The organism is Carboxylicivirga sp. (assembly GCF_982718395.1).
Map to the genome: position 1 here is coordinate 1 of NZ_CEXQWX010000024.1, position 51,719 is coordinate 51,719.

Annotated in this window: 31 protein-coding genes; 21 read left to right on the forward strand and 10 right to left on the reverse strand. The window is 38.3% G+C overall.

The genetic code is table 11. From position 1 onward, the window contains the following. The 11 genes from AC4MRQ_RS06795 to AC4MRQ_RS06845 form a co-directional block, all read left to right on the forward strand. Positions 1 to 1,924, forward strand: a 1,924-nt coding sequence (locus AC4MRQ_RS06795) for a fasciclin domain-containing protein (RefSeq protein ID WP_491196905.1), incomplete at its 5' end; no start/stop codon positions are given. A 53-nt stretch (positions 1,925 to 1,977) separates the two neighbouring features. Further along, complete coding sequence (locus AC4MRQ_RS06800; protein WP_491196906.1) at positions 1,978 to 5,265, forward strand: SusC/RagA family TonB-linked outer membrane protein; 3,288 nt, start codon at positions 1,978 to 1,980, stop codon at positions 5,263 to 5,265. 5 nt (positions 5,266 to 5,270) lie between these two features. Further along, on the forward strand, positions 5,271 to 6,794 hold the full coding sequence (locus AC4MRQ_RS06805; RefSeq protein WP_491196907.1) for a RagB/SusD family nutrient uptake outer membrane protein: 1,524 nt from the start codon (positions 5,271 to 5,273) through the stop codon (positions 6,792 to 6,794). 1 nt (position 6,795) lies between these two features. After that, on the forward strand, positions 6,796 to 8,352 hold the full coding sequence (locus AC4MRQ_RS06810; RefSeq protein ID WP_491196908.1) for a fasciclin domain-containing protein: 1,557 nt from the start codon (positions 6,796 to 6,798) through the stop codon (positions 8,350 to 8,352). 42 nt (positions 8,353 to 8,394) lie between these two features. After that, the gene (locus tag AC4MRQ_RS06815; protein ID WP_491196909.1) at positions 8,395 to 9,852 is read left to right on the forward strand and encodes a fasciclin domain-containing protein; all 1,458 of its coding nucleotides are present in this window, start codon (positions 8,395 to 8,397) and stop codon (positions 9,850 to 9,852) included. Between the two features lie 17 nt (positions 9,853 to 9,869). After that, the gene (locus tag AC4MRQ_RS06820; RefSeq protein WP_491196910.1) at positions 9,870 to 12,980 is read left to right on the forward strand and encodes a SusC/RagA family TonB-linked outer membrane protein; all 3,111 of its coding nucleotides are present in this window, start codon (positions 9,870 to 9,872) and stop codon (positions 12,978 to 12,980) included. A 36-nt stretch (positions 12,981 to 13,016) separates the two neighbouring features. Next, positions 13,017 to 14,783: a RagB/SusD family nutrient uptake outer membrane protein gene (locus tag AC4MRQ_RS06825; protein WP_491196911.1), complete on the forward strand. Its 1,767-nt coding sequence runs from the start codon at positions 13,017 to 13,019 to the stop codon at positions 14,781 to 14,783. Between the two features lie 597 nt (positions 14,784 to 15,380). Continuing rightward, positions 15,381 to 18,800: a T9SS type A sorting domain-containing protein gene (locus tag AC4MRQ_RS06830; RefSeq protein ID WP_491196912.1), complete on the forward strand. Its 3,420-nt coding sequence runs from the start codon at positions 15,381 to 15,383 to the stop codon at positions 18,798 to 18,800. Positions 18,801 to 18,999: 199 nt separating this feature from the next. Beyond that, positions 19,000 to 21,546 carry a polysaccharide lyase family 8 super-sandwich domain-containing protein gene (locus AC4MRQ_RS06835; protein WP_491196913.1) on the forward strand — a complete coding sequence of 849 codons (2,547 nt, stop codon included), beginning with the start codon at positions 19,000 to 19,002 and terminating at the stop codon, positions 21,544 to 21,546. 7 nt (positions 21,547 to 21,553) lie between these two features. After that, a complete protein-coding gene (locus AC4MRQ_RS06840; protein WP_491196914.1) occupies positions 21,554 to 24,280 on the forward strand; it encodes a polysaccharide lyase family 8 super-sandwich domain-containing protein in 2,727 nt (908 codons plus the stop codon). Positions 24,281 to 24,620: 340 nt separating this feature from the next. Next, a complete protein-coding gene (locus AC4MRQ_RS06845) occupies positions 24,621 to 25,010 on the forward strand; it encodes an HU family DNA-binding protein (RefSeq protein ID WP_491196915.1) in 390 nt (129 codons plus the stop codon). Between the two features lie 141 nt (positions 25,011 to 25,151). On the opposite strand, the gene AC4MRQ_RS06850 is transcribed toward AC4MRQ_RS06845, so the two are convergent. Next, positions 25,152 to 28,100, reverse strand: coding sequence for a chondroitinase family polysaccharide lyase (locus tag AC4MRQ_RS06850; protein WP_491196916.1), 2,949 nt, complete (start codon positions 28,098 to 28,100; stop codon positions 25,152 to 25,154). Between the two features lie 678 nt (positions 28,101 to 28,778). Between AC4MRQ_RS06850 and AC4MRQ_RS06855 the strand changes: the two genes are divergently transcribed. The 3 genes from AC4MRQ_RS06855 (at position 28,779) to AC4MRQ_RS06865 (ending at position 35,473) form a co-directional block, all read left to right on the forward strand. Continuing rightward, positions 28,779 to 30,413: a beta-N-acetylhexosaminidase gene (locus AC4MRQ_RS06855; RefSeq protein WP_491196917.1), complete on the forward strand. Its 1,635-nt coding sequence runs from the start codon at positions 28,779 to 28,781 to the stop codon at positions 30,411 to 30,413. A gap of 62 nt (positions 30,414 to 30,475) precedes the next feature. Beyond that, a complete protein-coding gene (locus AC4MRQ_RS06860) occupies positions 30,476 to 32,023 on the forward strand; it encodes a sulfatase family protein (protein ID WP_491196918.1) in 1,548 nt (515 codons plus the stop codon). Positions 32,024 to 32,314: 291 nt separating this feature from the next. Continuing rightward, positions 32,315 to 35,473: a chondroitinase family polysaccharide lyase gene (locus AC4MRQ_RS06865; protein ID WP_491196919.1), complete on the forward strand. Its 3,159-nt coding sequence runs from the start codon at positions 32,315 to 32,317 to the stop codon at positions 35,471 to 35,473. A 99-nt stretch (positions 35,474 to 35,572) separates the two neighbouring features. Here the strand turns inward: AC4MRQ_RS06865 and AC4MRQ_RS06870 are convergent, their stop codons facing one another. Further along, on the reverse strand, positions 35,573 to 37,336 hold the full coding sequence (locus tag AC4MRQ_RS06870; protein WP_491196920.1) for a methyl-accepting chemotaxis protein: 1,764 nt from the start codon (positions 37,334 to 37,336) through the stop codon (positions 35,573 to 35,575). Between the two features lie 124 nt (positions 37,337 to 37,460). Here AC4MRQ_RS06870 and AC4MRQ_RS06875 point away from each other — a divergent pair, with 124 nt between their 5' ends. Further along, positions 37,461 to 38,468: a substrate-binding domain-containing protein gene (locus tag AC4MRQ_RS06875; protein WP_491196921.1), complete on the forward strand. Its 1,008-nt coding sequence runs from the start codon at positions 37,461 to 37,463 to the stop codon at positions 38,466 to 38,468. A gap of 11 nt (positions 38,469 to 38,479) precedes the next feature. Here the strand turns inward: AC4MRQ_RS06875 and AC4MRQ_RS06880 are convergent, their stop codons facing one another. From AC4MRQ_RS06880 to AC4MRQ_RS06905, 6 genes are all read right to left on the reverse strand, one after another. Next, positions 38,480 to 39,427 carry a PfkB family carbohydrate kinase gene (locus tag AC4MRQ_RS06880; RefSeq protein WP_491196922.1) on the reverse strand — a complete coding sequence of 316 codons (948 nt, stop codon included), beginning with the start codon at positions 39,425 to 39,427 and terminating at the stop codon, positions 38,480 to 38,482. Positions 39,428 to 39,502: 75 nt separating this feature from the next. After that, positions 39,503 to 40,045 carry a hydrolase gene (locus AC4MRQ_RS06885; RefSeq protein ID WP_491196923.1) on the reverse strand — a complete coding sequence of 181 codons (543 nt, stop codon included), beginning with the start codon at positions 40,043 to 40,045 and terminating at the stop codon, positions 39,503 to 39,505. Between the two features lies 1 nt (position 40,046). Further along, positions 40,047 to 41,570 carry a phosphohexomutase domain-containing protein gene (locus tag AC4MRQ_RS06890; RefSeq protein ID WP_491196924.1) on the reverse strand — a complete coding sequence of 508 codons (1,524 nt, stop codon included), beginning with the start codon at positions 41,568 to 41,570 and terminating at the stop codon, positions 40,047 to 40,049. A gap of 2 nt (positions 41,571 to 41,572) precedes the next feature. Then, positions 41,573 to 42,187 carry an SIS domain-containing protein gene (locus AC4MRQ_RS06895; RefSeq protein ID WP_491196925.1) on the reverse strand — a complete coding sequence of 205 codons (615 nt, stop codon included), beginning with the start codon at positions 42,185 to 42,187 and terminating at the stop codon, positions 41,573 to 41,575. Between the two features lie 154 nt (positions 42,188 to 42,341). Then, positions 42,342 to 43,268, reverse strand: a complete 927-nt coding sequence (locus tag AC4MRQ_RS06900; protein WP_491196926.1) for a tRNA-dihydrouridine synthase family protein — start codon at positions 43,266 to 43,268, stop codon at positions 42,342 to 42,344. Further along, a complete protein-coding gene (locus AC4MRQ_RS06905) occupies positions 43,265 to 44,302 on the reverse strand; it encodes an amidohydrolase family protein (RefSeq protein ID WP_491196927.1) in 1,038 nt (345 codons plus the stop codon). The genes AC4MRQ_RS06900 and AC4MRQ_RS06905 overlap by 4 nt, the downstream gene beginning before the upstream one ends. A 312-nt stretch (positions 44,303 to 44,614) precedes the next feature. Here AC4MRQ_RS06905 and agaR point away from each other — a divergent pair, with 312 nt between their 5' ends. The 6 genes from agaR (at position 44,615) to AC4MRQ_RS06935 (ending at position 49,454) form a co-directional block, all read left to right on the forward strand. Beyond that, positions 44,615 to 45,397, forward strand: coding sequence for a transcriptional repressor AgaR (agaR, locus tag AC4MRQ_RS06910; RefSeq protein ID WP_491196928.1), 783 nt, complete (start codon positions 44,615 to 44,617; stop codon positions 45,395 to 45,397). Between the two features lie 131 nt (positions 45,398 to 45,528). After that, on the forward strand, positions 45,529 to 46,305 hold the full coding sequence (gene yaaA, locus AC4MRQ_RS06915; protein ID WP_491196929.1) for a peroxide stress protein YaaA: 777 nt from the start codon (positions 45,529 to 45,531) through the stop codon (positions 46,303 to 46,305). Positions 46,306 to 46,402: 97 nt separating this feature from the next. Then, a complete protein-coding gene (locus AC4MRQ_RS06920; protein ID WP_491196930.1) occupies positions 46,403 to 47,116 on the forward strand; it encodes a hypothetical protein in 714 nt (237 codons plus the stop codon). Between the two features lie 125 nt (positions 47,117 to 47,241). Then, the gene (locus AC4MRQ_RS06925) at positions 47,242 to 48,003 is read left to right on the forward strand and encodes a 5'-nucleotidase C-terminal domain-containing protein (protein WP_491196931.1); all 762 of its coding nucleotides are present in this window, start codon (positions 47,242 to 47,244) and stop codon (positions 48,001 to 48,003) included. Beyond that, a complete protein-coding gene (locus AC4MRQ_RS06930) occupies positions 47,990 to 48,904 on the forward strand; it encodes a bifunctional metallophosphatase/5'-nucleotidase (RefSeq protein ID WP_491196932.1) in 915 nt (304 codons plus the stop codon). The genes AC4MRQ_RS06925 and AC4MRQ_RS06930 overlap by 14 nt, the downstream gene beginning before the upstream one ends. Beyond that, a complete protein-coding gene (locus AC4MRQ_RS06935) occupies positions 48,897 to 49,454 on the forward strand; it encodes a hypothetical protein (protein ID WP_491196933.1) in 558 nt (185 codons plus the stop codon). The genes AC4MRQ_RS06930 and AC4MRQ_RS06935 overlap by 8 nt, the downstream gene beginning before the upstream one ends. A 44-nt stretch (positions 49,455 to 49,498) precedes the next feature. Here the strand turns inward: AC4MRQ_RS06935 and AC4MRQ_RS06940 are convergent, their stop codons facing one another. Continuing rightward, complete coding sequence (locus AC4MRQ_RS06940) at positions 49,499 to 49,963, reverse strand: Lrp/AsnC ligand binding domain-containing protein (protein WP_262327816.1); 465 nt, start codon at positions 49,961 to 49,963, stop codon at positions 49,499 to 49,501. Between the two features lie 247 nt (positions 49,964 to 50,210). Next, positions 50,211 to 51,494 (reverse strand): mechanosensitive ion channel family protein, encoded by a 1,284-nt coding sequence (locus AC4MRQ_RS06945; protein WP_491196934.1) that lies wholly within the window; start codon positions 51,492 to 51,494, stop codon positions 50,211 to 50,213. Positions 51,495 to 51,719: the final 225 nt, after the last annotated feature.

Consider the following 51,719-nt stretch of genomic DNA (forward strand, 5'->3'; position numbering starts at 1 on the left):
CTTCCGAAAAGGACCTGTTTATACCATGATGGTACCTACTAATGATGCCATCGATGCTTACAATGAGGCAAATGCGGATATGCATACCGGAATCATGGATTCGGCGCAAATAGTTCAGTTTATTAATTACCATGCATTATATGGAATTTTTTATCAATACGATTTTAATAAGCGTTACATGTTTGACAATAGCAATCGCTATTCGTCAAGATGGTTTGACGAGACATATAACCAAAATAAACAAGTATCAGTATATCCATTAGGTTTCTTTGGTGCATCAGGAAATAGTGACTACTCCACTGATTATGAGAGTGTCTACAAAAGCCAATCAGCCAAAGCATACAACACTTTTAATGTGGAAGGAGCCCGGATATTGCCAGAGTTGGTTGATATGGGGTGTGAAAATGGTGTTATTCATGGTATTGATAAAGTGCTGGAACCGGCACAGAATATTTTTGAATTCATTCAGAATTCTCCACAATACAGTATTTACTCCGAAATGGTGAATCGTTTTGATACGCTTATTTATGATCCGGACAATAGTTACGTTGTTGATGGGGTGGAACATGAAGCCTATAGAAAAGAATTTTGGTATACCGATAATGATGGAAACCGCGTCAAATTTAATTTTAACTATAATGGAGAAGACGAAGACTTAACTGTTTTTATACCAGACAACGATGCGTTAAATGAGTTTTTCGAGCCATACCTGGATAACTTTGGCGGGGAGTTCAGCAGCTTACCTAACGATCTGGTTATTGAACTTTTAAAATACAACGTTACAAGTCGCTCAGTGCACAAAGAACGCTTGTTTGGGCAGGCTATGATTGGTGGAATTCGCATGAGTGACAGCAGGGTTGTATTCGGCATTAACAATTATATCAACGATAATATTGTTCCGTTGAGCAATGGATTGTTATATTCTGTTACACCGGTTCTTAATCCGCCGAAAATTTCACGTATTACCGGAATGTTCTTACTGGATCAAAACTTCCAGAGTATGAAATATGTCCTGGATAAAGGAAACTGGCTAAACGCTATTGCAGATAATACATATGCCTCAAACGAGTTTTTACATGGAGAGAGGGTCAGGCTTCCAAAATCATGGACCATTATTGCCCCGTCAAATGAAGTCCTGACAGATTCTATTGTCGGTGGAGTGGAGTCAATGACAGACATTAACGTACGTAATCTTGCGAATTTTTTAATTATTCCAGATACGGTTTATGTACGTAATCCGGGCGATCATATATTTGAAAAAGGAGTTTTTACAAAGCCCTTTACTGATGGGTACTATCGCACAGCCTCAGGAACTTTTATGGGTAAAGCAGGTAATCGCTTAATTAGTAGTTTATCACCTGATAGTACAGCAACCATTGTTGATGAAATATATGGGTCAAATGGAGTTATTTATGTAGTCGATGATGCTTTGTATAATGTTAGGTATAACCGCACCATCGTAAGTGAATTGGCTGGTACTAACAATATCTATACACAACGAATGGCGACATATCACCGGGAGTTGACCGATGAGTTAAACTCATACAAGGGAAATATAACCATGCTTGTACCAACCGATGAAGCCATAAAGAAATATGATGATTATGCCAGGGCAAACGGTTTGCCAAAGTTTGTACCTGATTATGAAGGTGACACTGACGTTTTCACTTACGAGCAATACGAGGCTTTTTTGCGTAATCATGTTATTCGCAACCGCTTTATGCTCAGAACGAACATGAATGTAGTTAAATACTCTTCTATAGGATCGCCTTTGCAAATTTATACTGAAGGGGGTAGCATTAAAGTAAGTGGATCGAGCGGTGATATTGAGGTTGCTACAGTTGAAAGCATAAATACACAATTAATTAATGGAGTAATTAATTATATCGACAGAGTGTTGCTACCAGATTTAGATGGTCTTTAGGCCGGAATTTTAATAGTAATGCCATTTAACACATTGAGATTAAAAGTGAAATAATGAAAATACGTAGTCAACTACAAATATTTCTGCTGAGTTTACTGGCCCTGTCAGTCTATTCCAATTCATTGGCTCAAGACAAAAGGTTACTGCGAGGTAAGGTTTCTGACTTGATGTTAAAGGAACCGTTGATTGGTGTAAATATTGTTGCCATGAACGACAATGAGCGTAGCCTTAACGGTACAATTACAGATATTAACGGAAACTTCATGCTCGAAGTTACTGATGAAGCCAGCTTTCTGAAAATTTCATACATTGGCTATAAAGCTCTGGAATTCAAGATTGAAAACAGGTCTGAATTTAATGTGGAAATGCAGGAGGATGTTTCAGAACTTGAATCGGTAAATGTTACTGCCCGGAAAATTGAAAAGCAAGAAGGAGGTATCGACATGATTAACCGCCGCGACATGACAGGGGCAAGCTCCAGGGTTACTCTGGGTGATGTAACTCAAACTCCTGTATCAAATGTGGGGCAGGTACTGCAGGGAAGAGCTTCAGGTGTGAGTGTTACTGCTTTTTCGGGAGACCCTGGTGCAGGTTTACAAATCCGGGTACGTGGTGAAACATCACTTACCGGCAATAACGAACCTTTATATGTAATTGATGGAATGCCGCTTGTAGCTGATGGTGCCAATAGTGGTTTGTCAAATATGGAATACAATCCAATTTCTGATATACCACCGGAAGAGATTGAATCTATTGAGGTATTGAAAGATGCATCTGCAGTAGCACTGTGGGGTACCAGAGCAGCAAATGGAGTGGTAATTATTAATACCAAGCGCGGTGAAAAAAACAAAACATCGGTTGGTGTATCGTCACGTTTCACTCTTAAGGTGCCGCAAAGTCCTATACCAATGCTTTCGGGTGATGAGTATAAAACTCTAATGAACGAAGCTGATCAAAACAGAGGAGGTGACTTGTACCACACAGAAGTGGTTACAAACCTTAGGGATAATCCAGCCAACGCACAGATGTTTCAAATGCACAATAATAACACAGATTGGAACAGTGAGATTGAAGAGCTTGGATACATTCAAAATCATACGTTTAACATTTCTGGAGGTGGTAATACAGCACGTTACCGCTTTAGTACCAGTTTTGAAGATAATACTGGACCTGTTGTTACAACGGCTTACCAACGATTCAATACATCATTTAACCTTGATTATGATGTGAGTAAGAAAATGTCCATGTCCACCAACATTGCATATACCAATGCTAAAACCGATTTAAAAGATGTGGTTGATCCCGATAAGATTATACCGCGAAGTGTACAAAATGCAGCACTTAAACGCGCCCCAACATGGCCTGTATACTGGCAGGATGCTAGTGGCAATACATTACAAGGTCAATATGCTTTTCAGGATGTGTTGGTTAACAACGACAAAACACTTACTAACCCTGTGGCATTTATCAACAATAAAATCAGTGAAAAACAAAATCACCGGATAATTGGTAAAGCTCAACTTAGGCTGCGACCTGTAAATGGATTAACTATAACTGGTGATTTAGGAGGAGACTACAGTTCAACTCAGGATTTCTTTTTTATTCCTCCAACAGCAACAGGAGCTGAACCAGGAGATATTCAGTTGCGTTACAATAAGCTTCGCTATGTTGATACTCAGGTGATGAAAATTTATGGCCGTTTCACAACTAACTATGCCAAAACGTTTAATGAGCTCCACAATATAAACTTTACCTTCTACAGTTCCATAGACTTAAATAACAAAGAAACAATGGCAGCCGGAGGTAATAATATTGCTTCAGACAAAACCCCTAGCATGTCAACGGCTGCCAATTATGCTGGAAAAAACGGGTTAACCAATGGTTTCAATGAGAGTGTGCTAACCAGTACTGGTGGCCGATTACAATATAAACTGAAAGATCGTTATATTGTTGGAGGTTCAGTTAGTGTTGACGGCTCTTCGAAGTTTGGTCCTGATAATAGATATGCTATATTACCTACACTATCAGGGCGTTGGCGAGTATCTTCAGAGTGGTTTCTTGAAAATGCCGAATGGTTAAACGATTTGTCATTAGTATATTCTTGGGGAAAGACCGGAAATGGAGCAATACATGATTACTTGTATTATAGCCGCTACAGTTCAACCTCTGATAATTCCTACCTCGGAATTGGTGGTGTAAACCAGTCAAATGTTCGATTGGATAATATTAAATGGGAAACAACAGCTCAACAAAATGTTGGTTTTTCAAGTGAAATGAAGTTATCGGGTCGTACATTTAACATCGAGTCGTACTACTATCGTAAATACACCACCGACCTGTTGGTACGCAACAGTAAGTTGCCATCATCATCTGGTTTTGGTGCGTTAAGCTGGTACAACTCGGGTGATGTACTTAACCAGGGTTTTGAGCTTGAATTTAGTTATGATATTATTCGAAATAATAATATTCACTGGGGTATTGACTTCAATATCTCAACCCTTAAAAACCAAGTGATGAAGTTGCCCGATGCCGGAGAGGTCGAAGGTGTAGATAGTAAGGCCGGAAATTACTACTGGAGATTGGTTGAGGGTGATCCACTTGGTTCATTCTATGGCTACCGTTTTAAAGGGGTGTATGCCCATGATGGTGATGCTGTAGTGAGGGATGCACAAGGGAACGTAGTGTATAACCTTGGCGGATATGACCCAAATAAGCCGCACAACAATGCAAAGGTTATGCGTTATGGTGATTTTGATCTCGAAGGTGGTGATGCCATCTATGAAGATATAAATGGTGATGGAGTAATTGATGAGCTGGATATTGTAAAGATTGGTGATGTAAACCCAGAATTATTTGGTGGGTTCAACACTAACTTTACCTATAAGAATATTTCAATGATATTATTCTTTCAGTACAGTTATGGCAATGACATCATCAACCTGGCCCGCAGAGATGTGGAACAAATGTCAGACTTAAATAATCAGAGTACGGCGACCATTCGTCGTTGGCGAACCCAGGGTGATGTTACCGATATGCCTAAGGCCGCCCATCAATATAAAAGCAATGTGAACACATTGCCTTCTGATCGTTTTGTAGAAGATGGTTCGTATCTGCGTTTGAAAAATATTCAAATATCATATGAGTTCTCGTCAAACCTAAAAAAGCGTCTTAACATTCGCTCAGGACGATTATTCTGTAATATCACCAACCTCTTTACATGGACAAATTATATTGGACAGGATCCTGAGGTGAATGGTAAAGGAAATCGTTTGCGTGGGATAGACTTGGCTTACACGGCACAGCCAATTATGTACACAGTAGGCTTGTCATTATCACTTTAGTTTAAATGAAACGAATAGTAGTTATGCATAAGTACATTATAATATTATCACTTTTAGTAGGGTATATTGGTCTGGCAGGGTGCGATGACATGTTTAATTTGTACCCGCAAGATGAACTTTTAGAAAAGGACTTTTGGCAGACAAAGGACGATGTGGAAAGTTCGGTAATTAACTGTTATTATCATTTGCGCCGTTGCCAGGACGAAATGATTATCTATGGTGTTTCTCGCTCTGATTTGGTTAGAAGCAGTGGTTTTGAAGATTTGAATAATGCTAAAAAGGGAGTTTTTGTTTCAAAGTATAACATATGCAAATGGAATCGCTGGTATGCACTTATTCAGGCAGCTAACCTGGTTATTGGAAATGCTGAGAGAGTGTTGGGACAAGACCCGGCTTATACCACGGAAGTGCATAACCAGTTGGTGGGTGAAGCGAAGTTCATGAGGGCATTTGCATATTTCAACCTCATTCGCATGTGGAAAAATGTGCCTGTTGTAGATCAGCCAAGTATTCATGATTCGCAGGATTACCTTCCGCAAAAAAGTAATAATCCGGATGAGGTTCTGAATTTCATAGAAGATGATTTGCAGTTTGCTACAACACATATGGTAATCGCTTATGACCATGAATTGAAAGAAATGTCTGATTTAATGAACAGGGCTCGTGCCACACGCGGAGCAGCCTGGGCTTTATATTCAGATGTTCATTTATGGCGAAACAATTATGCAGAATGTATTGAGGCTTGTGATCAGGTATTAAACTCAAGCTTATATGAGTTGGTTGATGGTGGAAATTGGTTCGATTTGTTTCATCCGCAAAAGGGAAACACCGTGGAGGCTATATTCGAACTCAATTACGATGATATGTATGACTTTTCTAAAAGGCAACAAGCATCGCGATATGGCAGTACAGCTATGGAACAATGGTTTACCAATCGTATCTATGCACGTACTGATTTAACCGTTATGTGGCCTTTCCCCGATGTTCGTTATAGTACGTTGATGGGTACCGGAGGGAATCGTGTACGTAAGCACGCTGGTGCCGATGCATCCGGAACTAATACAGTGCCACAAACAATGAATCCAAACTGGATTATCTACCGTTTGCCACATGTAATGTTTAACAAGATGGAAGCGCTTAACAGACTAGAAGGTGACCAGGCATTAAGCACTATTAATAATATGTTGCTTACAATTGAACGAAGAGCAGGGGTGAACACTTTTGAACCGTTAAGTGGTGGTGTAGTTCAGGTTGAGGAGCAAATTATGTACTATAAACTGAAAGAACTTGCATTTGAAGGTACCCGTTGGTTTGATTTGGTGCGTATTGGTAAACGCCAGTGGGACGAAAATATAACCGGTGAAAGTAACTTCCTTATTCGGGAGGTATTAAAGGCATTTAACGAAAGTGATAAGGTATTTGTCAGGGGAAACCTTAACAATCCTGAGGCCTGGTACTTACCAATTCATCGCGATGAATTGTTGAGCAACAGTAATTTAACTCAAAACCCATACTACAAAAACATTTAAAATGAAATTAGATAAGTTACTACTAATCTGTATAATGCTGATAGGGATATGGGCATGTGAGGAGGCGACTGTTTTAGAAGGATGGGGTGAGCAAGAGGATATAATTTTAACCGACTATATTGAAAGCAAGGGCGGTTTGTCAATTACTTTTGAGGCTTTAAGTCAAACCTACTTACTTGAAACACTTTCGACCTATGGGCCTTATACGGTGCTTTGTCCTACAAATAGTGCGTGGCAAAAGTACTTCGAGGCCAACAATTATAACTCAATAAGCGATGTTGATTCATTAACGATTAACAGCATTTTTGAGTATCAAGTGTTGCCTTTTGAAATGCCTCTGGAAAACCTTGAAAATGGTCCTATGGCGGAGGCTGATACCACCATTGGCGGTCAACGCCTTTTAGTTGATATTTCACAAGGGTTAGATGAGGTAATAATCAATACCAAGGCAACAATTACTAATGGCAATATAAAAACCTGGAATGGTATTGTACATGAGACAGATGCTGTGCTCGATCCACCAGTATCTACAGCAAAGGAATATCTTTTAGCCCGACCTGAGACGTATAGTAAATTTGTTGAATTTCTTGATTCGGAAGGTGTATTAGATACACTTGGGTTGAAATACTCCACAGAATATCCATATAAACTAAATCAATTTACAATTTTTGCACTCTCTAATGAGGCTATGGATACTTTGGCTCCGCGAATTGAACAACTTAAGGAAATGGATGCCAACTACGAAGCTGAGGTAGCTAAAGACCCTGATTATGCAAACAAAGTGCTGCCAAACCAGGTTCATCAACTCGCTCGTTCATTTGTTTTGCAGGGGGTTGACTATGCATCCACCATGTATTCCGGGTATAAACGTACCATAGCTAAAGTACCTTATGGTGATGGAACAATGCGCATGAAAGTAGTGCAATATGATGATCATGTATTGATTAACGACTTTGCGAAAGTGTTTTTTGATGTATCTGACAATGTGGTGCAAAATGGCTTAATTCATCGTTGCAACGAGGCATTTGATTATTTAAATGAATCACCACAAGACTTAATTTATAGTGCTGCACCTGCTGAACGCTGGATTACTTATAATGGCGCTATAGCTAGCGTTAACTCCAAGAATGGTTATATAGGGGATATGGACGATGTGTATGGAATCACAAACCTGGAACCAGGTAAAACTCCAGGCGGAGAATTCGAAATTCGAATACCACAGGTTCAGGCAGGAAGATACACTCTTACCCTTATTACAAAAAAGCAAGGTTCAAAAGCTACTATAACTGTTGATGATAAATTACTGAATTTTCCAGGTACGGAGGAAGATGGCAGTTATGACTTTGCCTACATATTAGGTAACAGAGGCCGAGTTGATAACAGAGATCCTAATCCGACCAGTGCAGATAATTTGTATTTATATGAAATACCGACTTCCGAAGTTGTGGTAGGTGAAGATCAGGATTATGTAAGTGTTAAATTAAAAGTTACACGAATAAATCAGGCAGGTGGTAATATTGCTATTTCAGCATTAATACTTGAGCCTTTAGCAGAATAGTCGACAAAGTAAGGTAATGATATTTTTAAGAAAGTTGGGATTATGATTAAGAAAAATATACTGACATTTCTACCTGTATTGATGCTGTTAGGCAGCAGCTTTTACGGGTGCTCAGACTGGGATGACCATTACGGTTTAGATGATCATAGCAATGAGGATATTTACACAATCCTTGATCAATTGGAGCACCATCCAAAGCTGTTAAGCGATTTGGAAAAGACAGGCTATGATAAAGTACTGCAAGGAAATGAGATGTACACTGTTTTAATACCCGAAGAGTCGGTTTGGAATACAGAGAATCTAAGTGATGATGAGCTTAAAACAGTTGTAGGACACCATATCTTATTTGGACGCTATTTTACCAATCACATCGAGGATACATTTAAAGTACAGGCATTAAGCGGCAAGTTTTTCGATGTTTATCCAGCACAGGATAATGGTTTTACTTTGTCTTATCGTACGGGGACTATTGAACCTTACATAGGAACCAGTAACATACATGGGAGCAACGGTGCAGCTCACACAGTAAATGCTATGTTGCCAACAGTCAAAAACTTAAGAGAATTTATTGATAATGAATTAAATGCTAATGAGTATTCGATTTTTATTAATGAATACAATCGTTTAGATACTATTCACCCCGAAATGGCCGAGTTACGTTTAGGACTCAATGAATATGGAGAGGTAGTGCGCGACACCTTGCCTTATTGGGTGTACTCTACCTTTAATCCTGGTGATGAAGCTATTGACCGTACTGTTTTAATACCTTCTGATGCATCAATATTAGAGCAGCGCGAAATGTTGGTAAACATGAATGGAGGAGACGAGTCAAAAATATCGGATTCGTATTACAGCAGGCTGATCCGTAACCATGTATTAAAAGGCGCCTATAACAGGGAGCAGTTGTTTAATGCCGATACCATCCTCACCGAAGGACTTCAAAAGGTAGTTGGCAATAAAATGCAATATCTGGGTGAACCACAAATTGCCAGTAATGGATATGCCTTTGTCTCTGACGTAAACCTGTATAAACCTATTGCAGCCGATTTTATTGATAGTCTGGTCTATGAAGCCGAATGGTCACTTGGTATTGACAACCATGAGCGGACATTAGTCTATACCAGCCAGTACGAACCGCAAGTTGGAGGTGATGATGTATATATAAATAAACACCTTTTTGCTGGTAATCTGTATTCGGGTAATAGAGTAGGCTTTTTTATACCTGATGTTCCCAACGGATTGTATCAGGTGAAAATGGCTTATCTGCAGAGCGATATAATTGTGAATGTCAACTCTGAAGGAAGGACTATTAACGAAGAGATAAATCTGGAAACAATTGTACCCGCAGATCCAAATAATCCAAATGAGTTTGCCTACATAGAGATTGGCTTCGTGAATCATCCGGATGATGGTTATTTGCACCTCGATTTTTTAATGACCAGGGCTTCCTTTGGTCAATTAAAGCTTGATAAAATAGTTTTAGTTCCAGTTGAATATTAACGTCCATTATTAGAAATATGAATCAGATAAAGATAATATTACTCCTTTTTGTTTTGGCGTTCGTGCTTAGCACGCCAGGTGTTTATGCACAAGAGAACCAAATCAAAGGGATGGTGGTGTCTATCAATAATGGACAGCCACTTGAAGGAATTTCGGTGAAGCTAAAACACATTGCATCAGATCCTGTTTTAACCGATTCACTAGGCCGTTTTAGTTTAGAAGTTGAAAATACTCATAGTATGCTTGAATTTGAGTATCCCGGCTATAAAACACAAACCTATCTTGCACGTAAAGGTGAATCCATTATTGTACAGATGATGGAGCAGGGCTATTACTGGTACGAAGATCAGGTTAACAATTATAGTGGTACACAAAGTAAAAAATACTCAATAGGTGCTATATCACACATAGATAAGCACATGCTTGATCAGAATATTGCCAGCTCAATTGAATCGAAATTAATCGGACAAGCAGCAGGTGTACAGGTCACTCCATTATCTGGTTCTCCGGGAAGTGGATCATCCGTAAATATCAGAGGTGTGGCTTCAATACAAGGAGGTAATCAACCACTCTACATTGTTGACGGGATGTACCTGCGTAATCTAGCTTTCGATAATCCTTTAAGTATAAGAACTCACCATAACCCAATTGCTTCACTAAACCCTGACGATATTGAGAGTGTAACCATTTTAAAAGATGGCTTATCAACAGCTCAATATGGAGTGCGAGGCTCTAACGGGGTTGTCCTTATTAAGACTAAAAAAGGTACTTCGGGTGAAACCAGACTATCATTTGATGCTTTTGTGGGGCTTTCGTCTATGGACAGACAGTATGAAATGTTGGATAAAAACCAATTTAAAACCTATTATAAGGATTTAAGATACCGCTCGGGCATGACAACCGATGAGTTTGCCGATACCTACGGACGTTATTTTTACGAAGATCGTAATAGTCCATATTATTATCGATATAGCAATAATACTAATTGGCAAGATGAGGTAACTCAACTTGGGATGACCAGTAATTACCATTTAAATTTACAAGGTGGTGACCAGGTAACTACCTATGCCTTTAGTGTTGGATATTATACGCAGGAAGGCATTGTTAAAGCAACTGATTTCAATCGCTTTACACTTGATTTTAACTTAATTTACAGAGTGTCGCCTAAAGTACGTTTTGGTAATGTGGTTAACTTTGCAACCTCCACTAAAAATAATCAGGACGAAGGATTGTTACCCTATTCCAATCCTCTTTATAGCGGACTTATAAAAACACCAATGATTAGTTCAAATATGTATTCGGAAGATGGTGTTAAACTGGTTACCCTCGAAGATACCGACTTTTTTAACATGAGTAACCCAACAGCAATTACCAATAACTTGTCGAATGAAGCAAGCTTTACGCGGTTTATAGGTAATGTGTTTTTGGAGTTGGACTTACATAAGGACGTAACTTCAAAATTATCGCTGGCCATAGATTACGATCGCCAAACTGAGCGTCGGTTTTATCCACAATATGGTGTGATTAGCACTACCAATGCAGAGCGCTACTCCGAAGGAAAAATAAATAATCGCTTTATGATTCAGGGAGGAGCACATACATATTTCGATAAAGTGATTAATGATGCCCACCAGATCAAATGGACAGGTGGCGTAGAGTTTATTAATCAAACATATGACTTCACTTATGGTAAAGCGATTAATTCTCCGGCTGATTACTTCTTAACATTAGCTAAGGGAACAGCCGATTCAATTGCTGGAGATGATAAGGGCTCATTATTGGCATCGGCACTTACTTCGTTGGATTACACCTATCGGGATAAATATATGCTTAGTGCCAATACCCGACTTGATGGTTCATCAAAGTTTAGTAAAGATAATCGTTATGGACTTTTTTATGGCGTAGGAGCCGCATGGCGAATATCAGCCGAACCTTTTATGAGTGGAGTTGGCTTTATTAATGATCTTAAACTTAAAGTAGGCTACGGAAAAACCGGTAACGAGAATATTAACGACTACGCAGCTTATAACTTATACAGTGGTGTAGGAGCCGATTATAACGAAAGAGGAGCCATGCGACCAGTTCGTATAGGTAATCCTGATTTAAAATGGGAAACTACCAACCAAATTGATTTGGGACTTGAGCTTTTGGCCTGGCGGGGACGTTTAGGAATAGAAATAGATGTTTATGCAAAGCAAACAAGTGACCTTTTCTATTTTAAAGCCCTGCCTTCATACGCGAGTGCAGAGCCAATACTGTCCAACCTTGGAGATGTAGAAAACATAGGGGGTGATCTTAGTATTATGGCCAGGTTTGTTGAACGTCAAAACTTTAAGTGGACAAGCTGGTTTAATGTTGCAGCCTATAAAAATGAAGTAACTCGCTTACCTGATGGTGATGTATTAGAAGGTTATGCAGGATACATGGGATTAGCACGCGAAGGGCAGCCTATCGGTATGATATATGGCTACGAAACAGCAGGCATATATGATTCGTACGAAGAAGTCGTATTGGACAATGGAGAAGGATACAGTGCTTTTCAGCCCGGCGATGTTAAATTTGTAGATCATCGTCAGGATGGGATTATTAATCCGGATGATCAGGTGGTTATTGGCGATCCACACCCGGATTTTTTCGGAAGCTGGAATAATAACTTCAAATATAAGAACTGGACATTAGATTTGAATTTTACCTACTCTTATGGTAATGAAGTAGCTAATGTAACGCGCAGTGTTCTTGAAAGCATGAGTGGTGATTTTAATCAAACCACTGCCGTGTTAAAGGCATGGCAAAAGCTTGGTGATGCATCCATTACAACTATGCCGCGTCTGGCATATGGCGATCCTTCCGGTAATAATCGGCCTTCTGATCGTTTTATTGAAGATGCATCATATATTCGTCTTCAATCAGCTACACTTGCCTACGATCTAAAACAAGAGTGGTTGGCAAAAACATTTATAAAATCTGTTAATTTATATTTTCGGGGCCAGAATCTGTATACAATAAGTAAATATTTGGGATATCAGCCTGACGTGGCTACCCTCTATAGTCCTTTGTTATCAGGGATTGATACAGGTGCTTATCCAATTCCTCAATCGTTTTTTGTTGGGGTAAAAATAGGATTGTAGCAGTTAATAATTGGTTTAATGAGAAATCTTTAAGTTATGATAAAATTACATAGCATTGTAAAGCAACTGGTAGTGTGGAGTCTGGCCTTAACTTGTTTTGTTGCATGTGAAGATGTATTTGATATTGAATCCAATACTTATGTAAAAACAGACGATTATTTTAAATCGATACACGATTTAGATAATGCTGCCAGGGGGATGTATGATGGATTACAGGATTGTGTTGAAAAAATGCTTATATGGGGTGAGATTCGTGGTGATTTAGTTACCGAAACTGAAAACACGCCGTGGGACATTAAAGAATTTAATGACCTGTCTGTATCTTCAGTGAATCAGTACACCGATTGGAGTGAGTTCTATGCCGTTATTAACAGTGCGAACTTAATTATTGAAAATGCACACAAAGTAGTTGAACATGATTACAACTTTGATGAAAAGCAAGCCATTCAGTTTGTGGCAGAAGCTGTTAATGTGCGTAGCTTGTGTTATTTCTGGCTAGTGCGCACCTTTGGCGACGTCCCATTTGTACTAAATTCATTTTCAAACAACATTAACGATACAAAAATTGATACGGTCTGGCATAATAATGGCGACTATTCACTCGAAGAGGTGCCTGTTTTTATAGTGGACCCTACGGATGCTGATATAATTCTTGATTCATTGGAAGTTCAGCTGGCCCGTTATGCTGGTATTGAACGTATTTATTCTCAGGAAATAACCGACGGAGGCGGACGCGACCCATTAATCTATTCATCACGTTTTAAAGCAGTAACCAATTTGGCTCTAAGAGCTGATATATTGCTTTGGAGAATGGGACCTGACGATCGTGAAACAGCTCGTAAAGTGATTGAGTTAACTGATTCTATTTTCTCATTCAGGCCTGAGCAATACAGCCTTGGTAATTATGAAACATCTCCGGTATGTTACAACAATAAAGGCAACCCGGTACAACGATGGATTGAGATTTTTACAGGAGAAGGGAGCTTAATGCCTGAATCTATTTTTGAGATACGTTTTCAGAAGAGAACAAAACCGGATTTTAATGTACTTCAACAATATACTTCGAGATATGCAAGCGAAGGTGGCAGATACATTATTAAACCCACTCGTAAGGCAATTGATTATTGGCAGAACGATGAGTTTTGGGGTAAGATATATATCGATACCTGTGATATAATGCGAGGTTATAATGCTTCTTTTACAGGAAACTATAATGAGGAAGAGGATATATGGGAAGATGCGGAAGTATTTAAGTTTTTGGTTGCCAGTGAAGGAGGATTGCGCCGAACAGCTAAAGAAAGTGACTCCAACTGGACAATCTATCGCATGGCCGATATATTGGCTATGCAATGTGAAGCCCTTAATCGAACCAGGGAATCATTAGCCGCTATTCGAAAATTGCAAGGATCTGATTATTGGAATCTAAACTGGTCGTTTGATCCGTCGCGTGAGGGGCCAATGGGCTTACGCAAAAGAGCTTGTGTGGTGGAATATGTGACTTCAAACGATGCACCGCCGGAACTGGAAGAAGCTGAAGAGATAATACTTGAAGAAAGAGCAAAAGAGTTGGCGTTTGAAGGACGGCGATGGTTCGATTTAATCAGGATAGCAAAGCGAGGACAGTTGCAGTTTTTCCTGGACGAAATGGAGTTCGCAGCTGAAGATCATCGTAAAGCCAATATCAGGCAACAAGCATCTAATCCTGAAAATTGGTTTTTACCTTATCACGAGGATGCTAAGAAGTACTTTGTGAATCCAAACTATAGAAATAAGGCAATTGATAAGGCTCTTGATAATCTTTAGTCTTTTATATAATTGTTTCAAAGGTATAAGTGGGTGTCCTAATGCGGATACCCACTTTCTTTTTTCTAATGCTTTCTGGCCTTTTTTTAGTCTAAAGAGTTAACAGTTAAACCACTTTATCCGGGATTTGTCATTAGGAAATTTTTAATTTTCTATATGTCTGCAGACGAAAGCCGTATTGAGGGAATTCCTAAATAGAAAATCTTACGTTGTAATTCTTTTATAGTGTTTAGATATTCTTAATCGAATTGGCATTTAAGACCTTGGCAAATGCCAATTTTAGAATTATCACCTTTAAGGAATTAGTATTTGTTTTTAACTGTAACAGTTTCTTAATGATGCCGTATGTTTATAAGCCTAAAAACAGTTTCTTCCAAACCTTATTTAGCTAATGTTCTCTCATGGGAAAATACAATTCATTTTTTTCCGTTAGAAATATCTGTTGAATTGTACCTAAACAGCAGTATAAGTGGGTTTTTGTTGAGAATAGTGACGTTTTATGAACAAATTTAGCGCTGAATCGGAAGATTTTACCCATCGTTTTACGGGGCGTTTTATTCTTTTACACCATCGTTTCTATTAATTAAATGTACAGGTATGAAAAAACTATTTTTACTTATTTTATTTTGCATAACAATGTTGGGAGCTGTGGAGGCTGCCGATAAAAGCCCGGTCGCTCTTTTTGATTTTACAATTGGGCAACAAGGTTGGGAAGTACGCAGTATTGAACCAGATGCTGATCAATCTATATCTGCCCAAGAATGGTACCACCAAATAGCAAACTATGGAGGTAAATCTGCTTTTATGAGAGTGGAAGGCAATAAGAATATGATTAAAGATACGTGGCTGATATCACCCCCTATCGACCTGTCAATTGCCAGTAACTGTGATATACTGTTTACTGTAAACAATGAGTATGGTACTTCATCATGGAACAAGCTTGATGTAATGGTTCAGGAGGACAGTAAAATTGATTTAAATGTTGCATCATTTGAAGAATTTCAAAACCAATGGCGTTTAAATGAAGATGAAAACGAATTACCAGAGCATCGCTTTGTGGATTTAAATCATGATGGTGCAGATGCCGGAGCTCTTGGTATTGGAGGAGCTGATAAAAACTTTTATACTACTAATCCACTCAACTTCAGTATGTGGGACGGCAAAGTCGTACGTATTGCAATACGTATGTATAATACAGGTGTCAGTACAAATAATTCACGTAGTTACCGATTACTTGATGTAACTATTTCAGGAGAAGTGACTGACGTTACGCCTCCTGTTGCTCAAATTACCAAAGTTGATAGCATTGGTAATGATTTTGCGCGGGCATGGGTAGAGGCTGATGAGCTTTGTCAGGTATACTGGGCTGCAATGCCACAGGGACAAGCTCCTGCTAGCACACAAGAGCTTATTGATAATATTGGTACAGATAGCTTTGTATCAAGCGGACAGTTTAGTTACAGTACAATTGATAGTGAATGGCCATTTACTATTGAAGGTCTAGATCCTAATTTCGACTATACTTTGAGTTACGCTGCTGTTGACTTTCAAGATAATGCAACAGGTGTTCAAACTATAGATTTTAGTTCAGATAATGATTACACAGCACCTGTAATTCACACTCTATCGATATCTGAGATTACCCAAATTTCGGCTAAAGCTACTGTACAATCAGATGAAGGAGGATTCTTAACCATGCGTTTATATGAGGCAGGGCTTGAGCCGGCCAATCAATCACAGTTCGAGAGTGCATCTGGTGCTATAGCTCGTGTAAATAACTTCCGTTACAGTGATGTGTCTGAACCAGTTGATACGTTGTTGCAATATTTAACTCCAGATAAGCAGTATATTGTATACGCAATGATGCGTGATATTTCTGGTAATCTTTCAGAAATGACCAAGTCTGAGTATTTTTATGCCTTATCTGACACAGAAAAACCGGTGATTACATCGGCATCAGTTTCTGATATTACGAATTATACTGCTAATTTAAACCTTGTTTGCAGTGAACCATCGGCAGGGTACGATGATGTCACTCTGCACTGGTTAGCTACCGGACAAGGTCAAGACCTGACTAGCGATGAGGTGTTGCAAAAGCGATTTGGATTAGCAAGTGGTTATGCAGTACTTGATTCAGCGACTAAAACTACAGTAATTCCATTGCATGATCTGGATAAAAATTATGCCTACACCCTGCATTGTGTTGCCGTTGATGGTTCGGGCAATGTTTCAGATAATAGCCAGATTAACTTCTCTACTCTTGATGAGCAAGACGATTTATTACTATACCATCAAGGATTTTACCAGGAAGGTGTAGGATATACGACTATTGCAAATGTACCTGATGGTGCAGGAGCTCGAATAGACTATGTCGCCGAAGATGACGATGAAAAGACTACTTTTATTAGATTGAATAATAATAAGCCTTTTATTACAGATGAGTCCTCAGAACTATTGGTTATTTTAGGTCCATATGATTTAGACGGTGTAATTGATGCTAAAGTGGAGTATACAATTCGCACAAATTGGGGGAACTATGCTGATAGACTGAAAGTGCATGTTTCAAATACTTATGATCCTAATGAAGCATTTGATCTATCGCAATGGACGCAGATAAGTCAGGCAGGTGAAACACCAACTCCGAATAAAGAAAAAGCTACTTACGAACGCCAGTTAGAAAGTAAGTTTTCAACACAAGGAGTTTACATAGCCTTTAGGCATTATCATTATAGGTGGGCTCAAATTGAAGAAATACATGATGTAAGCATATTTGGTAAAAAGGTAGGCGCAGAAATAAAAACGCCTGAAATTGAATTTACTCTTACTGAAGCTACTTCTTCAATAACTGCAAATTACCTGTTTGTAGGTGATGTAGCCGGCCGTGTATTCTATTATTTAGTAGAAGCAGATGAATCTGCAACGCCGGAAGAACCAACAATGAGCGAAATGCGCTCTGGTGAGAATGCCTCTGTCCATGGCTATGTTGACTATACAGCCGGAGGTGGAAGAGATCAAAACTTCGTAATAGAAAACCTTAAGCCAAATACCACCTATCATGTATTTTCAGCTTATAAGAACTTGCAAAATATTTGGTGTGATTATATAGATTATTATCCTGCTGATTGTATTTTTACTACTCCGGGACTCGAAATTTCAAGCATCGCAGCTTCAGATATTTATGCTACAGGAGCGAATTTAGATATTGCAGCTGAATCGGATGGTCGAATTTATTGGACGACCCGCATGGAAGGTGAAGATGCACCAACAACCTTCGATGATATATACAAGACTCTTAACAATAAAGGAAACTTTAATTACATATACGACGAGGGGCAACCAGACGTTAGTGCATACATTAGCGGACTTGCACCTGAAACCGAATATACAGTGTATTTAATTAATTCAGAGCCAGGTTTAAATTTCCAGTCGGCAATTCAGAGTTATCAGTTTACTACACCAAAACTTGCAGTGTTGAGTGCCGCTTGTACACCTGAAGCAGTGGCTGATGTTTATAATATGAACTTTGATGTAACAACAACTACTCCTGGTAAAATCCATATAGTTATGACTGATAATGGAGCTGCGCAACCTTCAGTGGAAGATATTTTGAATGGCGAAGGCGGATTTGCCGGTGTTGTTGTAAGCTTCAGTGATCACAATGACATTAAAGTTGCCATTGAGGGCTTAACTCAGGCTCAAACTGAGAATTATGATGCATGGTTGGTTGTTAGTTCAGACGAATATGTTTCGGAAGTTCACCAATTAGGAGTTACAACTGATATAAAACCAGAGCTTGAAAAAAACGTAAAAATTTGGTCAGTTGATGGTGGAATAAATATCGAGGCTGTTGATTTTATTGGAGGTAAGGTTGATATAATTAACCTGACAGGTGCAACAGTTGTATCAACAAACCTGAAAGGTTCACCTCAATCTGTCACTGGTTTAAAAACAGGAGTTTATATTGTTGTTATCCAGTCTGGTAATAATCAATATATGGAGAAAGTAATGATTAAGTAAGTTCAGATTCTTAATTAAATGATTGATGTATTTATTTTCAGAAAGTATTAAGGACAAATTTATTATTGATAACAATGCTCTATTTTGTCCTGATTCAAATTTGAGATCAATACAATTAAAATAAAAGTATAGGAGAGACCATGTCTCTCCTATATTTATTAACTCATATGTGTACTTATTGTTAATGAATTAAGTGCAGATGCACACAGAAAAGACAGCGATGATTAATTGGCAGACTATAGTAACTGTTGACTTGCTTCCGGAACGGCTGCTTACTGTTGAAAATAGCAGGTTTTTAGTCATACTTCTTTTTGTGTTTTTATTTCAGATTGGCAGTGCCAATAATGAAAAGGAAGAGTATATAAAGAAGTACCGCACTCATTTTTCTCAACACAAGTATAGAGGGCATAGCCTGAAAACTAAATTGACGTATGTGGAGTGTGTTAAGTCCATAGATACGTCTGGTGCTTTTATTGATTTGTCCTCTCTTCAAAAAAAAATTGAATCAAATGGATTACTCCTATCAGAAAAGTCAGCTGATCAGCACAAAATAGGAGAGCTTAATTATGAAGCTTTTAACCGCATCTGGCTAATTGCAGAACACTTTAGGGGAAAAACTGTAGATCAGATATCCATTGACGATTCGGTTTTTACAGATCTTTTAAAAGCCATATGTAATTATGGAGAATTAGAAGTGTCCAGAGCTAATATTAAAAGCAGGTTTTTAGCCTCATGTTTTGGAATACCAACCGCAGCAGTGAACACCTACTTTGCATTGCTTCCCTGGATGGAGCAGGCAGAAGGAGATACAGATCACGGTTTACTTAGTGAAGCTAACAAATACCTTAAGCAGGTTGGTATGCAATCCTGGACACAACCATATCGCGGTGATGCCACAGATAAGAACGTGGTTGATATTCAGAGATTCCGTCATCATGTATGGTGGGTCGGTGGCAATGCGATAGCGTACAGGTCGCTTCTTCCGGCGGCAGTAATGATGCAATCTATTGAGATGCTTGATGTCATTAGCGAAGTTGCCCAACAATCGTTATCAAGTGTATCACATAATACCTATGATGAAGCATTTTGGAATGAAGGCTTTACAGCCGATGGTGCAGGCTGGGGACATGGAAGGCAATGCCTTGTGTGGGGCTACCCGATTCATGGTGGCGATGCAGCAATGAACTACCTGAATTTTTTCAAAGAAAGCCCATGGGCTGGTGAATTACGATTAGAGAACAGACAGGCCTTATTAAACTTCCTGCGAGGTTCTTCGTGGTACTATTACAAAGGTTATGAAACACCCGCTGTAGGTCGGCAGAGTATGCTTTATTATCAACAGAAAAAGAAAAGAATACCGAGCTACGCATTAGTTGACAGGATTATTGATGACTGGTTACCGTTTTTTACAGACGATGAACAAAAAGAGCTGTTAGAGTTACAGAATAATATTGCCACTAATCAGGTTACCATGTCGTATATACCCAAAGGTTATTACCAGGGTACAAGATGGTTTTATAGTAACGATAACCTCATAAAAAAAACACCTGAGTATTATTATTACATAAGCATGGCATCATCCCGGTGTGATGGTATTGAAAGTGCATACAACCAGGCCGACGGATATAACTTTTTTACCTGTGATGGAATGACCTTGTTACAAAAGGAAGGTAATGAATACCTGAATGCAATTGGCGGGTGGAATCTGTCAGCTATTCCGGGAGTAACAAACAGGCAGAATAACGAGCCATACGAGCCCATCATTCATTGGTCAGGGTTTTGCAGTAAACACAACTTTGCAGGCGCATCAACCAGGGGAGGTCAAAATGCAGTTGCAGGTTATGTGTTTGAAAAAATGAATGCCTATGAAAAAAAAGGTAGTAAGGTTAATCTGGATAAAAACAAAAGCATTTATGGAGTCAAAGCCCATAAATTCTATTTTATGTTTGACGATTATTTACTCGCCTTGGGAGCTGGCATATCCAATACCGATTCTCAACAACCAGGTGACATCTGGACCACCATTGACCAAACAGAAAATAAAGGCATTACGACTGTAATTAAACCTGATTGCAGCCGCAACATCTCGCAGTTTGCTTCGCCAACAACTGTTAAGAAAAGAAATGATAAGAGTAGTGATGTGATCTGGATATCACATCAGGGTGGCTTCGCATATGGAATCCTGTCAGACCAAACACCTTCAGAAGTATGCTTATTACGGGAACGCCGTGCGGCTCGTTGGGAAGACCTTAACCATCGTAACAAAAAAATGTCAAACCTTCCTGATAGTACCGATATATTTCAATTATGGATCAACCATGGGCGGAAGATAAAAAATGACACATATGGCTACCTGGTGTCGGCACATGAAAAAAGACATATAAATGACAATAATCCTGTGAAAATACTGTCTAATACAGTAAGTTTACAGGCGGCATGTAATTCATCAGAAACCGTCATAGGGGCATCATTTTATAAGCAAAAAGCTACATTAAAAACAAAGCAAGGTGTTATCAAAGTTTCGGACCCATGTGTAGTTTTAATTGAGATTGATGGAACAGAGTGCCACCTTACCGTTAATGACCCAACAATGAATAATGAATTAAAGAGCATTACGCTCAAAACGACCATGCCGGTAACTGGTGAAAATGTGAAAACAGTTGGACGATATAATCACGTTGAGATACCATTACCACAAGGGGAAGAAGCTGGTAAGCCTTCGGGTATTAGTATAAAATTTAAATAATTGCCAAATGAATATTTTACGACATGTAATGAGCTTAAGTTTAGCCGTGCTGTTGCTGGTTAATACGAGTGATGTGAATGCACAAGGTGCATGCTCATCTGAATTTGAGATAGATTTGCCTTTACTTTCAAGCACAGGGGCAATTGATGCAGAAATACAATCAATACTTAATACATATGCAGGCTCTTATTTAGGAACCTCAGCACCGTCACAATGGGTGCTAGACCAGGCTAAAAGCGATTATGAAGCTTATAATATCACAGTTAATGGCGATCTGATCAGCGGTAATACCGTGGCTTCATTTACTTCGATTTCCTTTTTAAAAACGTTTGCACAGCACCTTTGGTATAATCCGGATGATAGTGAAGTTCAGGAAATGGCCAATAACACAGTTTGGTTGGTCTGTTCTCAGCTTTGTAATGGCGTTTTAGCTAAAAATGTTAATTCATACAGTTTCAGGAGTTTCGCAGTTCCTGCAGCTTTTGTGTCGCATATTCTTAATTCTCAGGCAGAGGCGCTTTTGGCATATGCCATGGAAGAACATGGTGCATTTCATCACTTTTGGGTACCGGAGTATAATCCCGATTATAATGAAATTAATGGAGCTATCAATACTGACTATATTTATAATGTAGGATTAGCTACACTGGTATACTCAGCCAACCAGTCAACTGCTGATCTTAGATATTTATGGATGCGAGGTTTAAAACGTTGGGTTGAACGCTTTACCAGCTATACCTATGCTACTTTGGAAGGTATCAAAGTTGATGGGTCCGGTTTTCACCATCGCACAGCTTATGACGATTATATGTATGCATATAATACGGCAAGTGCAATGTATAATTTATTGGCAGGCAGTACCTTTGAACCTTCAGAAGCGAATTATCTGATTTTTCGCGATGCCATTTATGCTCAGTTGGTAATTGGCAATGAGTTGGAACTAAAACCTTTGTCAATGGCTGGGCGGAATCCTCAGGCCAGAGGTGTTTCCTTATCACAAGACGGGTTAAAAAATATTGCAATTGCAGGAGGTAAGATATTAGGTTTAAACACAGCCGATCCAATCCTGGCTGGTAATTATAACCGAATTTTCGGAGTTGATGCGGATTTTAATTATACCGAGAAAACACCGATAGAAGAGAGTAACGGCTTTTTTCAATTTAACTTTGCCAATGCGGGTGTCTTTCGGAAATCAAACTGGTTAGTTACCGCCAAGGGCTTCTCAGATGCACTGTGGGGGAGTGAGATATACGTTACTCAAAACAGGTATGGACGGTACCAAAGTTATGGGGCCGTTGAAGTTATTTACGAAGGAGATAAGGCATTTAATAGTTATGACCCTGAAACATGGAACTGGAACTATAATCCCGGGGCAACAACAATTGTATTACCTTGGGAAGATTTGCACGGAGAGCGCGGACGTGTTGACGAATTTCAGGAAAAACCTTTTGCAGGAGCCCTGGCTTTTAAACGATCAGGAAGCGAAGTGCTTAGCCAGACTCACGGGCAAATTGGAGTGTGGGGGATGGACTTCCAGCAGAGTACTAACTTAGGCTGGGGTGAAACGCACGGCCCTGATACACATAACGAAACCTTTACCTTTAAAAAGTCCGTTTTTACTTTTGACGATGTAATCGTTTGTTTAGGATCAAACATCAATAACGACGATGTGGATAATCCTACGGTTACTACTCTTTTTCAACGTCGAAAAACGGATTATACTCCGCGTATAAACGGCCGTTATGCCAGAGGAACTACCGAGCTTAGTGGAAGTGAAGCAAACTTCTTTGTGAATAATGGGACTGCAGACTTTTACAATAATAGCGGACAACTGGATAACTATAAAACAGGGTTTTATCTGGTTGAAGGTAATGACAACAGCACGATCTGGTTTGGGGAGCAGCAAACACCAAACCAGGATCAAGTGAATCCTACGGACATTAGCAGCAACGAAAAAGATGAATACTGGATTGGTTACATTAACCATGGCACCAACCCGGTTGATGCTCAGTATGAGTACATGATGTTCCCTAACTCTACCACTGATGAGATGAGCACAATGCATGATGCAATCCAGTCTGAAGGAAAAGCATACACAGTACATCAGAAAGATCAGAGTGCGCATATATTAGAGCATAAAAGCGGTGTATGGGGTTATGTGGTGTTTGAAAATGATGTTGAGCTTGTGGATAAAGGACTTGTAAAAAATGTATCCTCTCCTTCATTAATAATGTATGAAGCCAGTAATGATGAACTTCTGATAGCCGTTTCAGATCCAGACCTACAGTTTTCTGCACGTTCAAATGTGCCTACTTCAGCGCAAAACACATCTATTACACTGGAAGGAACCTATTCCTTAAGTGAATCAAATGAAAATGTTGATGTTGTCCATACAAATGGTCAGACTGTGCTAGATATTACTACTTTCAATGGTTTACCTGAGGAGGTGCGACTAAACGGAGTAGCAACAAATGTAGAAACAAAAAGTACTGAAAAGGAAGTTAGCGTTTATCCGAATCCCATTTCCAAAGGGAAAACTCTGTATATTGAAACAAAAGGCTTAATTGGTGGTCAATGGAATATATTGACTCTTGGTGGAATACTAATAAATAAAGGTGATATTCACTCAAACATTCAGAGTCTGGATTGCAGTACTATAGGCAGAGGAATGTATATCCTTAAAATCAGTGATAATAACGGAGTTGTTAGCAGTTCTAAAATTAGTATCATATAATCTGTTTAAGAAATCTATGACTTGTGAATAAAGTCAATCATTTATAGAGTAAAGGTCTGCTGTTTAGCAGACCTTTATTTGTTAGAAACCTGGCCTTCCAGCTAACAATCCTGTAGGATTGAATATATCTATAAGAAAATCTTCTAATAAAATCACCTGATCGCCAGTGGGGTAGGTGTTTTATCATATTAAGCATTGGTCACTATGTTATTGGTAATTTATACTTTAATGTTTGATTGTTAATATATATAAAAAAATATTATTATATATATATTAGTTAATTTTTATATATATTTACCTATATTTTAATATATATAAAAGTTCAAAAATCAAACATTAAATGGCCATAAACTACAAAATCGTAAAGCAAGGAAATACGCCTTTGACTGATCCGGACAGGGAGTATTATACCGCCAGGGTGTGTTCAAGAAGTAAAATAAGTTTAAAAAAAATAGCTGAACGTATATCACAACGATGCACTTTGTCAAAAGCGGATATTTATGGAACTTTGGTTGAGCTAACCACTATCATACCTGAATGTCTGCTTGAAAACCAATCAGTAGAACTAGGCAGTTTAGGTACATTCAGTTGCAGTATATCAAGCCAAAGTGAAGCAAGCCCTGAAGAGGTTACCTGGCGTAGCATCAAAGGATTGAAAGTACAATTCAGGGCCGGAAAAGAATTAAAAGAGGAATTGCGCGATGTTCAATTTAAAAGAGTTGATGAGTGAAGACTCTTTGATCAATAATTCGATGAAACTAAAACTCGTCGCCCGACTAAATTGATCTGATATCTTTTAGTCGAACGACGAGTGAGGGGCTAGTTTAATATCTTTTTGTCAGCTTTGTGCCGCAATTAAATTTCACTGGTATTAATTACTCAGTTTTACTTCCATTGCTTGTCCGGCCAAGGCTGTTACTTTTAATACCGTTTGACCATCTATAATGTGTACTTCACCTCCTGTAACTGTTTCAACAGGATAGACTTCATCAAGAGTTATTGTAAGGTTTAACTGCTGATGATTGTCAACCATGTCGTTGTTTAATAATGGATTGGTCACGGCTAAGTTGATTGCCCCTTGTGTTTTCTGAAGACAAATAACCGCTTGTGCCGATACTTGCTCAATACAATCACATTTGCCTTGCCATTTGTCAAAGCAAACCATACCAATGGAACTTTTATCATCATACTTATGCATCACGATATGTGACTGTGCATCGTGCTGAATAACTTCAAATTGCTCATACAGTTTCTTTGCTTCTGCCTTTGTAATGGTTCCGCACTCTGGAATTATTAAATAAGCATAATCATTGCAACCCTTGAGCCAGGCCGAAGAGAAAATACCTTTTGTTTCTAAATATCCTTTGCGTGTTTTATTATAGTACGACTGTTGTTCTTTACGTTCCAGACCAATTGAACCACTCTTCGCAACGTAATAACCGTGGCCGATTGCATCCTTTATAAAGGTACCTTTGTCATGTTGCGAATTAAAAGGAAATGTACTTATTGACACATCATTTACTTCGATCGCCATACTTTTGTCACTCATTGAGTTCTGAAAGAGCACTGTTTCAACATTTTCTTCTTTATTAGCTTCAATATTACTTCCTAAGCATAAAATTGTATTACTGAAAGCAAAAATTGACTTTTTGGCCTTAAGTCCATCTCCCCATACCTTGGGTTGACCATTTTTATCATAAAATATGGTGTTACACTCCCCATTTAAAAAACTACCGTCTTCATCGAGCACAAAACCAAACACACCGTTATCATTTAACGATACACTAGTTGCCATTATTTCGGCTGATCGCTGCTGAATGTAATCAATTGGCGCCTCCAGTTCTTTTAAAGGATGGTATACAATGGTAGCACCCGGAATACGATTCCAGTCCCAACCATCCTGGTCAAAGCCATTTTCCTTGGCATTATAACCATCAACCAAAACCTGTACTGAACCATTGGCCAGGTAGCGTCCCCAGCGATTATCTTTTTTGTATATCTCTGTGGCATCAACCCACTTATTGTATCCTTTGGTACAAACCATCCATTGAGAACGTCTGTGCACATTCATTCCGGCAAAATTGTACGACCAGTTTCCTGATATTTCTTTCAAAGGGCTATGGTTTGAAAGCGCTTTATCAGATGCTCCTGCACGCAAGGCCAGTTGAGCCATTTCTTCATCAATTGCTGAACTGTTATCAGCTGTTCCTGCCAATGCCATGTTAACCAATGCAGGTTTAAATTTCTTTGCAGCCAGACCAAGGGGGTGACGTCCACAACTCGCATAAGTACCGGTATTTATACCCAGGAACAATTGAGTTGATCTCAGTGCGTTTTGTACGTTCAGATACGCCGCTTCTGACAAGCGGAACTGCGTTGATGAAAACAGCTTAAAAAGAAAACTTACCTGGTTAAGTGCTCCTACAGCATAGGCGGGATAATTCATGCCATGATGAAAGGATGTCCCATCAACCTTAAACCCATTGCGAATATCGTTAGTGTTGAGTTCAATAATTCCATTTAAATACTTTGTGTAAGCCCGCATGTACTTCACACGTTCTTCCTGATCGGGTACCAGCAAGCAGCTAAACAAATGACTTTTGGATACCGTGTTAAGGTAATCCATACTACAGTCAATAGGTTGATCAAAGATTTTAAAGAAATTAAATACAAACATCATGTATTCCTGAACCTCTTTTAGCATACCTGCACTTTGAAGTACATCTTTCATTATGAATTGTGCTTCGGCCATTTGTCGAGTCGAATAACCAGCATGATGCATACTGCCATGAGCATGTCCACAAACCCAACCTTGCTCAATGAGTAATCGGTTTATTTTGATGTAAGCATTTGCCAGCTCTTCTTTTACTGATGCACTACTTTCTTTTCTCCACATATCGGCAATGGCAAACATATGCTTTTGCACTTTTGCCAGAGGAATTGCATGCTCATCACTGAGGATTCCATTGGCCACCGAACCATTTATATCATGTGGATTAATGTATATGGTTTTACCTTCAATACGGCCATCTAATTCTCGTATTAATAATTCCTCTTCTACTATCTTTTTAGCTTTATCCAGCCGATTTTGATCATGATTCTTTTTAATAGTCCCGCGCACAGTACGCTCTATTGTTTCAAGATCTTCAATCTCTTTGACTTCAACCGAAGTATTGTCACTTAATTTATGCTTAAGCAGTTCAATATTGGCAAACAACCCTCTCTCATGCCCATTGGGATTATCAGGTGTTACAAAATCAGGGTAAGGATAGCGATATTCAATCAATGTAGTTGGGATTAATGCATCTATAACGATATCGCCATCATCCTTAAGTGATTTGATTTTTATCTGACTAAAGTGTTTAATATCAGGATTGGACATGTTTACATAATTGAACCAGGTAGTTCTCCACCCTTTAAAACCAAGCTCAATTGTGTAATAGGATTGTTTTTCATTGTTAGCCCAAAAAGAAACTTCAAACTGACCATTGGTATTGCCCGTGCCATATAGCCATGCAGAAAATGCTGACCCTTTTGGATAAGCACCTCCCTGATGTTCTATTGAGCCTTCTACATCAATAATTAATTCATCACCCTTTTGATATGTCCATTCGATCCCCTTATTTCCAATACGACTAATTGAGACGGTTTGTAACTTGCCACCCGATTTACGGTTTATGTGCTTCTGACTTTTACCTTCAAATGACATAAATTGAGGAGAGTCAAATTGCCAATCAATTGTTGCCTGGTTGGTTTGTGCATATCCAACATGAAAAATAAACTGATACAGCAAAAAGCATCGTAATAAACTCTTAAGCATAATTATAGATTTTTGGAGCTAAACCTTGTGTCTCATTTATACAATTATAAACAATTACCTTATAATCGATTCCATCATCAGAGAAAGAACACATTTTCATTACCGTTGTTGGCAAAGAAGGTGTGTAGTTGCATGAGCTTCTATGCACTCTTATTTGTATCACAATGTCTTCTTCTGATTTATTCCAACTTGGTTATAACAAAACACAGGTTGTTAATCTTTAGCAAAAATACGTGTTACCAGGCATAAGAAGGTTCAAAATCTTTCAGTAAGGGGTAGATAATAGTACACGGGTTACAAAGGGGCAATAGTGAATAACCAATGTAAAAGAGTATGGCATTGCTAATTTTAGTGCGTAGGTCAGTCAAAAAGGCGGGCCAGCGTGAGCTTGCGTGGTGAAGCTTCTTTTTGACTAGACTTTTTTGTTTATCTTTTCGTGGCAATGACAAAAGTAAAAGCTCATCAGGCTAGAGGATTGCATAATACTAAGGTCTCTTACCAAGTGTATGTATCTATTGACCGCTACAGATTTATTGATGAACGCAAACTTCTAAAAAGTACAACAGAGTTACTAAAGAAAAACCACAGGCGAAAAATAATACATGTCTTTTGTACGATTTTACCCCACTATAATCAATGTATATAGTCAAATTTGAGCAAAATAAAACAACAATATTTATGAACAGATTTTTAGCAATGCTATTGATAATTGCAGGTGTTTATTCCTGCAATAAGCCTCTGGAGTATAAGGCAAGTAAATCGGTTATTATACCTGCACCGCTGAGTACTCAAATTGCGAGTGGAAATTTTGTATTTGATGATGATATTCAAATTAGAATTGAAGAAATAGAATTGATGCCTGAAGCAAAGTATTTTGAAAGTAAGCTTACAGAACTCTTTCAGGTTAATCCAGTAATTGAGAAGGGGAGAAGCACAAAAAATAGTATACACCTATCTGTTTCGGAAGATATTAAAGACGAAGAGGGTTATGAGTTAAGCATTGGTACCAACAGAATTAATGTAATTGGTTCTACACCCAAAGGCGTGTTCTATGGATTGACATCATTGATTCAAATAATTGCAAATGAGTATAATGAAACAGCTTCGTCAAAACTTCCAGTTAACTTACCATTGCTTAAAATTACTGACCAGCCTGAGTTTAAATGGCGATCGTTTATGCTGGATGAAGGAAGGTACTTTAAAGGTGCTGAACAAGTAAAAAAACTGCTTGATGAAATGGCCTTACTAAAAATGAATGTGTTTCATTGGCACTTAACTGACGATCAGGGGTGGCGTATTGAAATTAAAAAGTACCCCGAGTTGACCAACGTTGGGTCAAAACGAAGCAATTCAGAGATTGGAGGCTGGAGTAGTGGTAAATACAGTAATCAGCCACATGAAGGGTATTATACCCAGGGTGAGATAAAAGAGATTATAAAATATGCTGCGGAGAGAAAAATTACAATTGTACCCGAAATAGGAATGCCAGGGCATGCAAGTGCAGCTATAGTTGCATACCCATGGGTTGGCACACTTGGGGAACTAACTGAGGTACCTTACATTTTTAGAAAGTATGAAGACTCGTTCAATGTAACAGATCCAAGGGTTGTGCAATTTCTAAAAGATATAATTGATGAGGTGGTTGAGCTCTTCCCAGGTGACTACATCCATATTGGTGGTGACGAGGTAGTTTTTCCTACCTGGAACAATACCCCTTCTATAGTAAATTATATGAAAGAAAATGAATTTAAATCGCCTACTGACTTACAGGTTGCCTTTACTAATCAAATGGCCAGATACATTGAAAGTAAAGGAAAAAAAATGATTGGATGGAACGAAATAGTGGGCGAGGCCTTGCAAAAAGAACAAGGAAATGTAGCAGTTGCCAAAGAAGAATTATCAAAAAGTGCTGTGGTTCAGTTCTGGATTGGTGAAGTTGAAAAAATTAACGAAGTAATTGAGCGTGGTTACTATATTGTAAACAGCTATAATAAAAGTACCTATCTTGACTATAATCACAAACGCCTCTCTCTTGAAATGACTTACAACTTTTCTCCAATTCCGGAAGGGCTGGATGCTGCTAATAATAAATACGTTCTTGGACTTGGGGCGCAAATGTGGGGCGAATTTATTCCTGAAATTAAAGATATGGACAGGCAGGTATTTCCTCGTATAGCTGCATTGGCAGAGGTTGGCTGGAGTGCCCGTGATACAAAAGACTATGCAGTTTTTTGCACAAACCTTAAGAAGATGTACAAACAATGGGAAGCTAAAAATATAGGATTTAAAGCTGATGCTATTGATATTAAATAGCTTATAGATTTATCCCTTTTGAAATACCATTTTTATACTTGAAAAACATTTATTGATTATTTATGAAATTATACCTGAGGAATATAGTAGTCGCGCTGGGATGTGCATCTTTATTATTATCAACAGCCTGCACATCCAGCGGTACAAAGAAAACGACAGAACCAAAGAAGCCAAATGTTCTTTTAATCGTTACAGATGATCAGGGATATGGTGATTTTAGTGCCTATGGAGGAGCGCCAGATGTCCATACACCTAATCTCGACGCTTTGGCAAAGTCAGGAGTGCGTTTTACTAATGCATATGCTACGATGTCAATCTGTAGCCCTTCACGTATGGCGATTATGACCGGTCGCCAACAACAACGATGGGGTGTTTATAATTATGGTGCTATGTTACCTCAATCAGAAATTACTCTGGCTGAGCAATTAAAAGTACAAGGTTACAAGACTGGTATGGTAGGTAAGTCGCATTATGGAAGCTATAATGGGCCAGGTGTTCCAGAGTATCCTACACAACATGGTTTTGATTATTTCTTTGGTAAAGAGGGAGGTACAATGGATTACCTTCGCCATAAAGCTTCTGATCGCCAAGGATTCTCTGAACGAATGGCTAATCATCTTGGTATTGGTCCATTTTGGGAGAACGATAATCAAGTAGATATGGAAGGTTATTCAACCGATATTATTCTTGATAAAGCTCTTGATTATATAGATGCATATAAACAGGATCCGTTTTTTCTGAAGGTTTCTTTTAATGCGGTTCATTTATTCACACATCAAATACCTAAGGATGATCTAAAGGCCATGAATATTGATGAAGTGCCTGATTGGGATCCGTCAACAGGAGATTGGGATGAGTACCTGGAGTGGTACGTGAATACTGTAAAGCCCAATACACCAGAAGGACGTCAGCGCTACTTATACCATTTGAATAAACTTGATGATGCCATTGGCAAATTAATGGCCAAGCTTAAGCAATCGCAACTTGATGATAATACAATCGTTGTGTTTATATCTGATAATGGAGGATCACCGCGTACCTATGCTGATAACACGCCTTTAAAGGGAAATAAATACATTCTTGAGGAAGGTGGTATTCGCGTGCCATTGGTATTAAGTGGAGAAGGGTATTTCCCATCAAATAAGGTTTATGAAAGCACGGTTAGTGGTACAGATATCTTTCCAACCTTGCATGCAGCACTAGATATTCCTTTACCAGACGCAACAATAGATGGTGTTAACCTTTTACCCTACCTAAAAGGCGAAATAACAACTGATCCTCACGAATGGTTATTCTGGACCGGGTTTCACCTGAAGGGAGAGCCGCGTACTTATGACCAACCTAATAGTGCATTGGAACGCCATGATAAAACCTATAACGGGGATGATACAGGTTGGGCAGTAAGGTATCAAAACTGGAAGCTTCGTTACTACGGAAGAAGTGATTCTTATGGACTGTTCGATTTAAAAACAGATATTGGTGAAACTAATAACTTAATGGATCAGCATCCAGAGTTAGTTGAAAAGATGAAGAAACGTTTTTTTGAGTGGAACGAAGAAATGAAGAATAACCATGCAAAATATGATTTGCCTGAGTCGAGTGAGTTTTAGAAGGACATTAAAACTGACCCAATATTTTGATTAATTTATAAAAGCCATTCTTCCGGGATGGCTTTTTTATGCTTGTATGTTCACTGATTGTTAAGGTTGTAGGATGTTGGTGTTCAGTGGAAAATGTTTCTTGCTTTGGATAATTTTCACACCTAAAATGTACGTTTAACGCATCCTTATATTGTAAAGGATATATACTTTAACATCAGGTTAAATGCACTAAATCAAATGGATTGTGAATAAAGGATTACTATTAGTGAATTTATTTGCATTCTAATTAAATGTTATCGTATGAAAAGATTCGTTTCACTCTATTTTGTTATACTCTCATTATCACTTTCTGCTCAGGATTATCTAGGACTTGAAGGTAGTATTCCTTCCAACTGGTCACCACAAAGTGAATTGTCCATGTCCTCAGACCATTATAAAATGGGAAGTGAATCAATACGATGGGATTGGAATCCGGGCAGTCAAATAAGCATATCTAATCCATCTGGATTAGCGCAAGCCTGCCAAACATATAAAGGGGGGATGATTTTATGGATATACAATGAAACCCCAAAGGAGGCTGATCTTAAGTTTGAGTTTCGTAATAGTGGTGGAACCTTACAATATTATTTCTCTTACCATCTTAATTTTATAGGATGGAGAGCTTGTTGGGTTCGTTTCGACGAAGATATGTTAGGGTCGAAGTATGATAAAAACTTGACATCCGTTGGCATTATTGCACCTTCAACTTCAACTGGAGGGCGATTGTTTTTTGATAGGATGAAATTTCCCTCGGAACGTATTAATGATCGTGTTACGCCCGATGCGCAACTTGACTTTATCAATCCGGATATGAATAGCAACCATTGGGCAGCCCTTTGGCATTGGCATAATACTTATGAGTATGAGCTAAACCTGCCTGCCAGTGTAAATACTGAAGAAACAGCAGCTTTTACAGAAATAAGACAACGTATAACAAGTGCAATAGCAGGTTCGGCACCTTCATCATCTCGCATCAGTGCTATACAAAGAGAATTTTCAGCTCTCAATATTCAGAGGAGTGGAAGTAATATAAAGGGTGCAGCTTTTGTGCCTGCTGACGAGTATGTATATGCCAATGGTGATAAGAAGTTTGATGATCTTAACGATTTAATATATGACATAGCCAAAGCCTGGTATCATAATGAGGAGACAGGTTTTGACGATATGTTTTGTGATCTTCTTGATTGGTTATATGACCAGGGACTTACTGTTGGAAGTGGACTGGGAACCAATCATCACTATGGATATGGCTTCAGGGGGTTTCCTAAAGCAATCTGGCTTATGCAGGATGTACTTAAGGCTAAAGGAAAATTTGTTCAGGCTTTTGAGATGATTCAATACTGGACAGGTGTACCGGAAGTGAGACAATTACCACAAGTAGATAATTTCCAGGGAATTGTTGATGCATGGAATACAATTATACCAGGACGATTGATGGCGATAATGTTGCGCGATGATTCACCAGAGCTAGTCCGGGATATGCAATCATTTACCCGGTGGATGGATGCCGTTATGCAGCCAAGCGTAGGTACAATGGGAGGTTTCAAACCAGATGGTTCGGGCTTTCATCATGGAATGCTATATGCCGGATATATGAATGGTGGTTATGGTGGTTTGGGTGAAGTGCTTAATTATGTAGGAAATACGCATTTTAATTTATCTGAGGAAGCTCGTAATAATTTTAAAAAAGCTTTGTTTGTGCATTCCGGTTATGCTAACCTCCGATCTTTAGCGAATAGTGTATGTGGTCGCCATCCAATAAATCAGAAACTGGGAACAGGTGCTATAAATGCTTTTGCATATTTGGCTAAAGCAACTGATCCAATTGATGAGGAGTGTGCTGCTGAATATATGCGATTAACCGAATACAAAGAGGATCTTTATAGAGAACTCAGGAATCAGAGAATTCGAGCAGCAAGTGCTCCTTCAGGTAATGTGAGCCTTAACTATGGTGCACTAAACTTGCATCGTCGAGAGGATTGGTTGGTAGCCACTAAAGGATTTAATAATATCGTTACAGGAACTGAGATTTACACATCAAATAACCGGTATGGTAGGTATCAGAGTTATGGAACCATCCAAATACTGGCATCTAGTTCGCCAATTGATGCAGCCAATAGTGGTTTTGTGCTTGAAGGCTGGGACTGGAACCGATTTCCAGGAGCAACAACAATTCATCTACCATATGACTTGCTTAACTATTCTGGTGGAAGTCTGAATGAACGTTCAAAAAATTCAGAGTTTGCGGGAGCTTGTTCACTTGATGGAAATGGAGTATTTGGGATGTTGCTTGATGAAAATGATTATACCAATTACACGGATGATTTTATTGCCCGTAAATCTGTTTTCTTTTTCGATAATCAAATTATTTGTTTAGGGAGTAATATCAATAATAGTAATTCGCAGTATAACACTGAAACAACATTATTTCAGACAGCTTTAAATAATACATCAGAATCATTTTTGTTTGAGGATCAAAGCATAAGCATGTTTCCCTATGCAAATAACCTGGAAATAAGCGAACCTGTAATGTTAATGGATACAAAAGGAAATGGCTATTATCTGCCTTCCGGAACACTTCATATCTCTAAAGATACTCAGGAGTCAAGAGATAATAAAAGTAAGAGTGTGAATTACGGTGATTTTGCGACGGCATGGATTGATCATGGTAAAGCACCTGTTGATGCAAATTACGAATATGCAATGCTTATACAAACAAATAGCACTGCATTAAGCCAGTTCAAGAATAATATGGCATCTTCCAATAAGCCTTATGAGGTAATTCGAAAAGATGATGTGGCACATATTGTTGATCATTCGGGTACTTCATACACGGGTTATGTAGTGTTTAAAGCAGATAATAATATCTCTTTGGCTCTTGTTAAAGGTAGTTCATATCCATGTATTATTGTTGCTAAAGATTCAGGTGATGGAGAAGTCAAAGTTGCATTTGCCGATCCTTCAATAAACATGGAAGTGCCAACAAAATTAACAGGAACTGCGCCGGTAGAAGAGAGAATGGTTCGCGTGACTTTAAACGGAGCTTACCAGTTAAAAGAGCCACACGAAAAATGCACTGTAATCAGTGTTGACAATAATACAACGGTTCTGGAATTTACTTCGATTCATGGATTACCGGTTGAAATTGATTTGGTAAAAGATATTTCTTTGGATGTCAGTACAGAAGATGGTGAAGTTAGAGATTTAGTTAATATCTACCCTAACCCTGTAGATAATTATCTGCACTACAATAATGCCATTGGAGCAAGAGAGGTTTCAATCATGTCTCTTGATGGAAAGCAAGTGATGATGTGTAAGGAATCTTCACCTATTTATGTTGGAAACCTGATGCCTGGTATTTACCTTATACGTATCCAATTTTCAGATTGGGAAGAGGTAATACGATTTGTAAAAAGCTAATAAAATACAGCTTAAGGCAAAGTTATACAATGTTGACTTACAATAGAGCCAGCTTTTAAGGGTAAAAGCTGGCTTTGCTATTTCACTTTATGAATTTACTTATTCTTTATCAAAAACTTCCACAGCTTCTTCCAGTTGCTGTGATAACTGCTCCAATGAATAAGCGGCATTACTTATTTCATCAGCACTTGCAGCATTTCGTTGTGTTATTTGATTGAGCTGTTGCAATGCACTGTTAATTTGTTCAACACCACTCAATTGTTCCATAGAAGCAGTTGAAATTTCTTTGACCAGATTAGCAGTTTTCTCTATCTCTGGCGTGATATGATCAAGCTTCTGCATTGCCACTCTTGATGATTCAAGTGTATCAGTCGACGCCAGAGTGATTTCGCTGGCTGCCTGCTGACTTCTTTCAGCCAGCTTTCTTACTTCAGCAGCAACCACAGCAAAACCACGCCCTTCCTGACCTGCACGAGCAGCCTCAACAGCAGCATTAAGCGACAGTATATTGGTTTGCATTGCAATATCACTGATAACATTAATTTTTTCTGAGATTTGTTCGATGTATTCACTGGCTACTTTCGATGCATTATTGCTATCTGTAATCCCTTTTGAAGCCTGCGCAGCAATTGTTTCTGTGGCTCTTGAGTTTTCTGTATTTTGTTGAATGTTGGCAAACATCTCTTCCATGGATGAGGAAACTTCTTCAGCTGATGATGCTTGTTGGGTGGCGCCATCCGATAGTTCGGTTGCTCCCTGACTTAGCTGAGAGCTGGCATGCACAATTTGTTTTGCACTCTCACTTACTTGTTCAACCATGGCTTTAAGATTGATAACCATCGAATTGAGAGCCATTGCTAATTGACCAACTTCATCTTTACTATCAGCTGTAAATTCAACCTTTAAGTCTCCCTTGGCAAGTCTTTGTGCTTGAGCGATGCTCTTTTCAACGGGTCTGGCAATAGCTCTGGATAAAAAGAAAACCAGACTAAACCATAATGCCAGAATCACAAACAAAGCCAAATACAGAATTCGTTGTTGTTTGTTTATTATCACAGCACTCTTATCACCCATCTCCATCATCAAATCTAATCCAACATCTGAAGTAGCTCCAACTTCCCACATGATTCTTTTGGCCAATTCAAATTGTTTTAACTCAGCCATTTTTAGTTGCCTTTGCTTATTTAGGTACAGATCTATAGCCTCAGTTGCACCCTGAATAAGTTCTTTGTCAGTTGAAGGGTAGGAGCGCTGGTTGATTTTGTTCTTGATAGCTTCAAAAGCTTCTTTAAGCTCTTCAATTTCGAAAAAATCCTGTTCCGCATCCAGCTTATAAATGTCGGCAGCAATGCTAAATAACTCCTGACGTGCTAATCTAGTATTTGAATTGGTACTTGATCTTAATTCTTTAAGTGAAGACAGAAAGCGTTTTTTGTTAATAGCTGATTCTCCATATAAATTATAATACTCTGTGGTTATATCACGATATCTTTCAGCTTCATCAATAAGTGTGGGAATATCAACACCTGCATCACTCATTATTTCAAGGTTGTCACCAAGAACCTCTTTGAGTTTTATCAGAGCTGTATTCATCTTATCAAAACTTTTTTCAGCCCTCTGCTTAAAATAGTCTTCACCGGTAAAATCATAAGAACGAGCGAACTCCCTTGTTTCATGCCAGTAACGATCCAGCTTTCCGGCTTCTCTTACAATAGGTATATAGGTGGAGGTTAGTTTAGTAATACCTTTATCTACTTGTCTCAGGTTAAAAAATATAATGGTACCCAGAACAATAATGACTGACATTATTAAGGCAAATCCGCTACCTATCTTGGCGCGAATCTTTAGATCTTTCCATTTCATTCTGTCGGTTGTTTTAGTTGCAAATTGTTTCCGAAAGTTGTGAAAAAAATCATGTTTTGAAAATATTATTACGATAAAATGTTAATTTTATCACCAAAAGCAGTGATTTAAATTCAATATAAATATGCGTAGCTCAATTTACCTCTTCGGTTTTGTAGTATTCTTCTTTTTAACGGCCTGTAATCAGGATGAAAATATTAAACTCGGTTTTTTATATTCAACAAATAAAACTGAACGCTACGTGAAGGAAGCAAATTACTTTAAAGAATTTGCTGAATCGAAAGGGTATACTGTATACACTGAACATGCTGATGGAGATGAGGCTAAACAATACCAAAAAGCTTTGGAGTTATTTGATAAAGGTATTGATGGCTTGGCTATTATAGCTGTTAATGCCAATACAGCTGCAGCAATTGTCAGAGAAGCTCATGAAAGGGATATAAGTGTACTTGCATATAATCGTTTAATAAAAAATTGCGAACTCGACTTTTTTGTCACAGGTGATAACGATGCTTTGGGCAAAATGATGGTTGACGAGATGATAAAAGTTAAGCCTTCTGGTGATGCCGTTATTCTTGGCGGAGATAAATATGACCGTAATGCAGTCGAGTTAATGGAATCTATTAAAAAGTATTTGCAGCCTCATGTTAACAGGGGTGCAATATCAATTAATTATGAGACTTTTACGGAGGAATGGAGTGGGCAGAATGCTGCTTTTGAACTGGATCAGTATATATCCCATTCCGGTAAAGTGCCAGACTTAATATTTGCCGGTTTTGATGGAATGGCTGATGCATGTATTCAACTAATTGATAACCGGAATATTGACAAGCATGTTTACATCAGTGGTCAGGATGCTACATTGGATGGAGCTAAAAATATTATTAACGGTAAACAACAAATGACAGCTTTTCATCCGTTAAAAGAAGCTGCTAATAAGGCTGCTGAAGCGATGATTCAATTGATTGTGGCGAAGAAGTCGGCAAAAGATATTGCCACTTCCACTGTTAATAATGGGAAAATGGATGTGCCTGTCTTAAAAATACCTTCGGTAGCAGTAACACAGGATAACGTCGATAAGGTACTTATACACGATTCCGGCTTCTACACCCATGATGAGATTTACAATTAGGCAGTTTAATTTTAATTTGATGCAATACGGCGTTTAATATTGTCAGCAAGGCTTTTTTTGAATCGAGTATTCACATAGTTGTCTATTTGCATGCAAACCTCTGAAGAGAACTCAATGCCATAGGCTGCGATATTAAGCCAGTCATCCGATGTCAGAATCAATTCATCTGATTTCTGAATCTGACAATCTAAAATAGCCTTAATGATACCTGCATTGAAATTATCACCGGCTCCAATGGTACTTACCGGGTTAATAATGGGCACCTTGAAATGCCGTTTGTAGCCCATGCTAAACGTATAAACGCCATTCGCACCTGCTGTAATTACCAGGTTATTGCAATGTGGTGATACCTGCGCATATACTTCATTTGGATTACTCAATCCATAAATATTCATAAAGTCCTCATCACTGCCTCTGACAAGATCAGCAAATCGAAAGTTTTCCTCGATTACAGATATTAACTTCTCCCTGTTTTCATAATGATGCTTTCTGAAATTTGGATCATAAATAATCAATACTCCTTTCTCTCTGGCTGCCTGTAAATATTCTATCAAACGGGGCCGAACAGCCGGATTAAGACCAAAGAAAGAGCCAAATATTATAATGTCATCCTTGCCAAAATCAGGAATTTTGCCTTGTAATCTTTGTTTTGGGTAGTCTTTAAAGAATTCATACTCAGCATCATTTTGTTCATTGAGGTAAGCCAAAGCAACTGCTGATTTTCCTTCGTCGAAGCGACAAACATATTGAGTATTAAGGTGATTTTCGCTTAGAAACTGCATGATATTGTCTCCAACCTTATCGCGACCTATTTCAGTTATGAAATTAACCGGAACATCAACGCGTGCCAGTGATACCAATGTGTTTAATGAACTGCCTCCTGCTTTTGCCGCAACCGGTTGGTTATTTTTAAAGATGATATCCAGCACAGTTTCTCCAATCCCAAAAATCCTTCTCATACCTCAATCATTCACTTTATAGAAACAAAAAAGCCACTCTGAAAAAAGAGTGGCTTGCAAAATATGCAAAATCAATTACTTAACCAATTTACTGATGGTTTTAAATGCATCAGATCCGGCTACACGGCATAATTCAAATAAAATAGATTCGTAGCTGGTGATAATAACGCCTTCATGACGGAAGCGTTTCAAAGCAATGTTCTTATTAGCTTCTGTTCGTGAGCTGACGCAGTCTTCAACAATAACCGGAGTGAAACCTCTTTCTTTAAGGTCGATAGCCGTTTGCAGCATGCAAATGTGGGCTTCCATTCCGGCTAAAATAACAACACGTTTCGAGCTGGTTTCTATAGCTTCCATAAAGCTTGGTTCACCACAGCAGCTGAAAGCCATCTTCTCGAAATGAGGATCATCTTTTACCAATGCTTCGATACCTTCGATGGTATTGCCAAGGCCTTTTTTATATTGCTCTGTAACCAATACTGGCACTTCTAGAGCTTTTAATCCCTGAACTAATATTTTAGTGTTTTTTTCGAGCTGTTCATGATCATTAATATGGGGGAATAATCGCTCCTGAATGTCAACAACAACACCTATTACATTCTCTTTTAAAAGTCTCATCTTATCTGTTTATTAATGATTTTAAATCAAGTTCCGTGAAATTATTGAAAAACTCAACCAATTCCTGGGCAATAGACTCAACGCCTCCTTCGGTATCCGATTCAATATTTAAAGGAATAACCGGATCATGCAAAGAAAGACGTAAAAGGAACCAGCCTTTAAAGTTATTTTTGTTAACGCTAACCCGAACTCCTTCATAGTTGTTTGGCACCAATTCCCACGCACTTTTTGAAGCAGCTAAATGACCGAGTTCGCTTATCACCCTCTCACCATAGGCCTTAAAGTCTGAGTTGGTAATATTAATTCTGAACTCTTTACTTTCAGCAGGAACCGGTAATTGCTCAATCAACGAAGTAAGTGTTTTACCTTCTTCTTTCAGACGAGCCATTTTAATGATGAACTTAGTCACCAGATAAGCACCATCATCGAGGAAGTAGTTCTCTTTTAAGGCTGCATGTCCTGATGTTTCAATCGCTAACCATGATTCTTCGCCCGCTTCATTTAAACGAATGGCTTCGTTGATCACGTTTTTATAACCACGCTTAAACCGGTGATGTTTGGCTTTTAGCACATCATTGATAAACCAGCCAAGTCCGTCAGATGTGATTGAATCCGTAACAACTGTTGCACCCGGATGTTCTTCATTAACAATAACAGCCGATAAAGCTACCAGCTCGTTGCGGTTAATTGGCTGACCTTTGTGATTAACAATGGCAGCGCGATCAACATCTGTATCGAAAATAATACCGATATCGGTTTTGTGTTCCTTAACCGCATCACAAATCGATTTCATGGCAATAGCATCTTCCGGATTTGGTACATGGTTAGGAAACTTACCATCTGGATCAAGAAATTGGCTGCTGCTAACATCAGCTCCAAGCACCTCCAATACTTTATGTGCATAGAAACCACACGCACCATTTCCGGCATAAACCGTCATCTTAAAACCAGAAAGTGGTTGCTCATAGTTATCTTTTGAGTTAACCTCTTTACGTATTTTTTCAACAAGCAAATTCGAATAGATATCAATGAAATCCAGTTCGCAAAATGACCCTTCTTTTTTAGCAGGTTCAAAACTGCCTGTCTCAGCAATTTGAAGAATATCTGTAATATCTTGCTTTTCAAGACCACCTTTTGGCGTAAAAAACTTAAGACCATTTCGGTTGAAAGGCAGGTGACTGGCCGTTAACATAACGCCCCCATGAGTATTGTAGGGAGCAGTAACAGTCGTCATAAACATGGCAGGCGTTGAGGCCATACCGCAATCATATACTTCTGCACCTGATTGAACCAGGGCATTAATAAAAGCCTCTTTAAGCTCAGGTCCCGATAAGCGGGAATCCATTCCTACGGCTATTTTTAGTTGATCAATTCCTTCGTTTTTCTGACTCAACCAATGATAAAAAGCTTTCCCCAGCTTAGCAACAATATCGGCATTAAGGTTAACCTCCTGACCGGCAATGCCCGTTAGGGCCACGCCCCGGATATCCGAACCGTTTTGAAGTTGTTTCCAGTTAAATCCCATAATTATTTTTTTATTCCTGCCGCCTCACGTGATTTATGTCCCAGGTAGCCACCATGGTGGCGCTTAGCATATTCACTGTTTGAGAAATTAATTTTCTTCATTAAAAGAACGACTAATACATCGCCAATAACAGTCATAGTGGTAGTAGATGTAGTTGGTGTTAAACCTAAAATGCATACTTCCTTAGGGTTACCGGTGCTGATGCACACATTTGATTCTTTGGCCAACACTGACTCAGTATTACTTGTAATCACCACAATTGGAATATTTGGTCTTAAGCCTCTTGCCAGGTCAATTAGCTCGATGATTTCTCTTGTTTTACCAGAGTTGGAAATCATTAATAGCACATCATTTTCCTGAACAACACCCAGGTCGCCATGCTGCGCTTCGCTGGGATGTAAAAAGCATGAAGGTGTACCGGTTGAGCTGAAGGTAGTGGCCATATTAATGGCAATCTGACCCGCTTTACCCATACCCGATGTAATCAGTTTTCCTCCTTTTTGATGCACGTAATCATAAATTAAATCGGCTGCCTTAAGAAAATCATCAGTTGCCGGAATGTTTTGAATGGCTTGCGCCTCGTGTTCCAATATGCTTTTAACTTCTTCTATAACCATGGTTGCGAATTTTGGACTACAAATGTACCATTTTAATGTGAATATGATTTGAGTATTGTCATGCAGTGATAAAAATGTAAAAGCATTAAATACTCTTGTTATAGTCGTTAATGAGAATAAGTCATAAGAGTATTAATGACTCTACATGTCGTTTTTAATATGTAATCTCCAGTTTTTTCAGCCATTCCCGGTAGCTGTCAGGTTTGTTATGTTTTTTAAGGCGACGGTAATGGCGTTTTAAGCTTAATGACTTTTGAAGGGGATAGTACCAAAAAGTTTGGAGATGATTAAAGATTTGGTTCCAATCATTATAAAAAGAAGTAATCAAATTGAAATAGTATTGATGAAGTTTAAAAATTAACTCCCTAGCAGTGTCAATTTCTTTAATTTGCAGGTGTAGGGATGGATTGGATAACAGTCCCCGTCCCAGCATCAAACCTTTTATCTGTGAAAACCTTTTGGTTAGACTTGCAGCATTTTCCGGGGTGTTAATATCACCATTTGCAATTAAAGCATGTTGACTCATATTTTGTAAGCGTTCAAATTGATCCCAATCAACTTCACCTGAATACTTTTGAGTTACTAATCGTGGATGAATTATTAGCTCTTTCAACGGGTAGTGATTGAGTAACTTAGTGATAGTTTCTCCTTCTGCATATTCGGTTTGTCCCAGGCGCATCTTCACCGATAACGTAATGCCGGTATCAGCCTCGTAAAATTCATCCAGCATTTGTTTCATCAGGTCGGGATCTGACAATAGACCACCACCGCGTTGCCTTTTTACCAACATGGGAAAAGGACAACCCGCATTCAGGTTTATCTCGTTAAAACCAAGGTTTTTCATTTGTTTGGCAAAGTCTGCTAGGAAACTACCGTTGTTGGTAGCTATTTGCGGTACGACTCTTAGACTATCGTTGAGTGCCTTTGATAGTTCCGGATGACCTGACGGAATCTCGCTCGATTTGTGATCAACTTCAAAAAATGGCGTAAAATATTTGTCCATTTTACTGTATGTTGCTACATGAGCTTTTCGGTAAAATGAAGTAGTGTAGCTTTGAAGAGGCGCCATGTATAGCTTCATCGTAATACCATTGTAAGTAAAGGGTAGGCTTTTAAAGCATTCTGATAGTAAATCTTATCAATGACCAATTTGGGCAAACCTAACCCTCTGAACGATTTGTTAACTTCCCAGGTGCTTTGAATATCCTGCTGTGTAAAAAACGCCCACTGATTTAACCATCGGCTTTTAACTTCTTCTACTTGCTCTTTTTCGGTTTTATTGTCAGTAAAAACCATGTCAGAACCATAGAGTAGCCTGTCCTGGTAGCGGATCATAAAATCATAAACAGCCTGATGATTTTCAGCAGCCTGATATTGTAAGTGGCATACCCGTTCGGCCATATCCATGTACATATTAGGAAAAGCATCCAGACGTTTGGCGATCTCATCTATGCTGTACTCACTACTGCCCAGGTGAGCTCCAATAAATCGGAGCTTGGGATTTTTGGCAAGCATCCTGTTACTGGCTTCAATCTGTTTTTCATATGATGGGAATTCGGGATGCAAATACATATGAAATTCAGGATGGGAGCTAAAATATCTTTTGTCCGATTCAACAGTCATCTCTTCCAGTGGCAACCAGCAGTTGCGAGGTTCTCCAAAATGTCCCAAAAGCGGCAGATCAATATCGGTCAACTTATTTAACAAAGGATCAAAAAGAGGATGATCGATCATCACCAACTGATTATTGAAGGTGATTTTCATCCCAACATTCTTCCAGATTTTAACGCCGATAGCACCGTTTTTCTTTTCTTTTTTAATCTGCAAACAGGCCTTAATTATCACATCTTCATTTAGTTCCTGGCGCATTGGAACCGCACCAATGAAAGAAAAGTCAGAAGGAGATTCGCCTTTTAGTTGTCTGGCAATATTAGTTTGTTTGTTTAAAGCCATCCATTCATCTTCGAGAAAATCTACGTTGATCGAAACCAAATGAGTATTGAATTGCTTGGCGAGCTTTAAAAAACAAGTATTGGAAGTATAATAGTGAAGATGGGCATCAACTTTTTTTATCGCGAAAAAATCATCCAACGTGTATAAATCTGCCTTATCCATATCTCCAATCCGTAATTTGTGGCGAAAAATAAGAAAATATCGAAAAAGGAATGATCATGCAGACTTGTCTTATTGCCTTCTGATGTTTCGTAAGCTTAATAATGAAATGCTAAGTCTTTCGAATTGCTGTATAAAGAAATAATAAGAAGGTAAATGAGGTTTCTTTTGAAAAGTTATGGCAACAGTTTGAAACTAAATTGCTTTCATTTTCTTGCTCAACGATTTTTTTATTTATTTTGTAAAAATAATTAGCGCTATACAATGGTCAACTATTGGTTGTTGTAACATTATGAGTGTTGAAAAGTAGAAGCAATGAACGATTTTGATCCGAATACTACCGTTGGCCGTCGAGGTCTAATCCTTAAATTTCTTGATGAAAAAGGTCAGGTTAATGTTCATGATTTGAGTGAACAATTTAAAGTGAGTGAGGTGACCATTCGAAATGATCTCACCCAGTTAGAGCATAAAAATTTACTGATTCGTGCCCGTGGAGGAGCCATCAAAACTGATAAGGTAACCTTGGACATGAAGCTTTCAGATAAGAAAGTGAAAAATGCCAAGGAGAAAGAGGCAATCGGGAGAAGAGCTGCACGATTGATTGAAGAAGGCGACACAATTGTGTTGGATAGTGGTACCACCACCAAGGAAGTATCAAGTCATTTAGGTAAGTTCAAGAATCTGACAGTTATTACTAACGCCTTAAATATAGCAGGACCGCTTGCAGAGTTTGAGCAGATTAATGTAATTATGCCGGGTGGAGTGATGCGCAAGAAATCTCTTTCATTAGTTGGTTCTATTGCCCAGAATAACTTTAAGAATTTCTTTTGTGACAAACTTTTTATCGGGGCTGATGGAATCGATGTTAACCTTGGATTCAGTACACCGCACCTTGAGGAGGCTGCTTTAAACAGAACCATGTTAAAGATGGCCAAGAAGGTGATTTTGGTGATGGACTCGAGCAAGTTTAAAAAGCGAAGTCTGGCTGTTATAGGACAAATTAAGGAAGTTGATATATTAGTGACAGATAGTGGAATCTCAGAGGAGGATAAAGAAAAGTTACTAAATGCAGGAGTTGAAGTGATTATTACAGATTAATACAACACAATTGATAAAATTGAAGGACTGCATATGTGGTCCTTTTTTTGTGTCAATACTTGAACTTATAGGCTGTAGATTTTGTTGAAAACGAATAATAACAGACATTAGACCTAATATTGATTAAAAGCATGAATATAGTTATTTCCCCGGCCAAATCATTAGATTTTGAAACACCAGCACCTAAGGTTGCAGGCTCAGATATACGCTTTCCCAAAGAAGCTAAACAGATAGCTACACAATTAAAAAAAGTCAAGCAAGATAAATTAATGAAACTGATGAAGATCAGTTCGAAATTGGCGCAATTAAATCATCACCGCTTTCAGTTGTGGAAATATCCATTTGAAGAACAGGATGTGAAAGCTGCCTTATTCGCATTTAAAGGTGATGTCTATGCAGGCTTGGATGCATATTCTTTATCGGAGAAAGAAATTCAATATACCAATGAGAAGCTCAGACTTTTGTCGGGCATGTATGGCTTGCTTCGACCATTGGATAATATAATGGCTTATCGATTGGAGATGGGGACAAAGCTTCCTGTGGGCAAGCATAAACATCTATACGATTTCTGGGGAAACAAAATTTCCCGCTTGTTGGAGTCAGATATGAATGAACAAGGTTCTGATGTATTGATTAACCTGGCTTCCAATGAATATTTTAAAGCGATCAATAAGAAAACTTTTTCAAAGCGGATTGTTACACCTATTTTCAAGGACTGGAAAAATGGAGAGTATAAAGTGATAAGCTTTTTTGCTAAAAAAGCAAGAGGGTTAATGACACGCTTCATTGTTCAGAATCAGATTGATAAACCTGACGATTTAATCGCTTTTAATGAGTCAGGATATTATTACAAACCTGATTTATCAAATGAAAATGAATTAGTATTTGTTAGGGATCATGAAGGGTAAATTGAGTAGAGGGTTTGATTCCTATTGATTTTTTTTTAACTTTTTAGATGACAAATTAAATATTAAAGCGGAGGTTAAACAATTTAAACACACATCTATGAGTACAAAAAAGATTATTCTACAGCGGTATGGTAACCTCCTGAAACAGGAATCGTTGGTAACCATGCAAGATAAGATTCTACCCAACACCTTTGTTTTGGAAGCACCAGAGCCCTTTCCCGGCTATTTTGGTTATTACAGTGATATTCCATCAGATTCAAAACCGCTTTACGTTTACCTGGTTCTTAAACGGCTTTATACGCTCGAAGAAGTAACTCGTGCGACGCAGAACATTAAGAGGTACTTTGCAACGAACTTTAATGCTGCTGCAGGTACAGTTCATTTATACAATAAGGATTACCATGTAATCAGGGTGAGGCATCTCGATTCGTTTGATCAGATTGTTGATCTTCAGGCAGGGTATATTGATGAAGGAATTGAATTTAAAAAGAAACCTAAAAATGTAATCGGACAAGCCATTATTCGGCTTAAGAAGTTTTTTACTCTTGAAGAAATTGATGAAGGTGTTTATTTTGATTTGGATGAGAAAGACCATGGTTACTTCACAATACCACATAAATTGCCTTGGAAGTTCTTTGAAGATTTAACAAATAGGGTGAAGAATAATTGGGACCATAGTAAGTTTGATGCGGCAATTGGTCATATACATCAGGATTTTGGTATAATTGATATGGTCCGTATCTATAATCCGAATATTGATCGGGAATATCTGATGGGAATACGAAAAAAATACCTCGAACGAATCAAATAATATTGTAAAAGCTACCCAGCAAAGGTAGCTTTCTTGTTTTTTTCATAATAATTTAATCATACTCTTAAAACCTTTTTGTATTCTTGTGCATTGTTATAATGTGGTAATTACCTAATTGTATCTTGATGAGAAATTTTAAAATGCAGTTAATTAGCATCTTAATGCTGGTAGTGTTGCTTAATTCCGGATGTAATTCCAAGGACTATAAGCTTAAGAACGCTACAGCAAATTATTTGTCAATCGACAGTTTGGTCGGTAATGATCAAGGGGTTGAACAGTACATTAAACCTTATCGGGATAGCTTGATGGCAGAGATGCAAAGACCGATTGGTAGTGCAGAACGTGAGTTAAGTGGTGGATTTCCAGAAGGATTGCTATCGAATTTTGTTTCCGATCTGTTGCTGGAGGAATGCCATAATAGCAATAACAAAGTCAAGCCAGATATTTGTATTATTAATGTGAAAGGTTTACGTGTGCCAATTAGTAAAGGCGAAATTACAGTTGAGAACATCTATCAATTAATGCCTTTTGAAAATGAAGTAATATACCTTACACTATCGAAGCAACAGGTTATTGATTTATTTGATTTTATGGCCAGTGTAGGTGGTGACGGTATAAGTGGGGCAAGTTTTGGAATTAAGAATAATCAGGCTGTTAATATTAAGGTTGGCAATCAGGCACTTAAGGACAGAAATTATATCATAGCCACTTCAGATTATCTGGCGGATGGAGGCGATCATTTTAAGATATTTCAGTCGGCCAGTCATCGCGTTGGTACTGGGATGAAGGTACGAGACGCCATTATTTTACATATTGAAAACTTAACAGCGCAGCAAAGAAAGGTGAATAGTCAACTTGATAATCGAATTTATTATGCAGAACAGTAGACGTAAATTCTTAAGAAAGTCACTCTGGGGAACGGCAGCCCTAGGTGTTGCACCATATTTAAGCAGTTGTAAACAGTCGCCTGTTAAGTTAACTATTTTGCACACCAACGATGTTCATAGTCAGATTGATCCTTTTCCACCCAATCACTCCCGATGGCCTAATCAGGGTGGTTTTGCGCGAAGAGCAGAGTTGATCAGTAAAATAAGGGAAGAGGAAGAGCAGATTTTGTTACTTGATAGTGGTGATATTTTTCAGGGTACACCTTACTTTAATATCTATAAAGGCAAGTTGGAGATTGACCTTATGAATAAAATGGGGTATGATGCTGCAACTCTTGGGAATCATGAATTTGATAATGGTATAGAAGCATTGGCCGGAAATGTTGAAAGGGCTCGCTTTCCATTTGTATGTAGTAACTACGATTTCTCAGATACCGTGCTCAAAGGTGCAACCATTCCTTATAAAGTTTTTAATAAAGGTGCTGTCAAAATAGGAATTATTGGTTTGGGCATTGAATTGGCAGGATTGGTCAACCCTAAATCTTACGAAAAGACTAAGTATGATGATCCGGTTGAGATTGGTAATAAGTTGGCAAAATTACTAAAGGAAGAAAAAAAGTGTGATCTGGTTATTGCCTTATCGCATTTGGGCTACCGGTATAAAACAACAAAGGTATCGGATGTGGTTGTGGCTCAGCAAACGCGTCATATAGATATTATTTTGGGCGGCCATACACATACATTCATGGAAAAACCAGATATGGTAAAGAACATGGATGACAAAGAGGTATTGGTTAATCAGGTCGGATGGGGAGGCATGTATCTTGGTCGATTGGATTTGGAAATGGTGCCTGGAGATTCCAAACAGACAGCAATAATAAATTCGATATACCATGTCTGATATTTATCCTTTATCGAAGGAAACGATTACTGAATTATCATCGCAATATGGTGCAGATGATCATTTTATGAATATTGCACAACCAAGATTGGAATTGATTAGTGCTATTAAAAATCAGTTGACTTCATTCGAAAAACTGGAATGGAATATTAAATTTTCACCGACAAACCGGGCTGAAAACTGTGTGCAGATCTCACTTAATGACGAAAGAAAGAAATTCCACTTCTTTTATGTTATTCCGCTAAGTTTGGGTGTAAATCTTCATCTGTATTTAGGCGATAATACTTTTAATTTCTTTGAGGCATATCCATTGCTGCTGAATAATCATGTGATCGAAGAAGGCCAGTTTGCTGTTGAAGCCACAATGAATACTTTGCCTCATTTGCTTATAAGCAATGGCAAAGAGAAGTATGAACGACCTTTACTTCAAAGTGAAAATCTTGCGGACGATGCCGTTCGCGCATCCAAGCTTTACACATTACTGGAAGGAGCTTTTAAAACATTCAACGCAGCATTATTTAAGATTATTGACGGTACTATCAGGATATAAAAAAGGCTCCTTATTGGAGCCTTTAGTTTATCTGATGATTTTGTTTAGTCAATCGGTAATTGTCTTTTAAAGCTTTCATCCAGCGAGATAATAGTCTCAGTAGCCGAAATACCGGCAATGGCTTGTAGTTTATCATGAAGAATCCGCTTCAGATGTTCATTGCTCTTTGCATAAATCTTTATGAAAATTGCGTATTGACCAGTTGTGTAGTGACACTCTACAATTTGAGGAACTTCTTCAAGCATTTTAACAACTTTATCAAACAAGCTTGCTTTTTTTAGGAAGATGCCCATGAAAGCACAAGTATGGTAACCAATCTTTGCCGGGTTAATAATAAATTCTGATCCTTTAATAACTCCCATGTTCATAAGACGCTGTATGCGCTGATGAATAGCCGCACCTGAAACTTTACACTCACGAGCGACTTCTAGAAAGGGAATTCTTGCATTTTTAGTGATTAGCGATAAGATTTTCTTATCAAGGCTATCAATTTGTAAACTGGTCTCCATGCTTTATATGATAATTGTTAGGATTCGTAACTAATTGCTCTCTTTTATTAATAGTTTGCTACGAAAATAAAACATTAAAAGTAAAAATCCAACGATAATAGAAGTCTATCATGGCAATTAGAGCGCTAATCCTTTTAAATTCAAACCAAAGCGAAATGTGTTAAAAGTGCTTAATAACAAATGATTACATATTTTTGTATCAGTTTTGATTAAACTTAGGCTTCAATTTATAACGATTATAAAGAAGTTAGCTTAAAATTTTTGGATTAAAATCAGAACCACTGGGTAGCTGATAAATGTTCAGATCAAATTCGCTAACTACTGCCAATACATGATCAAATATATCTGACTGGATAGCTTCAAAATTAATCCATTCCTGATCCTTGCTAAAAGCGTAAATCTCAATTGGCTGCCCCTTTTCAGTTGACTGAAGTTGTCGAACCATGAAGGTCATTTTATCATGAATCATGGGGTGCTCCTTGATGTATTCCTCCAAATAAATTCTAAAGACACCAATGTTTGTTAATCTCCTTCCATTTGCCAGGCTTTCCGAAAGCGATTCGCCTTCTTTTTGCTGATTGTGCAAAATTAGCTCTTCCTCTTTCTTGGTAATATAATCCTTTAGTAATCTGATTTTTTTGAAGCGGTTTATCATTTCGGAAGAGCAAAATTTCACCGTTTTCATATCAATATTAATGGAGCGCTTAATACGTCTTCCATTTGAGTTTTCCATTCCCTTCCAGTTGATAAACGAATCTTCTACCATTTTATAAGTAGGGATGGTGGTGATTGTTTTATCCCAGTTCTGCACTTTAACTGTGTTAAGTGATATATCCAACACTTCTCCGTCAGTTTTGTAGGTTGGCATTGTGATCCAATCACCTGCACTAACCATTTTATTGGCTGAGAGCTGGATGCTGGCAACAAAACCTAATATGGTATCTTTAAAAACCAATAACAAGACGGCTGCAGTGGCTCCCAAGCCTGTCATTATTTTACTGACATTAATATCAAAAAGCACTGAAACAATTACGATACCTGTTACAAATGACGCTGCAATCTGGATAATTTGGGTTAAACCACGAATGGGTCTGTCTTTAGCATAAGGGAAAGTGTTGTATATGTCATTAACAACTGCTAATAACGCATTAAACGACCAAAGAATGATGAATACGATGGTACTGCTGATTATCTTTCTCAGATATATCAGCATGGACGAATCGGGGAAAGCATCAAACACGGTATCCAGCATTGCATAAGCAACCAGTGCCGGAATAATGTTGACCAGACGCTTGAATACATGTCTTTCAACTAATAAATCGTCATACTTGGACTTTGTTTTGAAAATGACTTTTTCAATAAGTTTTACCACATACCTGGTCGATATCCGGTAGCTAAGCCAAACGGCAATTAATGTGATTACACTCCATATGGCTGCTAAGAGGTAATTTATTTGTACTTGTTTTAATCCGGTTGAGATAAAATATTCCTGAAGAAGCTGATTTAGTTTGTTAAGTTCGATTACTTCCATATGCTTAGAGTCTTAATATTGATGTGATAAAACTAGTATAATTGCAAAGAAAAAGTAATTCTCTTAAAAAGATATTCTTAAAAAGTAGAAATATATCTTTGTTAGTAAGTCATCGTTAAATATGATTATTATGAGATTTTTTATAACATCAGTCATTTGTATATTAGCATTATCAACCTGCATACAAGCACAATCGATTTATGATACGTATTTTGAAAAGCAATC

Bases quoted from the DNA above. Each gene is read 5' to 3' on its own strand.
- AC4MRQ_RS06905 (WP_491196927.1), bottom strand. From the start codon at position 44,302: ATGGATAAGGCAGATTTATACACGTTGGATGATTTTTTCGCGATAAAA.
- AC4MRQ_RS06850 (WP_491196916.1), bottom strand. From the start codon at position 28,100: ATGCTTAAGAGTTTATTACGATGCTTTTTGCTGTATCAGTTTATTTTT.
- AC4MRQ_RS06875 (WP_491196921.1), top strand. From the start codon at position 37,461: ATGCGTAGCTCAATTTACCTCTTCGGTTTTGTAGTATTCTTCTTTTTA.
- AC4MRQ_RS06885 (WP_491196923.1), bottom strand. From the start codon at position 40,045: ATGAGACTTTTAAAAGAGAATGTAATAGGTGTTGTTGTTGACATTCAG.
- AC4MRQ_RS06935 (WP_491196933.1), top strand. From the start codon at position 48,897: ATGTCTGATATTTATCCTTTATCGAAGGAAACGATTACTGAATTATCA.
- AC4MRQ_RS06845 (WP_491196915.1), top strand. From the start codon at position 24,621: ATGGCCATAAACTACAAAATCGTAAAGCAAGGAAATACGCCTTTGACT.
- AC4MRQ_RS06860 (WP_491196918.1), top strand. From the start codon at position 30,476: ATGAAATTATACCTGAGGAATATAGTAGTCGCGCTGGGATGTGCATCT.
- AC4MRQ_RS06815 (WP_491196909.1), top strand. From the start codon at position 8,395: ATGATTAAGAAAAATATACTGACATTTCTACCTGTATTGATGCTGTTA.
- agaR (WP_491196928.1), top strand. From the start codon at position 44,615: ATGAACGATTTTGATCCGAATACTACCGTTGGCCGTCGAGGTCTAATC.
- AC4MRQ_RS06900 (WP_491196926.1), bottom strand. From the start codon at position 43,268: ATGAAGCTATACATGGCGCCTCTTCAAAGCTACACTACTTCATTTTAC.
- AC4MRQ_RS06890 (WP_491196924.1), bottom strand. From the start codon at position 41,570: ATGGGATTTAACTGGAAACAACTTCAAAACGGTTCGGATATCCGGGGC.
- AC4MRQ_RS06870 (WP_491196920.1), bottom strand. From the start codon at position 37,336: ATGAAATGGAAAGATCTAAAGATTCGCGCCAAGATAGGTAGCGGATTT.
- AC4MRQ_RS06895 (WP_491196925.1), bottom strand. From the start codon at position 42,187: ATGGTTATAGAAGAAGTTAAAAGCATATTGGAACACGAGGCGCAAGCC.
- AC4MRQ_RS06945 (WP_491196934.1), bottom strand. From the start codon at position 51,494: ATGGAAGTAATCGAACTTAACAAACTAAATCAGCTTCTTCAGGAATAT.
- AC4MRQ_RS06925 (WP_491196931.1), top strand. From the start codon at position 47,242: ATGAGAAATTTTAAAATGCAGTTAATTAGCATCTTAATGCTGGTAGTG.
- AC4MRQ_RS06825 (WP_491196911.1), top strand. From the start codon at position 13,017: ATGATAAAATTACATAGCATTGTAAAGCAACTGGTAGTGTGGAGTCTG.
- AC4MRQ_RS06865 (WP_491196919.1), top strand. From the start codon at position 32,315: ATGAAAAGATTCGTTTCACTCTATTTTGTTATACTCTCATTATCACTT.
- yaaA (WP_491196929.1), top strand. From the start codon at position 45,529: ATGAATATAGTTATTTCCCCGGCCAAATCATTAGATTTTGAAACACCA.
- AC4MRQ_RS06930 (WP_491196932.1), top strand. From the start codon at position 47,990: ATGCAGAACAGTAGACGTAAATTCTTAAGAAAGTCACTCTGGGGAACG.
- AC4MRQ_RS06880 (WP_491196922.1), bottom strand. From the start codon at position 39,427: ATGAGAAGGATTTTTGGGATTGGAGAAACTGTGCTGGATATCATCTTT.
- AC4MRQ_RS06805 (WP_491196907.1), top strand. From the start codon at position 5,271: ATGAAACGAATAGTAGTTATGCATAAGTACATTATAATATTATCACTT.
- AC4MRQ_RS06830 (WP_491196912.1), top strand. From the start codon at position 15,381: ATGAAAAAACTATTTTTACTTATTTTATTTTGCATAACAATGTTGGGA.
- AC4MRQ_RS06855 (WP_491196917.1), top strand. From the start codon at position 28,779: ATGAACAGATTTTTAGCAATGCTATTGATAATTGCAGGTGTTTATTCC.
- AC4MRQ_RS06820 (WP_491196910.1), top strand. From the start codon at position 9,870: ATGAATCAGATAAAGATAATATTACTCCTTTTTGTTTTGGCGTTCGTG.
- AC4MRQ_RS06800 (WP_491196906.1), top strand. From the start codon at position 1,978: ATGAAAATACGTAGTCAACTACAAATATTTCTGCTGAGTTTACTGGCC.
- AC4MRQ_RS06940 (WP_262327816.1), bottom strand. From the start codon at position 49,963: ATGGAGACCAGTTTACAAATTGATAGCCTTGATAAGAAAATCTTATCG.
- AC4MRQ_RS06835 (WP_491196913.1), top strand. From the start codon at position 19,000: ATGCACACAGAAAAGACAGCGATGATTAATTGGCAGACTATAGTAACT.
- AC4MRQ_RS06920 (WP_491196930.1), top strand. From the start codon at position 46,403: ATGAGTACAAAAAAGATTATTCTACAGCGGTATGGTAACCTCCTGAAA.
- AC4MRQ_RS06810 (WP_491196908.1), top strand. From the start codon at position 6,796: ATGAAATTAGATAAGTTACTACTAATCTGTATAATGCTGATAGGGATA.
- AC4MRQ_RS06840 (WP_491196914.1), top strand. From the start codon at position 21,554: ATGAATATTTTACGACATGTAATGAGCTTAAGTTTAGCCGTGCTGTTG.